Below are 57,671 nucleotides of genomic sequence, written 5' to 3'. Positions count from 1 at the left end.
ATTCTGTCCTTCACCGAAATTTCATCCCGGGTAATGCGCTGATAAGAGGATCTTCTGGCTGCCTTACTAAGCGCTTTCCGAAAGGCAGCGATAAGATCCGCAGTATGCAGACCCTTGATCGTATTGTCGATTTGGGCCGGCACGAATGGACCCAGGTCCTCCGGCTCCTTGGTAAAAATCAGACTTCGTTCACTCTCCATATCCAGCAGCTGGACAGCAATGCTCTTGAATTTGCGGTATTCAATCAGCCGCTGAACCAGCTCTGCCCGCGGATCGTAGCCGTCATCCTCGTAATATTCGAAATCTTCAATTTCGATCACCGGCGGCTTCGGCAGTAGCAGTTTGCTCTTGATCGACAAGAGGGTTGCAGCCATCACCAAAAATTCGCTCGTAATATCCAGTTCAAGCTCCTGCATGCTCCGCAGATATTCCATGTACTGCTCGGTGATCTCGCTGACCGGAATGTCCTGGATGTCGATTTCCGCTTTGTCAATTAAGTGTAAGAGCAGATCGAGCGGACCTTCGAACGTCTCCAGCTTGTACAGTACAGTCACGCGGTTTCCTCCCGCCAAAAAAAAGTAAAGTGCAGCGCCGCCCGGGCGCTACACAAGTAGAAAGTTCTTATGGTTCATGCTTTCTTCTTATACATATAAATAAGCACGATTTAAGCCGATTCGTCAAGAGGCTCCTTTACTCAAGCAGAAATAGAAGGTTTATATTTTGAAAAGTTTGTTCAGGTTCGCCATTTCAATTGCAGCGGTCGCGGCATCCCAGCCTTTGTTGCCGGCTTTGGTTCCGGAGCGCTCGATCGCCTGCTCAATATTCTCGGTTGTAACCACACCGAAGATAGTTGGGATACCTGTTTTGAGATTGATCGCCGCTACTCCTTTAGCTACCTCATTGCACACATAATCATAATGTGTCGTAGATCCGCGAATGACGGTTCCAAGGGTAATAACCGCATCATATTTGCCGCTTTCGGCCATTTTTTGGGCGATCAGGGGAATTTCAAATACTCCCGGAACCCAGGCTACATCCACTTCATCATCCCCTACACCATGTCGCTTGAATGCATCGAGTGCGCCAGACAGCAATTTGCTTGTAATGAACTCGTTAAAACGGCCTACAACGACCCCGTATTTCAGTCCCTCGGATACTAAATGTCCTTCTAAATAATTCGGCATTGTATTCATCTACCCTTCATTAGTAAGTTAGTAAGTTATGGATGTTACAGCTTGGAATCCTCATTTTGTTCAATGTTATCAAAAGTCAGCAGGTGGCCCAGCTTGGCCTGCTTCGTATGGAGATAGTTGGTGTTGTCCTTGTTCTCCGGCATTTGAATCGGCACACGTTCCACAACCTCTAGACCGTAGCCTTCCAGCCCTTTGATCTTGCGGGGATTGTTGGTCATCAGCCTGATCTGGCGCACTCCAAGATCCTTCAGGATCTGTGCTCCAATCCCGTAATCACGGAGATCGGCCGGGAAGCCCAGCTTCAGGTTGGCATCTACAGTATCCAGACCTTCCTCTTGAAGTTTGTAGGCGCGAAGCTTGTTAATTAGACCAATGCCCCGTCCCTCCTGGCGCATATAGAGCAGAACACCGCGGCCTGCGGCTTCAATCTGGCGAAGCGCCGCTTCGAACTGCGGTCCGCAGTCACAGCGGTGGGAATGGAACACATCTCCGGTCAGGCATTCGGAATGTACACGTACCAGCACGGGCTCCTCACCGGAAATATCACCTTTGACCAAAGCAACATGCTCTTTGTCATCTACTTCATTCGTGTACGCGATCGTCTGGAAAACGCCGAAGTCTGTCGGCAGATTGACCGACACCTCACGGTTCACCAGCTGCTCCTTCTCATTGCGGTAATGAATCAGGTCCTTTATACTGATCAGCTTGAGATCATGCTTCTTCGCAATCTCCACCAGATCCGGCAGACGGGCCATCGTCCCGTCTTCCTTCACGACTTCGCAGATGACGCTGGCCGGATAAGCACCGCACATGCGGGCCAAATCCACTGCAGCTTCCGTATGGCCGGAACGCCGCAGCACACCGCCTTTCTTCGCAATCAGCGGGAACATATGGCCCGGTCTGCGAAAATCGGAAGGTTTGGCATTCGGATCCATCAGGGCCTGAATGGTTAATGATCTTTCTGCGGCAGAGATGCCTGTGGTGGTATCCTTGTGATCGACGGAGACGGTGAAGGCAGTGCCATGGTTATCGGTGTTATTTGCCACCATCGGCTGTAGATCCAGCTCCTCCGCCCGTTCTGCTGTAATCGGCACGCAGACCAGTCCGCGTCCCTCGGTAATCATGAAGTTGATCACTTCCGGTGTAGATCGTTCGGCTAGTGCGATGAAGTCCCCTTCATTCTCCCGGTCCTCATCATCAACCACGATAATGACCTTGCCGCGCATCAAATCGTATATCGCGTCCTCAATCGGGTCCAGGACGCTGTCATTCTTCGCTTGCTGGCTCATCATTTTGTCCTCCTGACAGCTTTACGTCTACCCTTGCGGGCTAACCGTAAGCCTGTTCATAATTTATACAAACCCGTTCGCCGCTAGAAAATCGTGGCTGATCCGGGAGCTGTTCTCCTCTTCCCCATCTCCTGAAAGTGATCTATAATTCAGTAGATGATCCACATATTTGCCGAGCACATCGCATTCGATGTTGACCCGGTCCCCGTTCCGTTTGTGAGCCAGGACCGTTTCGCCGAGCGTATGTGGAATAATTGAAACGGTAAACATGGAAGCCGAGGTGTCCACCACCGTCAGGCTGATGCCATCAATCGTGATAGATCCTTTGGGAATAATAAATTTGAAAAGCGATTTACGCTCCGGCGCTATTTCGAACACAACCGCATTCTGATCCCGTTTGACCGAACGAATCTCACCGGTTCCATCCACGTGGCCCTGAACGATATGCCCTCCGAAACGCCCACCTGCAGCCATGGCACGTTCCAGATTCATCCTGCTGCCGCTTCGCAGCTCCTTAAGCGTGCTGTTACGGTAAGTCTGGGGCATAACATCTACGGTAAAAGAATGATCTCCGAGGGAGGTCGCCGTAAGGCAAACCCCATTGACGGATACACTGTCTCCTATTTTCAAATCATCCATAATGAGAGAAGCGCCGATATTCAGCACCATCATTTCGCCGCCACTGGTTACCCCGCGCAGGACGCCGACCTCCTCAATCAAGCCTGTGAACATGTGATCCCCTCCTGAAACTTGCTTTAGCGGATAGGCGTCCCGCTGATACACACATTATCCCCGAGCACTTCGACTTCCAATCCTTCGAGTGTGATCGCATTCTTCATCAGCTCGACACCCGGAAAGTCAAAGGTTCCAGGTGCAGCAGCACCGCCGCCGACAATCTTCGGAGCGAAGAAAAGAATCACTCGGTCCACCAGCCCACTCTCCAGCATGGCGCCATTGAGCGTTCCACCACCCTCGAGCAGGATCGAACCGATCTCTAATTCGCCTAGCGCGCTCATCGCCGCCTTCAGATCCACTCGCGGCCCGTTGCCGCTGATAACGATCTGCACACCAGCGTCCTTAAGCAGCGCCTGCTTTACCGGATCAGCGGATTCTGTAGTCACGACAATGGTAGGTGCCTGACCATCGCTTACGACTGCGGAATCCAGTGGAATCCGCAGCGCCGAGTCAATCACGATACGGACAGGGTTCAGTCCCGGCACTTCCATTCGGGTCGTTAAGGAAGGGTTATCGGCGATCACCGTGTTGACCCCGACCATAATACCCTGGTGACGGTGCCGCAGCGTATGTACGATCTCCCGGGACTGGCCATTGGATATCCATTTGCTGTCCCCTGTCCGGGTCGCGAGCTTCCCGTCGAGCGTGCTGGCGCTCTTAAGTGTGACAAACGGCTGCTTCGTCAAAATATATTTGATGAACTTCTCATTAAGACGCTGTGCGCGGCTGCGGAGCAGCCCTACTTCTACCTCAATCCCCTGCTCGCGGAGCATGGCAATGCCCTGGCCGGCAACCTGGGGATTAGGGTCCTCACAAGCCACGACCACACGGGCTACACCTTCATCAATCAGCCTTTGGCTGCAGGGCGGGGTCTTGCCATAGTGGCTGCAGGGCTCAAGGGTTACATAGGCCGTACTGCCTTGTGCCTGGCCTGCCGCCATATTCAGCGCATGCACTTCAGCATGACCAGTCCCGCGCTGCAGATGGGTGCCCAGCCCGATCATAGCACCGTCTTTTACAACTACACAGCCAACTACAGGATTAATACCTGTCTGTCCTTGCGCTCTTTCCGCCATATCCAGGGCGAGCGACATATAGAATTCATCGTTCATTGCATCCATGTCCTGCCTCCGATCCTCTAGCTGTATCTTTCCTGATTCTGTTCGAAACATTCTGTTACAATAGAAAACCCGCCTCAATCTCCAGGTGGAGTTCAGACGGGTTATACGAGAGTTTACTGGCAGTTCGAATAAAACTGCGCGTTTCACAGTCAAAAAAACAATTGTGAAAGTTCGCACATATTATTCGATAACACTGCAGTACGCCTGTCTATATAAGCACAGAACGTCAATCTCTCCTTCTTCCATCCAGACTATACTGTCGGTCCTGGAATTGCACCAGGTCCACCGTCCATATGATACATACGAAGCGGGTAGCGGACTTAGCAGCGCCATCAGCTTGTTCAGCTAATTGCAGAAGCATCACCGCCGGTAGGGAATTACACCCTGCCCTGAAGGATTGATAATATTTAATTATTTTTAAGTTTACCTACAACAAAATTATCACTTTGACACAGGAAATGCAAGTGCGTTTATGAAATTAACTTTATTTAAGTAACTCAATTATCTTTTTGCACCTGATGATCCGCACGTAATAAATCACGAATCTCCGTTAACAGAACTACCTCTGGACCGGGGGCAGGTTCTTCCACTACCTCAACTTTTACCGTTTCCTTACGCTTGAAGCGGCCAGCCAGCTTGATCACCATGAAGATGGAGAAGGCGATGATAAAAAAGTCAACGACCGTCTGCAGGAACACACCATAACTCACTACTGCCTTTCCATAGGTGAACTGGAGTCCGCTCAAATCGATTCCACCGGTGATCATACCTATCAGCGGCATAATAATATCGGCAACCAGCGAGGATACAATTTTGCCAAACGCTGCACCAATCACCACCGCTATTGCAAGATCGAGTACATTTCCCTTCAAGGCAAACTTTTTAAATTCCGACCACATTTGAACTTCCTCCTATGCTTTGTGTTTGAAGTTATTATAGCATTTCTAAAGAACTTTGTATTTGGCTATAAAAAAAATACACGCGGCAACAACTCTGCCGCGTGCATTTACCACAATGCTTGGTAATCCTTACTCTTTACGTCTTCTGAATACCATGCTTAGGATAAAGCCGGCAAGGATTAGACCCAGACCCGCCATGTAGATAGGCAAAGGACTGTTCTCTCCCGTCTGCGGCAGTTTGCCGGCTGACGCTTCGGCAACCGTTCCCTTCGGAACATCATCCTCGTCGACCTCCACACCGCCAAGCGGAATGTCATCATCAGGCAATATGACTGCTGCCGGTGACGAAGAAGACGATGGTGATAATGACGGTGTTGTACCTGGAGTAACTACCGCACCTGCAGGTATTTGCGGTTCATCGATGATGACCCCTGGCACACTTGAAGCCGCAGGTATGGTTGTTGCAGGTACTCCCGGAACAACTGCTGGAGTTGGTGCTCCAGTAGGAATTGCCGTCGGTATTGGTGCAGGCGATATGGTCGGTGCCGGTGACCCGCCTGGTACAGTAGATGGCGTTGGCTCCGTTACCGGCGTCGATGTCGGTGTCGATGCCGGTGTCGGCGTAGCTGTGGATGGCGCCAGCTTTGTATTAAGCACCATCAAGCTGATATTAGCTGAAGAGCCAATAGTGACCGGATACTCACGGGAATCCAGCGCATATCCGGAAGGAGCTGCCGTTTCAATCAATAGATAGCTTCCAAGCCAGATATTGTTGAATACCGCACGTCCATCTGCGTCTGTGGTTCGGGTATTAACAAGCAGTCGTTCATTGCCATTCAAACGATACAGATCGAATGTTGCCCCGGCTAGTTTAAGCCCGCTGTCTGCTGCATCCAGCTTCTGAACAGTCAGGGTTCCGCGTACACCGCTGCCTGTTCCCGAGCCGCTGGAAACACCCACAATAATCTCTTTGGTAGTGTCCTGGCTGACCACTTTCACATTATTACCGCTGAGATTGACGGTATTGATCAGCTTATCGCCGGAATTCGCAACGATCAGCGATTGATAATCCAATATAAATGCGGAATGAATATCATGGAGGAAGCTGAGGATGAACCTCTGCTTACCGTCAGCATCTGCGCTGATGTTCAAGGTATAATCTGCGTTTTCCACTAATGCTGGACCGCCCTTGCTAAGCTCTCCATTAACTGCCGCTATAGCAGGATAAAGATGGAAAGAATCCGGAAGCAGGATTTGGTTCGGGCTCGGAATATCCGTCAACACCGCATTCTTCACATATGACTGTGAGCGGTTGACATCAATAGTCCAGTTCAGCTTGTCGCCATTCTGCATACCATCTTTGAATACATATTCCCCTCCAAAAGGGATGTTCACTGTAGCCATTAAATCTTTGGATACTTTCTTGATTCCATCCAGCAGCTTCGCTGTATTGGGCACAGTGGAATCGATTAGCTGCCCTTCCAGACTCGTCTTGAATTCAAGGTAATACGCAGAGCTTATGCCTTCCTTAAATCTAATGTTAAGCTCATTACCGCTGCCAACACTGAAAGTATAAGCATCCTTGCTGAATTCAGCGCCTTTGGAAGGTTCGCCTGAGGTATTGATATTCATGTTGTAGACTTTAAGCGAGCCAGGGACCAAAGTCTGTCCGGAGCCAAGAATATCAGATACAATCGGTTGCGAAATAGACTTACTGTTATAGTTGATGCCTACGGTCCAAGTAATTTCTTTTGCTGCAGCATCATAAGTTCCTGCTTTGAAACCATTGTTCTTCACCTCGGCACGGGGAATAAACAGTCCCTGGGCTTCCGTCCAAAGCGGCGGGCCTTCAATGTCTTTCCAGTCAACCCGGGCGTTGTTCACAAAATTATCGGTATTACCAGTAAGCCAGTCGTTGTTGAACTCTGTCCGGTAAGTGATGGTATGGGTTACGGAGAGTGCCTTCGTAAACTTGACCTTGAATCCGGATTTCGGCTCATCCGGTTTATTCAGTCCCCACTGGTATTCGGACTCATTCAAGACTGTGCCGCTTGCATTCCTTACGACCAGAGTTCCCGGAATGAACTTTTGTCCTCCCTGCGGGAAGGTATCGGTCACCACTACGTTTCTCATAGGCAGATTGTCACCGTTCACGGTGATTTTCCACTCGGTAGTATGATTCTTGTAATCTACTCCTGACAGTGTTTTGTAGATGATGGCCGAACGGATCTTTTGTGTCGCATCCACACTATAAGTGCTGTCTGAGACAGTATTGGAGATAGTGGTGTCCTTCATTACACGGCCTAAGGACTGGGTTTTGTATTCAATCCGGTAGGCTGAAGAAATTCCATTCAGGAACTCCAGCTTGAAGCCGTTTTTCTCCACACCGATTAATCCGGTTACGGTATAGTCAACGTTCTGCAGAAGAGCTGTCCCTTTGATAGCTGTACCTGTGGAGTCCAATGTCACCGGATAGACGACCAGCGAATCTGTAATCAGCCTCTGTGAGTCGTTGAAGTAGTCTGTAAGCACCCCGCTGCCTTGCGGGATCGTTCTATTGTTATAGTTGTACTCGATGGCCCAGGTGATGATCTGCTTACCCCATTCATAGTTCGTTGCCATCTTGTTCAGACTTCCGCCACGCTCAATGGTTACGGTAGCGGATGAGCTTACCGGCGCACGTCCCTCTCCTGTAAAAGTAGCCGTATTCGTAAAACTGCTCAGCACGTCGCTGACCACAGCCGTCGAATAGGCAATCCGGTATGCTCCGGTGATTACAGGATCGGTGAAGCGCACTGTAAGCGTCCCGTCCGCAATATCATAAGAATATTTGCTACTGTCAATCAGTGCACCTACAGTGACTGTGCCATCCAGTTGAATGCCCAGTTGATATACAGCTAGCGAAACGGTGCTGTCCATGGACAAGCCTTCGGGAACCGGATCCGTAATAACCGCACCGGTTACCGCCTCCAGCTTCTTGTTGACATCGACAGTCCAATCAATATGTCTCGCATTGAAGCCGTCCGGGGTACCTTTTTTCTCAATCGTTGAACCCACGGACGGCTTGAAATTCACCGTAACCGTCTGGGAACCCCCGTTGACAGGGAATATAATATCTTGGGTCGTACTGCCTGAAATGACCTGTTTGTCAAATTGAGTATGGATGCTAAGAGTACCTTGAATATTGTCATGCGTCTGGATGTAGTTGTTGAAGCTCATGAGTACCTGATGTGTGGACTGGCTGACCGTGAAGGTGCCTACCTCTCCATCATCCGAAACCAGCGAACCGCTAATGTCGTTAAACAGCTGGAATTGTGCCGGAAGCTGAAAAGCAAACGTGTCTCCTGCAACGTATCCGTGTCCATTAGGAAGCGCCCATGTATAGTCCAGAGTGACCTTGGAATCCACCTCATACACATTATCTGTCACTGTCTGGCCATCTGGCCCGTACACCGCCATTGACACGCTTGTAATAATATCACGGTCATTCTCAATTCCTGCAGCCGTTACCTGCGTAGTAAATCCTATGCCGTATGCATACTGCACTAACAGCACGAGGATAACCAAGGCCACACTTACTCTTTTTTTCACCATACTCAAAAGCCCCCGTTCCCCAGTGTTTTGTCGGATTTCTGATCCTATTGCCGCGCCCCTGCCCAAGATTGCCGCCGAACCGCCCAGTTATAGACATACTCCGCTTGAAAGCCAGTTATGTATTCCGGATCATCCATGCGTCAACTTATGTGGATTTTCTATATATTTTCCTTTTCTGGCCAGAGTCTGCGATATATACTTATATCACCTTAGAGTAGATCATTAGAATCAGAAATTGTTAAAATTCCGGATTTTTATTTTTTGTCAAATTATTCTCGACTTCCAAGGGGGAAACCCATGAACGATCACGCTTTTTGGAACCGTAAGCATGCCATCGATTTCATGATGTTCTCAGCATCACATTGGATAGCTGTATCTTTAGTCGCATGTTTCTGTGTGCTGCTCTTCGGCCTTCGCCAGACCATCCGTTCTAACCCGGGACTAAGGGCATTCATCCGCCTGCTGCTTGTAGCCGTGCTGCTATTCTCGGAAGGCGGTCTCCAACTATGGTACATCACTCAAGAGATATGGAAAAAGGACTCCTCCCTGCCACTGGAGCTGTGTGGAATCACATTACTCCTGTCCATCGTTATGCTGCTTACCCGCAGCCGTCTGCTCTATTCTTTTCTATATTTCGCCGGAACGGGGGGTGCATTCATTGCACTGCTGACACCTAATCTGGTGTATCCTTTTCCCCATTTCCGCTTCTTATTATTCTTTGTGGCGCACGGCGGAATCGTTCTGGCTTCGCTGTACATGACCTGGATCGAAGGTTACAAGCCAACCTGGAAATCACTCCTTTTCACCATGCTCTGCCTTAATATCGTCGCTGCCCTGGTCTATGCCGCAGATCGAGCCTTGGGCGCCAATTATATGTTCCTCGTTCACAAGCCGGGCACGTTTTCGGTATTGGACTACTTTGGAGCCTACCCGTACTATTTGCTTGTTGAAGAGGCCTTTGCCTTTGTTGTCTTTCTGCTGATGTATCTGATATTCTTCTGGCTGCCGCAGCGATTCAACTCACGTCATGACCGTATGGGACGCTAGAATAATAGATTCGTTAGACAGCAAAAAGGCAGACCCCCTGTTCGGGGGTCTGCCTTAGTTGGAATTGTACAAAATCAGGAAAAATTAAGCTTCGATAATTTCTACCGAAGTCATTTTGTCGCGTCCCTGGAAAGCATCTACCTTGTCCATACCTTCTACGACTTTACCGAATACGGTGTGTACGCCGTCCAGGTGAGGCTGTGGAGCATAGGCGATGTAGAACTGGCTACCGCCAGTGTTTTTGCCGGCATGTGCCATAGCGAGCGAACCGCGTTCATGCTTGTTCGGGTTGATCTCACAGTTGATGGTATAGCCTGGACCGCCGGAGCCTGTACCATTCGGGCAACCGCCCTGAGCAACGAATCCTGGAATGACACGGTGGAAGACCAGACCGTTGTAGAAGCCGTCTTTAGCCAGTTTTTCAAAGTTGGCCACTGTGTTGGGTGCATCGTTCTCAAACAGATCGATCAGCACGACACCGCCATTTTCAAGTGTAATTTTCGCTTGCTTTGCCATATGTAAATACCCCTTTCGAAATCACAGATGTTGAACACGCTTATTAGTTTACTATGAAATCACGCACAAAGCAAAGCAGACGGAAAAGGATTTCCGCCTGCTGCATGCTACTTCGCTGCGGTGTCCGCAGATATTCTTACTTCGTCACCGTCTGCTTCGCAATACGAGCCGGGATCACATCGTTGGCAATAATGTCCTGATGGGACTCCCGCCGCACCACAAGATCGCTCTGACCGTTCTGCACGAATACGACCGCTGGACGGCGAATCCGGTTATAGTTGCTGGCCATGGAGTAGTTGTATGCACCTGTGCAGGCTACAGCGAGCAAATCCCCGCTCTCCACCTTCGGCAGCTCCACATCCCAGATCAGCATATCTCCGCTTTCGCAGCATTTGCCGGCAATGGAGACTGTCTCTTCATTCGGTTCTGCAGCACGGTTAGCCAGCAGCGCCTCATATTTGGATTCATACAATGCCGGACGCGGATTATCAGTCATACCGCCGTCAACGGCAACATATTTGCGCACGCCTGGAATCTCTTTGTTCGTGCCCACAGTATAAAGTGTAGTTCCGGCATCGCCCACAATGCTGCGTCCTGGCTCTACCCAGATCTGCGGCAGCGATTCGCCGATTCCGGAAAAATACGTCTTCACCGCACCTGTGATGGCAGCCACATATTCAGACACCTTCAGCGGTGTATCGCCTTCAACATAACGGATTCCGAAGCCGCCGCCAAGATTGACAACCGGGAATGATACGCCGAGATCTTCTTTAACTTTGCGGGTGAAGTCGGCAATCCGCTCAACCGCAAGCTCAAAGCCTTCCGTTTCAAAAATCTGAGAACCGATATGGGAATGAACGCCCAGCAGCTGGAGATTCTCTTGTTGTGAAGCCCGGCTTACCGCTTCCAGTGCAGAGCCATTGCCAATGTCAAAACCAAACTTTGAATCTGTCTGGCCCGTCGAAGCATAGGCGTGATGGGCATGCGCCTCCACACCTGGAGTCACCCGCAGCAGAATATTAACGGTGACTTCCTTGCGCAGAGCAATCGCCTGAAGCAAGCTGAGTTCTACCAGATTGTCGACTACGAAGCAGCCGATTCCGGCATCAATAGCCATTTCGATCTCATCCGGTGTTTTGTTGTTGCCATGGAAATGAATGCGCTCTGCCGGGAACCCGGCCTGAAGCGCGGTATACAGCTCCCCGTCCGACACAACATCCAGAGACAATCCTTCTTCGTCAGCCAAGCGGCACATAGCCATAACCGAAAAGGCTTTGCTGGCATAAGCAACCTGAAATCCGAGCCCGGATGCAGTAAAAGCCTCCATGTATTCGCGGCACCGGCGCCGGACCAATTGCTCGTCCATTATATATAGCGGGGTACCATACTCCGCCTTCAATTCCGTCACATCACATCCGCCAATCTCCAGATGATTGGCATCATTAATTCGGCTCGTACCGTGTAAAAACATTTGCGCAGTCCTCCAATTTCTGTGGAAAGTCATGTTCCACCCTATCTATTTAGTGTATTCAGTATAGCAGACAGAGGGAACGCCATTGAATGGACTAATTTGCAGTTGATTTGTATTTTCCTACGACTTGTCTTTTTTCTTCTGGACCGAAGCCATTCGGGTATTATCTCTGGTTTTGTTGAAGGATGGCCTTGTTTTGGAGCTGAGAACAGGCTGGCGCAGAAGAATAGCACCCATCGCCTTTGCATTAAACGGTATAAACGGCCACATATATGAAGAATTGTAGGAACGGTTCATAGTCAGCAGAACGATCAGGAGGGTAGAGCCGATCATAAAGCCCGGCACCTGGAACGCCGCGACGGCTAACAGCAGCACAAGCCTGACGATCCGGTTGGCCAGCCCCAGCTCATAACTGGGCGTAGCAAACATACCAATGGATGCGACAGCCATATACAGCACAACCTCATTAACGAATAGCCCCGTTTGAACCGCAATGTCTCCCACCAGGATAGCTGCGATCAGACCCATGGCCGAACCGAGTGGAGTCGGGGTATGCACAGCTGCCATCCGCAGCAGATCAACACCGAGCTCAACAATGAGGAACTGGGCCAGCAGCGGGATTTTGGCAGTTTTCTGCGGCCCGATGAATTCGAGCATTGCAGGTTTCAGCTCAGGGTGAAGGACAAGCAGCATCCAGAGCGGCAATAGGAACAGTGAGGCAAAGATCCCAATGAAGCGAACCCAGCGCAGGTATGTCCCCATAAATGGTGTCTGCCGGTTCTCCTCAGCATGCTGGCATAGATCAAAAAACGTGGTCGGCAAAACCATCACGCTCGGTGAAGTGTCAACAAAAACCACCACCCGGCCTTCCAGCAGATGGGAGGCAACCACATCCGGACGCTCGGAATAACGAACCATCGGATACGGATTCCATCCCGCGTCGACGATAGCCTCTTCCAGCTGTTTGTCAGCAAGCGGGATGCCGTCCATATTCACACTTTTAATTTTATCGGTAACTGCCTTCACCTGGGTCTTGTCAACGATATCGTCAATATAAGCAACACAGACATCCGTTCGTGTGCGTCGGCCCACCTGGTGCATCTCATACTTCAGACCCGGATCCCGGATCCGTCTTCTGACCAGAGCGACGTTGCTCAGCAGCGTCTCTGTGAATCCGTCCCTCGCTCCGCGCACCACCCGTTCAATAGATGGCTCATCGGGACTGCGCGAGGGATAAGAACGGGTATCCATGATGATAACTTCGGTCTCGCCCTCCAGAAAAATAACGCTCATTCCCGAAAGGACCTTGTTGATGCTCTCGCTTAATAATTCCCCCTTCTCCACCTGCACGTGAGGAATGTACTCTGTCATAAAGCTGGCCAGGACATCCGTGGAAATATTCTCTGGAACAAGATACGTCAAGCGCTTAAGGATTTCATCGATGATCACATCCTTAGCGAAACCGCTGATGCACAGCATTGCCGCCTTACGGCCGCCGAAGGTCATCTCCCGGAACACCACATCAAAAGATGAACCCAATCCCATTACTTCGGTAAGGGTGTTTTTGGTATCCTCCAGCTTATGCGGGATTTTATCATCCCCCTGCCAATATATGACGGACTGCTCGAGGGAATCGGATAACTCAGCATCCCGTTTCTCCTGCCGGGGATCATTGCTTTTCTTGTCCTCTGGCTTGCCCTTATTATTCTTGCCTGCACTTTTTACAGTTTTGTCGGATGGGCTTGCCTGCACCTTCCCGGACGGCTGTTTCTCAGACGGTTTGTCACCAGCAGCCTCAGCCGGCTCGGTGTCTGAATCATCGTCCTCTGTCTCCTCTGTCTCCTCTTCATCTCCGAACAACCGGGCAAAAAAGCCCTTTTTACTGTTCTCCGGCTCCTGTGAGCCTAACTCCTCCGCTGCCTCAATGTCCTGTTCACTGTCCTTGAGTGAGCCCTTAGCAGCAGCGTCATTTGCCGTTCCCTCTTGATCCGGTATGTCTGCCCCATCCGAAGGCTCAAGATCATCAGCTGAGTCAGATGAATTGTTAGCGGACGAATCATCTGTACCAAGCTCGCTAGAGGCTTCGGTGTCCTGGTTCCCCGTCTCTTCCCCTTCCTTAGAAGCAACATCAGCAGAGTCTTCATTGTTTGCTTCCGCTCCGGAATCATTCTTTTCATGGACATCCAGGTCGGAACCTGCGGTTTCGGTGGTATCAGCATTATCAACAGTTTCGCCAATTCCAGCGTCTTCGCCAGTTCCCGATTCCAGTTGGGATTCATCCGCTGTCCCTGCATCCAGAGGCATGCAGTCTTCAGGAGCAGCAATATCTCCGTCTTCCTTGTCATTAGTAGCGGTTAATTCCGGTTTATCAGATGCCAAGTCTGCATCTTCCGCATCCGCTTGCGGGGAGTCTCCAGCCGTTGTGCCAAGCTCTGCGGACGCTTCGGTATCCGTCTCCGCTGCGTCCACGCGGTCCTTCTCATCCTCCTGTCCCTTGTCCTGTGGTTCTTTCATGTAATATCCGCTGTGAACATACTTAACCACACTATAACCTCCTTTTACTGTCGGTACACAAACCAATCGAACAAAGAACCTGCAACCTTGCCGCAGACCATAGCCATGAGCAGTCCGAAGAGCAGATGAGTCATGTGCAGACGTTTGGCCAGTATTGGCAGCACATTTAGTACCTCAGTCAGGGCCGCAGCCAGCATCCCGACAAATATTCCGTCAAACAGGCCAACCGCAAGCTCTACCAATGGACCGGCGGCAATCCGCCAGTTCCAGAAATCAGACATGGTACCCAGCAGCGCCCCTCCAACCATCGCCCCTTCATACCAATGCACTTTATCGTAGGAGGAGGTGAGTTGGGCTAACCTCGGCACCATATCCAGCACAATGAAAAGAGCGATCACCCCGCCGCCCACAGCAATACCTCCGGCAATGCCTAGCAGCAGATTCAGCGCCAGCGTCAGCTGTGCGGTCATGTTCCTTCCCCCGAATGCCCGGAGGTTTCATCTCCACGGCGTTGTAATTTGCTGTACTCTTCGTTAACTACATAATGGTCGATATTTTTCTGATAGAGGAACATCTCCACTTCGAGCGGAGTCGGCTCCTCATTCCATTTTTTCTTAAAAAGATGATTGAAAAAAATCACCATGCCAAACCCGATGCCCAGCGAATAGGCAATCTGAAACACATACGGATGTTCATCCCGGCGGCCTGTCAGCATCTCGACAATTCTGACCTGAACCTCCAGCATGCTGACATCGGCATGGAAATTCATAATCGTCAGCGCCGAGCCGAAGAACAGCAGTAGCCAGACCAGGACAAACAAAGCAATGGACGGTTTGCGCGATTCGGCAGGCCCTTTAATCTGCACCAGTGTCCGGCCCTCGCCAATCGGTTGAATATCCGCACCTGGCAAAAGGTTATGGATCTTCGGAATCACCGTCAGCAGGTCAACCAGAATCAGATTCCCGTCACTTTGCACAGGATCCAGCAGCAACAGCGAATATAGCGGTTCTCTCCACTCCGGATCGGTTATCAGGTAGGCCACATCCCGCAGCAGAACTGCCTTGCCTTTAGGAACCGTCACCCGGTTTTTGAGCTGTATATAAATCGCTGGAGCCGGATGGGCAGTCATGCGCGGACACCTCCTGAAGGATCTGATGTGATGCGGCTTCGAGCAAGATTAAGGGTAGTATGGGAGAAAAGGTTTATTTTTACTCTTGTGTGTACATAATTTTGATTTCCAAAAGCGCACAAAAGAATATTATCAGCAACACCAAATCCGTTAGCGGAGGCAAAGGCATCGGCGTCTTCTATTGGGAGCCTGAATGTTACGGCACCTGGTACAACTATACGAAAGGCGCATTTGATTCCTACGGCAAACCTACAGTGGCACTGGATGCATTTCTAAACTAGGTTCCTCTAAAATCCAAGAAGTAAAAACGGCTGCGCGGTCTTTCACAAGACCGCACAGCCGTTATATTTTTTATTGGGAAGGGAGCGGGAAACGTAACGTCCCTTGCCTAGCTTCAACGTACGGTACCCTCGTCATCTTCTTCAGAATTGACACTGGCATACCATTCATTAACTTCTCGGGTAATCTGTGCACCGCCGCCCGCTTTCCAGGAGGCCACAAATTCATCAAAAGCGGCAAGCGGCTGTTCTCCGTATATAATCGCACTAAATGTCTCATTCTCCAGGCTGTTCAGATAGTCGAGTCTGGATTTCATGGTCTCAGTTGCGGGTCCGGTGAACATGTCCTTATAAGATTTGTCCTTCTGCAGTAAAAGCAATCTGGCTGCAGCCGGGGTGCTTTTGCCATAGTTGACCGAGATATCCTTCTCCAGCCGGGTAGATGGACTCTTGCCATCGGCAAGATTGAGCATCGCCTGGAGCTGGGCGTAAGGGACACGGGCTCCGTCGCGTACCAGCAGATAACGGATGCTGTTCACATAGCCTCCAGAAATCTTGTCACTGGGCAGCATCTTGCCGCTGGCGCTTAGCTCATAGTCATAGCCTGCGAACAACCCGTATTCAAGCCCGCTTCCCGGCTGCGGGGCCGCAAAGTTGTCGAACAGATAATTTTCATAAGTAAAAAAAGCTTCCGGGTGCTTCATGGTTTTGCTGATCAGTGTAACACCATTGGAGAAATGGGTCCCATGGCGCATGACCGTTCCATCCGGTCCTGCGGGAATAACCCCTGGCGTCCAAACCGCATCTGGCGCATTCTGCAGCGTATCCTGCAAAGGCCAGCCGCTCATCCAGTAAGGGCCTGGAATAATCCCTGCGGTGCCTGCAACAGCAGGCTCCGCAGTCTTGTTCTCATCCCAGAGCGCAGCCTCCTGAGGAATATAGCCCTTGCTGTGCCACTCCTTCAACTTCGCCAGCCCCTGCGCGATCGCCGGGTTCACCGAACCGTACTCCAGCTTGCCGCCTGGGCCGATATTCCATTGCTGCGGTAGAGCGCCATAAGCACCGAAGATCCAGGAGGGGTCGCCCATCCATGTGTTCATCGTAGACTTGAAACCGATGCTCAGCGGAGTAACCTGATCCGGAGCTAAGCCATCCGGATTGTGGTTTTTGAACGCCTCCATTACCTTCTCAAGCTCATCCATGGTTGTGGGTACCTGCAGGTGCAGCTTATCCAGCCAATCCTGGCGGTACCACATAATATAGTCATGATTATAGGCGTAATCAAGAACAGGCAGACCCATTTTCCGGTCTCCGCGGCTGTAGGGATTCCACACAGCCGGGTCCTGGGCCATCGCTTCCTTCCACGTATCGGAGGCATAGGTATCGAAGAGTTCTCCCACCTCGGCATACAGCCCGGAATCAATCAGATCTTGGGCAATCGCGGTATCTGCCGTACCTATAGTCACAATATCGGGCATTTCTTGGCCCGAAGACAAAGCAAGCCGAAGCTTGGTCCCGAACGCCCCATTGGTGTCAGTGATGGACCAGAGGGTCTGGATATTAATGCCGAACATCTCCTTGGCCCAGCGGGTAGCTACATTGTGCTCAATGGATTCACCGTTCTTGAATTTCAGCTCCGGGTCTACACCCCAGGCGGTTGTGATCGTCACTTCAGGGTCATATTTGTCCTTGTAGGCATTCTCATTCACAGCTGCCGCAGGGGAGATGGGAACTGAATTAGGGTTCTGCGGGATATCTCCGGTATCCTTGTCCTTACAGCCTGCGAGACTGACTGCCAGCATGACACTGACAAACCCTAGAAGCAACCTGGTTTTTCTGCCAGCCTTCATCCTTATCCCCTCTCCTTGATCCAGCTGATCCACTTTATCCTTCACGGAATTCATTGGGTGTCATCCCGTAATGTTTTTTGAACATTTTACTGAAATACTGCGGGTTCTGATAACCCAGCTCCGTCGTAATCTCATAGACCTTCTTGTTCGTATGCTTGAGCAGATACAGGGCACGCTCCATCCGCATGCGGATGATATAATCCCCAAGGGCTTCTCCAGTCTCGGCTTTATAGATTTTGGATAAATATACCGGATGGAGATAGACTTGGTCAGCTATCGTCTTAACGGACAATTCATGACCCGATGGACTTCCTACCAGCGAATGCACCTGTTTGATGATATAGCTTTTCGCGTATTGATCGCTCTCCGACAGTTCTGCCTGCAATCTGTCCAGCAGTTCAAACGCCCATCCCCGAAGCCTGCTGCCGGATGAGCTCAGATCCTGGGCCAGAAGCGGATCAAAGACAAGCTGGTTCATCTGAAGCATGCTCTGGCCGCTCTTGTGGGCAATGTACATATATGCGTTGGTAATGGACAGGAATAACTCATACAAATGTTCCCTGGTAAAAGGCGTCTGCTCCATGTCGCGGAACACTTCCTCAAGCTTGCCGCGGACAGCTTCCCATTGCTTCGATTCCAGTAAATGAATCAAGGTGGGCGGACGGTATAAGCTGTCCAGCGACTTGTAAGCCATCGGCTCCGCCGCATGCTGTTCCTCAAGAAACACAACTGTACCGGACTCAGCAGGCGTTGATAACACCATGGATCCGAGTCCGCTACGGTACGAGGCCGTCATACCGTCCGGAAAAACAAACCACTCCGTAACGGTCAGTGAGATTTCTCCCTTCAGATAACTGCTGACTGCTCCCTGAAAACGCCTAATCGCCTCTTCTAACCATTCACGACGTTTGGATTCATAAGGGTCTGTCCATAAAAATTCCCGCTGGGCTTCTTTATTAGGCTGCACCAGCAGCACCAGGCAATCATGGGGGGCTTTGCAGAACCATACACCGAAATGGCTGTGAAAGATCTCTTCGGCAATGTTCCCGATAGCATATTCCATCAGAGAGATGGAATCCGGGTCCATTGTCAAATAGTGCCTTCCAAGCTGAACAAGCAGCAGCGCAGACTCCGCACCTGGCTCAATGCCGAGTTCATAGGCCCTCAGCTTCTGGACAAGTGCCTGTTCAGACATCTGCTTCCCTAGCAGCAGATCGTGCATCAACTTGCCGCGGAGTACACTGAAATCCCCTTTACGGGTATACAGCAGCTGATGGTATTTATCATGAGCCTCCCATTCATCCCTCAAGGATTCTATGGCACTGGAGACACTCTGTATGAACTCCTCATCGCTTACCGGTTTAAGGATATAGTCAATGGCTTGAAGCTGAATCGCTTTCTTGGCATAGCCAAAGTCGGAAAACCCGGTTAGAAGAAGGCAGCGCAGATTCGTCCATCTGGCGGTCGCCGCCTCAATCAGCTGCAGCCCGTCCATCCCCGGCATGGAAATATCCGTAACCATAATATCAATCGATTGCCGCTCCAGAATCTCCAGCGCTTCCATTGCCGAAGCAGCCTGGTGCACCTCCTGCACTCCAAGCACATTCCAAGGGATGGTCCGGGCCAGACTTTCGGTTACATAGGATTCATCATCCACCAGCAACAGTTCAATCATTCTTGTCCCTCCCTATACGCATTCTCAGGCTGATCTGCGGGCAGAAGCCAGTAGAGTGTAGCCTGCAGCCCCCCCAGCGGTGAAGGTGCAAAGGCGATACCGGCCTCATCGCCAAAGCGCAGATGCATCCGCTGATGGATATTCCAGAGCCCGCAGCCCATTTCGTCGTCCATTGCCCGGTTCAGCCTTTGCTCCAGCATGGCGATCTGTTCCGGGGTCATACCCTCCCCGTCATCTTCAACCTTCAACGTCATCCTTCTGCCGTGGGAAGCACCGGTAATCCGTATCTGGCCTGCCCGTGCCACGGGCTCTATGCCATGCAGCACCGCATTCTCCACCAAGGGCTGAAGGATAAGCGGTGGAATGACCATTCTTCGCATTTGCGGCGGAATACTGATGGTATAGTTCAGCCGGCTCATTCTCATATTCTGAATCTCCAGATAATGCGTCACGAATTCCACCTCTTCGGGCAGCGGGACCATCTCCCGCTCCTGCCGGGTGGTGTACCTGTAATAACGGGACAAATGGTGGGACATGCCAACCACCGCTTTCATATTGTCCAGCTTCGCCATACTTGTAATGAAGGAGAAACAATTGTAGAAAAAATGCGGATTGATCTGTGACTGCAACTGCTTCAGCCGGGCTTCGCGGACATGAATCTTTTCCATCAGCACCTTTTCAATCAATTCCTGCATTTGCTCCACCATGCTGTTGAACCGGATCGAGAGGAAACTGAATTCGTTCCTGCCCCTGATCCCCACCCGTACCGAATAATCCCCCTGCTTCAGCCGCTGAAATCCGCCTACCAGCTGTCTGACAGGCACCTGCACCTGCACATACAATAAATAAGCCGTAAGACAGCTCATTAGCAGCAAGGCGCTGACTGAGAAATAAAACAGCCGGTTGGAGGTATGTATGGGCTGCAGAATCTCTGACAGCGGCATATAATCGATCAGGGTCCAGCCCATTTTTGGAGAATAGGCGATATTGACACTGTAGGACTTCTGCCCAATCTTTAGTGTCCGGTTCCCGCTTCCAGTCAGCTCTGTCTGTTTCAGCTGTTTCACCAGCTGCTCTGCAACAACCCGGTCAGCACTGCGGTTAAAAATCAGTCCTGTACCTTGTTTATAATAGAATGGGTCTCTTCTGCCATCGCTCTTGAATTGATCCAGCATATCCTCGATATTCCGGCTGTTGAACTCTACCTTCATAATCGTCGCTGCGCTGCTTGGAGAGAACTGCGGCATAGATGGTGTATAGGAAAACCAGGAAAACAGAAAACGTTCTTCGCCCTGATCCTTGATTTTCTTCACCTGCCACCCGGATTTGACCTCTTCCCTAAGCTCTTCATCACGATACGGCAGCGCATCATTCTCTGTTACCATCCGGTGAACAGCCGGAGAATAAAGCGACAGCCTACTGTTCCAATTGGAGGAGCTTTCCTGAATGCTGATTTTGGTCTGTATGCGCTTTACCAGCTGGATTGCCTTAAGATTCAAGTTATCTTGTTCCGGAGCCATATCCTTCAGCGTCAAAATATCAGGATCATGAATGAGCAGGATCGGCCAAGAAGAGAGTAGCTCCATCTGGGTCTCCACCTGGTTCTGAAAAAAGCGGAGCTGGGTATTATTCGAGGTGTTCAGCTCACTGCGCAGCACATCGGTAGTCGTTTTGTTGGAGAAGAAATACAGAAGGGTGATCGGGATGAGCATAATGACCATGATCCCTACGATTTTGCTAAACAAATTATATTTGTACATCCGTTTCACACCCCGTGCCAGAGTCAGTAGCTCTTATTGTACAAAGTTTCTTCAAGGACGCAAAGGTAATCACTGGAATACGCATGTAATCACAGCCTTTGCGAAACTTTCCCCCAGTTCATGCCGTCTATATTAACAGATATTAACAAAAGGGGATGAAGCCGCAATGAAAAGAACTCTACAAATGACTATCCGCCTAGGAACTACTGCTGCTATGCTTCTGGCTCTATCACTACCGCTTACAGCTCACGCTGCCGACAAGATCCAAGTCTATGAGACTTATCAGGATGAAGCGAAGGGAATCGAGCTGTACTCTGTCAGCCAGTTAAATGGTGATCATTTCGATTCTGCAGTTATTGTCAGACAGGCGGATGGGAGCTATGCCAAATGGCAGGAGCCTTTCCATTCTTTTATTCAGGATGGCAGCGGGCAACTCAGGCTGTCCGGTTATGATGATCCGGAGCAAAGCTATGTCTACGATGTGAAAAAAGAAACCATTATCCGCAAAACCCCCTACACGGTTTCTCCTGACGGCAAATGGGGATATCTTGAACGCTCCCGTTATCTCTTCGTCCCGGGGGTTAAGCCTTATAGCGGTCACGTTGCCAAGATTCGTGACTATTATCTCAAAAATATGCAAACAGGAGCCGTCACGATCTACAATTCCACCGAAAGAAGGTTTGACGCCTTCTGGCTGAATGGACATACCCTGCTGGAGAACGGATATCTTGAAGCTGTGAAGCAGAATGTGATCAGGACCTATGATCCAGGCACGGGTGAACGCAAAGAACTGCTGAAAGGCACATTGTACAACTGGAACCTTGCAAAAGACATTCTGCTCTACGTCAAGAATGAGCCTCAGCGTCTGCCATGGGTCTATGACTTAAAGACAGGTACCTCAAGACTGCTGAACGGCAATAATGAAATGAAGACTTTATTCCCGTACACCTCTCCTCCGCCGGTATCGAAGCTTCCGCAAGAAATGACTGTGAATGAGCTGCCTGTAGTCCAGGTGCCGGTTGTACAGGAGAATGAGTACTTCGTTAATGTGAATGGTACAAGTGTCGGGGTCTCCGCAGCATTTGCCAAACAGGGGGTAACCTGGCTACCCGTTAAGCCACTGGCTACTGCTCTCGGCTGGGATCTCCGGCTGCAGCCGCAAAAGTCATCCTATAAGGCAGCGGATTACCGGTATGAGCTAACTAGCAGCAGTGCCAGTCTGGCGCTTACACCCTCGAACAGCTTCATCACCGGGGGCAGATTGTATTTGACCCGCGAACAGTTGAAGCAGTTAGGTTATAGCTCTATTGTGCTGACTCCTAATATGGACTACTGATTGCTAATCGCCAGCAAGCTGTCTAATCATCTCAGCAGATCTGCAATCTCTGTTGGTTCCATAAAAGAGATGCCTCCCGGCCAAATGGCCAGAAGGCATCTCTTTGTTCATCAGTGCCCTGGGGTCACTCCCCTCAGGCGGTGCGTTTTGCTGTGGACAGCTCAAGGCTTGCCGGTACTGCCTGCCGGCTCTGCTGGTTCGAGATGAAGAACAATGCCGTCCAGATCAGCGCAAAACCGACAATCTGCGGTAATGTAACAAGCTGGTGATAGACAATCCAGTTAATCAGGATACCGGTCATTGGAAAGCTAAGCTCGGCAAGTGTAGCAAAGGAGGCTTTGGTGGTGTTCAGGCCTTTGTAATAGAGCAGCATACTAAGCAGTCCTGGCAGAAGCGCCTGCAGCAGCAGATTAACCGCAATCGCCGTAGATGTCCCCAGCCCGCCATGAATCTGCCAAGGAGCTCCCTCCATACTTGTAATGACGAACAGCAAAGGTAACGCCAGGATGAAGCGTAAGGATGTGACCGTTTCGTATTTCATCGAGCCCAGCAGATATCGTCCCATAACCGTTGAACCGCCCCATAAGGCGGCCGCTCCCAGCGCCATTAGACTGCTGACACCAATGAAGCTGTTCACATGGCCAAACGGAATCGTCCAGCCGAAGGTCAGCAGATAGGTGCCGACCAGTGCGACGAGGATCAGTGGCCCAAAGTTTCTCGGCAGGCGTTCCTTGAGAATAACAGCAGCCAGACCGATGGCGAACAGCGGCTGCAGCTTTTGCAGCAGGAGGACCGCATTAAGATCGCCTGTAGACAAGGCCTTGGTGAAGAGTATCGTAGCCACGGCTGACCCGCCCCAGGATACAATAAGCAGCGCTGCGGCCTGACGCAGCCGGACCGACTTAAGCTCAGCACGGTGGCGCCACAGCACAGGTGAGGCCGCTAAAAAGAGCACGACATGCTCCAGCAGCACAATCTGTGAAGAGGTCAATGATTTGAGCAGAATAATGCGGAACAGCGGATCGACGCCCCAAAGTGCAGCGCCCATAACAACCAGCCAGAATCCGCTCCGCAGTGGTGCTGTGCGGACTCCCGAAGATGAAGCAGTAGCTTGACTCATCATACATTCTCCTTGTCGATACAAACCCTCGATAAGAGACCAAAACCCCCAACAACGTCTGAAAAGACGTCATTCGGGGGTTGTTTAGGGCAAAGACACAAGTAGAAATAAACCTGTCTTCTTTGTCTTATGATCCTCTCCCATCCGGACTTTACCGTCGGCTCTGGATTGTCACCAGATCAGTTCTTTCCTCCATTACAGAGTAGAGAAGTCGCGGGCTTAGTTCGCTTTGAACAACACCGCCGGTCAGGAATTTCACCTTACCCCGAGAATCTTGTATTCCGTTATATTTTTCACAATCTCAGGATAACGCCGTTTGCCCGTTTCGTCCAGCCCTTTATGAAAATATTCACATTTTTTTCATTAGCACAGCATTCCTGAAGCCCCACCACACTCTCATAATTTGGAAGAAATGAATAGCTGAATCATATATAATATAAATGTGTTTATTTTATCCATATTTTTTCTGGGGAAAGAGAGGCCGCTGTGAAAAGACCTTTTGCTCTAAATCTGCTCTACTCTGTACTGGCCCTGAGTGTCATAGCATTTGCCGGATTCATCGGCTATTTCTTTGCTGCTTTAATCCTTGGGCTGGCCTTTTACGCACCGCTTGTAGTAGTGGTTGGCTGCGGCCTGGCTGTTTATTCGGTGATGTCTATTTTCGGGTTGCTGTCCAGCCGGGCCCGGAACCTGTCTCTTGCGGTCTTCGCCGGATTGTGCCTGCTGTCCACTGCCGGTTATGAGCTGAACAAAGCTTATGTGAACAGCTTGGCTGTGGTCGATGACCATGAGGTGATCCTCAATCAGTACGAACCTTTCGAGGTCAATACTAAGGCTGCCGCCCTGGATAAGCCCGCAACCTACCACATCACGACCCAACTTCCGCGTCTGGATGGGGCAACGGCTCTATTTCCGCTATATTCCGCTTTTGTACAGGCGGTGTATCCGGAAGATCATTACGACCCTTACGAAATTAATGATGATAATATCCTCCTGTGCTCCTCCACTGCCTTTGCTTATAAACGGCTGATTGCCGGCGACAGCGACATTATTTTTGCTGCAGCCCCTTCACTCGCCCAGCAGAAAGAGGCCAAACGGGCGGGCAAAGAGCTGAAGCTTACGCCGATCGGACGCGAAGCGTTTGTCTTTTTTGTCAACAAGCGGAATCCGGTGTCCTCTCTAACTACAGAACAGATTAAGGACATTTATGCCGGCCAACTCAAGAACTGGAAAGAGGTTGGCGGCAAAAATAACCGGATTCGTGCCTTTCAGCGGGATGAGGGTAGCGGAAGCCAGACGATGCTTGAGAAGATCATGGATGACCGCCCCCTGATGACTCCGCCGCAGGAAGATGTAATGGATCTGATGAGCGGGATCATCAGCCAAACCTCAGACTACCGCAACTTCAAAAATGCGCTTGGCTTCAGCTTTCTGTTCTATACGACCAAGATGAACAAAAACGATCAGATCAAACTCCTTGCCATTGATGGTGTCCAGCCTGATCAAGAAAGCATCCGCAATGGAATGTATCCGATGACCTCAGAATTCTATGCCGTAACTGCCGGCAGTGTGAATCCTAATGTTAAACCGTTTCTGGACTGGATACAGTCGGCAGAGGGACAGGAACTGGTGGAGAAGACAGGGTATACCTCATTGAAGTAACTGGAGAGTTATCATGGCATGAAAAAAGAGCGGGGCCGCCAGCAAATGGACGCCCTGCTCTTTATTTTTCACAGCCGTAAATAACCAGGAACTTAGTATTTGTAACTCTTACTCATTGTGTTCCTGCAGAATAGACCTTCGGCCAATTAGCCTGTGCGGAAAATAACCGCTGGCGTTTCTCGGCATCCGGGTCTAGTACCACCCGTGTCTCCCCGTCAAAAATAACAGTCGCGCGTGAGTCCGCACTATATTCCGGCCATTCCAGGCCGGGAATCGACGGATTCCCCCGGTGCGCGAATGCCGTCCAGGTCTTCTGCATGAGTTCGGACAGCTTCTCCATAGCTGGAGTAACCGTTAAGCCATATTGCTTCAACAGATGCAGGTTACCGAAGACATACAGAATTTCAGCTCCATGAACAGCCTTCTCCAGCAGCGGGTGACCCTGAACTGTCCAGTCAAAACGGTACATCCATACCGGTGCTGCCGCTGACTGGCTCTCCGCAAAGGCAATCGAGCTGCCCCAGAAAAAGAGGTCTGTCAGGAACTCCGCCTGCCCTTCCCAGGACTTCGGATAATCGCCGGCAAGCTCCGCCAGATCGTCAATACCCATCAGCATTTCCAAGGCTTTCAGGGACTGCTCGAAGCTCTCACCGGGACGTTCCTCCCGGAAGAACAGATTCCCCTCATGTAGATTGGTGCCGATCAGCAGTGGAATTCCTTGTGCCGCCCCGGCTGCTATAGCTTCAGTAGGATCTGCAGGTACCGTGGAAGGCTCGATGACCGGCTGGAAAAACATGCTGAGCGTTTCACCGGACAGCTTGTAGGTCATGCGCGCAGCCGCTCCCAGAATCTGCTCCGCCGGAAGGGTATCCAGCACTGACAGGTCGCTGCCTGGCGCAAGTCCCAGTTCAGCGAGCAGCGCTGCTGCAATCTCTTGACCCTGCTGCGGCTGGAGGGTCTGCGCGGCTCCGCTCTCCATAATAACCCCCGCGAACAGGCCTTTCGCCGCAGGCATTGCCAGTAATGCAGCGATGCTCATGCTGCCCGCCGATTCCCCGAAAATAGTAACGCGCTGCGGATCACCGCCGAAAGCGTTAATATTGCCTTGCACCCATTCCAGGGCTGCAACCTGGTCCAGCAGACCCGCATTTGAAGCTAATCCATTGCCAAATGGGGACATATGTACAAATCCGAACGGTCCTAGACGGTAATTCACAGTGACCAGGACGACCTTGCCATTGCGGGCCATCCGGGCACCGTCGAACATCGGCTGACTGCCGGATCCGGTTACAAAGGTTCCTCCATGAATCCAGACCATCACCGGCAAGCTCTCCCCTTCTTCAGCAGGAGACCAGACATTCAGATATAGACAGTCTTCCGAATATTCAGGAGTCAATCCACCGAATCGTGTGCCGCTGGTACTTACAGGCTGATGGCTAACTGGACTGAAGGAAAGGGCCTGCCGCACATTATCCCATGGCTGTGGCGGCTGCGGGGCACGGAAGCGCAGCTTCCCGACGGGAGGCGCAGCAAAAGGAATCCCGCGCCATACCTTCACGCCCTCCTCCTCGGCTCCCTGAAGTTTTCCGTATAATGTAGTAACCAGTGATGCTGTCATATATTGATCTACCTCTTCCCGTTATTCCTTGTTTTCTTCAATCTGTTTATAGAGTCCGGAGCGGAAACGGAACCACTGGAAGACATGGGTAGCGACCACTTTCAGTACGGCATATCCCGGTACGGCCAGAATGATTCCGAGCACTCCGAACATTTTACCGGCAAATATAATCACAAAAATAATCGTAATCGGATGAATCTTCAGCGACTTACCCATGATCTGCGGGGAGATGAACTTGCCTTCAATCAGCTGAACAGCCGTCCATACGATCAACATTTTCAGCAGCATGAACGGAGAGGTCACGAGCGCCACGATCAGGGCCGGAGTAATAGCAATTGCCGGACCAAGATAAGGTACAACTGCTGTACAGGCAGCGGCAATCGCCAGAACCAGCGAATATTTAAGCCCGATAATCAAATATCCGATGTAAAGCAGGGCGCCGATGCAGCAGCTGACAATAATCTGCCCCCGGATATAGGAAGCCACCTGGCTATTCATCTCTGACATGACCATGCGTGTCTGCGGCTGCAGTGCTGTTGGAATAAATCTCATCAAATAATCCGGCAGCCTTTTACCGTCGCGCAGCAGATAAAACAAAATAAAGGGGGTGGTTACCAGTGCAAGCACAATCTCCGTCAGCGCTCCTACAAAGTTGCCAACACCATTCACCGCATTGTTCAGGAAAGAAGTACCCCAAGTTGTTACTTTGCTTGTAATGTCATTGACATCCGTCCCCACATTCTCCTGAATCTGTCCAAACAGCTTACTGCCGGTCAGGTCGATGAATTCCTGTTGGATCTGATCACTGTATTTAGGGAAATTATCAATGAGCTCAACCAGCTGGCTGCGGATCATCGGGATTACCGTAAGCAGAATCAGCGTTATAATTCCGGCAATGAGCAGATACAGAATAACGATACCATAGGGGCGTCTGATCTTGCTCCGCCGCTCCATCCGGTCCACCAGCGGATTCAGCAGATAGTAAGCAATTCCTGATAACAACAGCGGTGCCGCCACTGTATGCAGCAAGACTGAAATCGGCTTGAAAATAAACGGGATTTTGGCGAATATCAATATATTTACCCCGATCAGCAGCAAGATCAGCAGAGTTACTACAAAACGGTTATTCAGAAAAAACTTCTTGAACTTTTCTGGCCATACCTGAATCCTCTCCATCACTCCCGTGCGCCCCCCTTAAAACCATTGGTTAGATGTATGTGTGATTTTTTACACTTTGTAATAGCATAGTCAACACGTGGGCAGCAAGTCAAATTTCCTATCCGTCAAACTTGAGGTCAGCAATTTGGCCGGCATGCAGGAACCCGATCGACTGGTAGACTTTATTGGAGTCGGGATTTTTGCCGTCCGCATAAAGAACCGGGGTTAAACCTGCCGTCAAGAGTTGATCACAAAGGGCTGCAACCAGTGCGCTTGCATACCCTTGTTTTCGGTGACCTGCAGGAGTGTACACATCATTAATCCGTCCATGTCTTGCCGAGCGGTGCGTGATTTTGGCCATCGATACGGGAGCCTGATCTACCATCCACAGGTACAAGTCACCTGAAGCGGCATCTTCAGCAGCTATCGTCAAAAAGTCCTCCGCGTTCAGCATCTCGCCAAAGGCATCCTTCATGAATCCGGTCAAAAATTCAGCAATGACTGGAATATGTACAGCCTTAGCCTTCTCCAGGTGTCCATTGACCTGAGCGGGCTTCAGCACCTCCGGGCATTCATAAGCCTCAAGCATCATATTTGTATGATACAGCTTGCCCTTTCTGCCGCAATAAGCCTCCGCAAAGGCCTTCGCCGTCTCCGGATGCGCAGATATTCCAGGAAACTCATAAGCCTGCACCCGTTCTGCCAGCTGCTGCACAAGACGCTCCTGCTCCTCTATCTCAAGCGCTTCGGACACCCATAGCCAGGGGTTATGTGCTGGGGATTGTGTGAATATCAGCTTGCGGTCTGCCGTGGTCAGTCGGATTGCTTCAGGATATTCGGTAATCCGGTGGATTAGATTATACCGTACCTCCTCCTGTTTGAACGCTTCACTCTGCAGCACTTCGTCTCCGATCTCAAAGCTCTCAAACATTAACCTTCCCCCTTGATTTTCCTTTTCATTCATTTCATCATAGACCTCCCCTCCGCAAAAATAAACAGCCCGCCGCCATTTTATTCTGGCAGCAGGCCGTTTCGTATTTGTAATGGTTAATCCAGTGGGATCACGAGACTCCGGCCGGAATGGGAGATCATTCTGATCTCGGATTCAGCCAGATGTACACCGAGAAGCTGCAGAGGGTCCGTGGAAATTGCTGCCGCTCCTCCCGGCTCCCCATAATAAGCTGATATGAGCCAGTGGGTGCCCGGAGTAAGACCCGCCAGCAGCGTGGGGAGGGCAGTCCGCGGCCGTAGAACATTCGTATTCGTATGCGGCCGGATCATCACAGCTCCGCTGTAGCCCCTAAGCCCCATTACTCCGCTTGTGCCCTGGCTGCTCACAGCAGTCGCCGCTTTTCTGTCCGCGGAGATGAACTCTTGGAATGCCGGTTCCAGGGCTACCGCAAAACCGCCCTCGGCTGCGTCCAATGCCCGCCCCGTCTGCACCCGGTGAATGCGGATATGCCACGGAAGACCGGCAACTACCCAGGTTTGCACTTCGACATTGGCCCAAGGCTTCCAGCGGGAATAGAGGATATTGTCTTCAATCCGTGTCTCAATATTTTGCCGGCGCACCCGGTACAGATTATCTCCTGCTTCACTAAGCGCCAGCATGGAATCGAACGCACCCTGGGCAATTCCCCATTCCGAGCGGGGCACGCTGAATCCAAAAGCGGTAGAGTATACAAATTTCTCATATTTGGCGGAAGTGTGTGTATGCTCATTGGTCGAGAGATGACCGCTGTTGAAGGCCGCCACATGGTCTGTCTCAGGCCGGCGGCAAATAACCAAATGCGCAGGCTGCTGAACAGACAGTGCCTTCAGCTCAGGAAGCGGCAGCTCCTCAGCCAGCCAGAAGGGGTGGTTGTCCGCCAGCGCAAGCGGCATGAAAAACTTTAAGGACCAGTAAGGCGAGCCCGGTGAATTATAATTCTCGGCCATCACCAGGTTAGGGTAGGCATATCCGATGGTCAGCACGCCTTCTTCATTGAGAATATCCTGCTTCAGCCACCAGCGCATGTTGCGCAGAATGATTCCCTTGATTACCCCGTAGGACAGCACCTCTACTTCTGCAAAAGCCAGCGCACCCCAGAAAGCGGATTGCGCGAAGCGGTACGCCAGACTTCTTCCATAAGGAAGAGCTGAACCGTCTTCAGCAAACCAATGGATGAATTCAGCAGCAAACTTCCCGGCCCGTTCTTTGAACACACGGGAACGCTCGGGATCTTCATCACTCATCAGCTTGGCGTACAAAAGGCCGTAGAAGTGGATAGCAAATGGAATATAGTAATCACTATGTCCGCCGATACCATCGCTGTACCAGCCATCCGAGAGATAGAAGTCATCAATCCGGAGCAGATTATTCTCGAGCTGCTGCTCATCATAAGGCAGTCCTGCTGTGCGGAAGCCGAGGTTCACCAGCACGTTGAAGAAGAGCCAATTGCAATCGTAGCAGGGATGGGAGTTCATCTGATTCAGCCAGGCGTACAGATTAGCACGTTCCTGGCTATTCAGCGGTACCCAGATCCGCTCCGGGATCAGCGACAGTGCGTAGCCGAATGCCGCCATTTCTACTAGACGCTGGTCGTAATCAGCGACCTCACCCCAATATTCCTTATGCTCCGGGTCAGTGCCGTTCCTGATGCCGTCCAGGATCATTGCCCACATGTCATCATCCCCGCCTCCGGCGAGAAAAGGCACGAATCCCCACAGCACGCGGGAAAAGCCCTCCATTTCGGCTATATCCGGACCGTAATGGACTCCGGTTACGCCCAGCCTCACTCGTGCACGCCCTTCGCTGTAGTGCGGCTTCAGCGGATAGGCAAGCTGCAGGAAGACTTCCTGCAGGTCCGCTTTGGTGATCAGCGGATTCGCTTTTATCTGCTCCAGCGGATTGGTTTTTGTCCGCTCCAGTTGGCTGCTCATCATTACCACTCCCTAACTGTTTCTTTTATTCCCAGTAGAAGGGTCCTTTGCCCGTCAACCGTGCCAGCCCTTCGACATAGAAGAAGTCGCCGTATATCAAAGGTACGTCAATATTCGTGCCAGCAGGATAGTTGCTGGTGCCATGGAGAATTAGGCCCTCTTCCGCATCATTGTCCCAGGTGCCGTAATTGCGGTATAACGATTCCAATATCCGGACCGCAGGCTCCCGGTATACAGGGGCATCGGCTTCGCCAACCTTATCTGCGAGAAGGAGCAGACCGCTTGCGGCACAGGCTCCAGCGGATGAATCCCGGAAGTTCCGTGCTTCGCCGGGAGCGCGGAAATCCCAATGCGGGACATCATCCTCCGGCAGACGCGCCAGGAAGAAATGAGCCACCTTCTGGGCGGTGTGAAGGTACTCTGTTTTGCCGGTGTGATGGTAAGCAAGCGTAAGTCCGTATATTGCCCAGGCCATTCCCCTGGACCATGCAGATTCCGGCGCATAACCCTGGCCGCCGATGCCTTCGATGAACTCCCCGCTCTCCGGATCGAAACGGACTATGTGATAGACGGAACCATCCGGACGGATGAAATACTTCACCACCGTATCCATATGCGCTTCAGCGATATGCCGGTAGCGCGGGTCTCCGGTGGCCTCCGATGCCCAGAAGAGCAGTGGCATATTCATAGCGCAGTCGATAATCGCATACCCCCTGTTGTCTTCCCCTTCGTACCAGGGATTCCAGGCACGGATATAGCTGCCCTTCAGATTGAAGCGGGCCGCAAGGAAATTGGCCGCCTTCAGTGCTCTGATCCTGGACACTTCATTGCCGAGGAGCTTGTATGAAGCTACGCTGGTCAAAGTCCACATGAAGCCTAGATCATGGTCCAGTCGGACATACTCATTCAGCACTTGGTCCAGCTGATCTTCGCATTGCTCGGCCAGCGCCCGCAAAGGCTCCTCCTTGCTGTCGTTATACAAAAGCCACAGCTGGCCCGGCCAGAAGCCTGCCGTCCACCAGTATGGCTGCTCCAGCACATATTGTCCGCCTTGACTCGCATGCGGGAAGCCGGCGCCGATCCGTAAGCTGTTCTTCCGTGTTTTCTCCAGCGCCTTATGCCATGCTTCTCCTGCCCACTCCAGCTTTGTTTCCTCTGTCATCTTTTGCCACCGCCATTCATTCATTTGGAAATGATCATGTCTTTAATGAACTGAAACTCGAATTCATAGCTGACCTGCCTGCCCGGATTCCCGGAAGCGTGAAAATCCATTCCATACCAGGTCCTGTCCTTGCCAAAATGGTCGCTGTAGACATGCACCGAAATCTCCGGTCTCAGCGCACCGGCATTATATTGGATACGCAGACCTTTTTCACCCGTACCCCGCAGCAGGACACTGCCCTCCTCCAGCACAGGCTTACAGAGAGTCACAAGCCGTTCAATCAATGCCGAAGGTGCTTCAGCAAATTGGAAATCGTCAGTCATCGAAAGGGTTGGAAGATTGACTTCCGTCTGCCATCTGAACGAACGCGTCAACCGCTCCAGCGGTACGTACCCGTAAGCACGAGTTAAGTCCAGCTTCAGTACACTCACATCCTCACCAGCATCAGCTTCCAGCACTCTGGCAAAGGCACCGGCTCCCGGTAATTGATGCTGCCCGTCAATAATAGGCACGCTATGACCCTGGGAACCGTTGCAATCATAGGTATACCGCTCCGTACCAAAATATCCTGCCGTATACTCACCGCTGCCGAGATCTGAGAGATACACCGTTTCATCCCCCAGCAGAATAAAATGGCCAAGATCATTATGATTGTGCGGCTCGTCATTATTCCCGCCTTTGGCGGCAAAGCCGAATACCCCGTCTGGCATAATCTTCCGGACTACCAGCCATTCCGCATCCGGTAAATAGCTGCTGCTGCTGGGCCACTCGCTTCGGCTCTCCGCCGGATTGCGCCAGATCAGGTTCCGAAGCGCCGGCGCCCAGCGGCTGCAGTGGTCTTCTGTATATGGAGCCCTTATCGCAACAGGAGGCGGCTCTACTTCAGGATAGACGGTACTCAGATAGTGGCTGAGTCCCAGGAATACGCTGGTTCTCTGTTGCGAATCGGAGAAATTGGCCACAACGCTGCCGCCAAGATAACATTTCTGCTGGAAGGCAGCGATGCTCTTCACCTTGTCCAGCCGGAACCAATCCAGTTCTCCCCGGCTTCTGCTGCGAAGCAAATCAGCGTAATATACAAAATAGCCAAAACCATAATTCCAGTAGCCCAACCCTTCCAGACAGGCACCGTCTTCGCCAAAGCCCTGCAAATAATATTCCATCGTCCCTTGTACCTTGAACAGAATGTCCGTAAGCTTCTCCGGGTCCTTCAGCAACAGCATGGCAGCCGCACCAACCGACCCCGCGCAGACTGCCGCCCAGTTATGCGTTGCCGTCTCCCAGTGATAAGGCCCTGAGTTCAGATAAGGTCCGAACAATCGCCTTTGAACCTCTTCCATGATCCTTGTCTGCAGTAATAAGGGCAGCCTATCCCCAAGCAGGCAAAGGATCTCACTAAGCGCAAATCCGGTTTCTGCCGAGAACAAATCAATCGTATCCGGAATAACCCTATTGCCGGTATGGGCCGGCAGACACCATGTATACTCATTGCAGATGCCCCATACCATTTCACAGACCGCAAGGATATGCGTGTCCTGCTCCGGTTCCAGCAGAGACAGCAGCACTGACGTGTTCAGCATTCTTCTCCGCTCAAAATAGGGCCGTTCATACTCCAGTCTGGACCCGGTGCGGGCAAAAACAGTAAACAAATCATAAGTAAGCTCAGGAGCAGCATTCCCTTTGAGCCTATCCCCTTCCGCCCGAATTTCCGCGACCTCCTCCGCATATAGCGGTGAATTTCTTACCACCGACCAGAATCTGGCTGAATCCCCACTCTGAACATATAGCCGGATATCGGCTGGCTCCATATTCTGTACCACCGCAAGCAATTCGGATCTTTGCATCTGATGTCGCCTCTCTCTGCGGTGCACGGGCTACCCGCGGTATTCTACGGGTGTAACTCCTGCATGCACCTTAAAAGTCTTTATAAAATAGCTCTGATTGTCATACCCGAGCTGTTCACAGATCTCTCCTACCGTCGAATGGGTCCCATCAAGCAGCTCTTTGGCTCTTTCCATCTTTAATTTAGTCACATATTCGATAAAAGTAGTCCCTGTTTCCTTCTTGAACAGCCTGCTGAAATAGCTGGCGTTCAAATGAAGATGGTCCGCTACCTCATCCAGGCTGATCCGGCTTCCCAGTCGGAGGGAAACATACCGGCAGGCCTCGGTGACCTCGGTCCTTTTACTGCCCCCGGCTCCCGTCCCTTTCCCCGCAACGATGGACTCCAGATGATGATCCAGCCATTCTTGAAGCGCTGGCAGCGAATCAATATCTACAATCTCTTTGTGCAGGGTATCGGCCGAATACGCCGGACGGATGAACTGGAGGGAATGCAGCTTCAGCTTCAGGTCAAGCAGCAGCTTCAGCGTCCAGTCCTTGACCGTCTCCGGCGGGTACTGTTCCTCACGAATCAGTGAGATCCACTTCCCGGACACGGTACGCGCCTGCCCGGCATTTCGGCCAAGCAGCACCTCCCGCAGCTCAGCAGCAGCCAGATCATAATGTGCAAACAGATTGCTTACAGCAGAGGAACTGTGTGCTGTCTTACGCTTGACGATATCTCCTGGCATCAGATAGAACCGCTGCTCTTCGCCATTCAGCAGCTCATTCAGCTGCTGCTTAAGACCTTCCGGTGTTCCGGTGCCTGCACCGATAATGAAGGACATGCGAACCTTCAGCACCTTCGCCAGGGTGGATTGGACTACCTCTAACCCGGTGGCGGCATCCGCATAAATATTACTCTGCAGACCAGGCCTGTAGGAGAATAACAGGAACGATGACTTCACATTGTAGCCAATATATAGTCCGCGCGGCTTCATATCGTCCAGCACTTCATTCATCACATTGCTCACAGCAAAGTGCAGCGTCTGATCTGAGGAGAAGCGGTATTTCACATGCCGGTAATCTTCCAGGTAGGCAATGACAGGCAGGCAGAACTCCCCCTGCCGGAACAGTCCGTATTCGGCAGCCTCATCCAGCCATTTCTCCGGCGACAGCAACGGCTGATGGATGAAATTCTTGATGCTCCGTTCCTTGCGCAGCTCCCTTGTTTCGCCGAACAACTGCCGGATGCGGGAAGCCTCCCAGCCGGCACGGTTCTCTTCATCCATAGATTCCTTGAACCTGCACAACAGCTGTACCAGATCCTCCGGGTCCAGTGCATCCTTCAGCAAATAGTCCTGCACATTGAGGCGCATCGCCTGCTGAGCATATTGAAATTCATTATGGCAGGATAAAATAGCGATCCGCACTCCCGGTCTCAGCTCCTTGATACGTGCGGACAATTCCAGTCCATTCATCCGCGGCATGCCGATATCCGTAATCAGAATATCCGGCATCTCCTGCTGTGCATGCTCCCATGCACTCTCTCCATTCTCATGCGTACCCATCAGGTGGAAGCCAAGCTCCCCCCAGCAGATACTTTCGGACAACAGTTCAATCACCGGATAATCATCATCCACGAGCATCACTTTATACATCCCGTATCTCCTCCCTGTGCGGAATATGCATCTCTATCGTGGTACCGCAGCCGACTTCACTATGGACATCGATGGCAAAATCCTCACCGAACAGCATCCGCATCCGTTCCACCACATTATGCATACCCATCCCGGAGAAAGAGCCTTTGGACTCTTCTTCGCCAGCGTTCTTCGCCGTTTCAGACTGCATCTGTCCTCTTATACTCTCTAGACGGGCTTCATTCATCCCGCGGCCGTTATCACTGACTGACAGAACCACACAGCGCTCTTCCACAGCCGCACGGATGCTGATCACCCCTGGCTGCTGGCTGAGTCCATGAATGAGGGCGTTCTCAACCAGCGGCTGAAGGAAAAAGCGCGGTACCTTAATCAGAAATACCCTGGGGTCAATATCCAACTGCACCTTGGCTTCTTCCTTCTGGCGCAGATTCATCAGGCTGACATAATGCGAGACGAGATCTATTTCCTCATGCAGAAAAATCTCGTCCTCCTCACGGCTAATTGTCATCCGCAACAGCATCGACAGGGAGCCGATCATTTTGGCGCTGTCCGGATCACCGCGCTTCATGACTTTCATGCGGATTGAGTTCAGCACATTGAACAGAAAATGAGGGTTGATCTGGGCCTGGAGCATCTTCAGTTCCGCTTTTCGTTTGCGCGCCTGGGTATCCGACACCTCTGCGATCATTTCTTGAACCCGGTCCAGCATTTGGTCGAACATCAGCCCAAGCCGTCCGATTTCATCATTGCCCCTGACTCCGGAGCGCACCAGCAGATTGCCGCGCTGCACTGCAGTGGTTACTTTGCCGAGCCGTACCAGCGGTTTCGTAAAGGCGCGGACAAGTGTTATCAACAGCAGCAGGAAGACGAAGAAGGAGATAAGCTGGATTACAAATACGCGATTGAAAATGGAACTGATATCCACGATGCTCTCCTTGTAAGGCTGCATTAGTACCAGCCTCCAACCGTTGAAGGACAGCTCCTGCTGAACGACAAGATAACGCTCCCCGGCAATGTCAGCAACTTCAGAAGCCTGCAAAGAATTCACGGCATCCGCATACGGAAACAGTTTACCGATGCCCTCCGGGTCTCCCCCGGAGACAATATGGTCCTCTCCATCGAGCAAGACCACCTTCTGTCCAGCCGACAAATTCCCAAATATATCATGGAGCTGATCCTCCATAATGGTCACAACCGCATAACCATAGATTTCGGTGCTGTCCAGGCGCAGTGTACGGGCCACCGTCACCTGATACGGATGATCAAACTTGTCATAGGCTAATTCCGTTGGCTCTACACCAGCCCAGTAGGACTCGAGCCCCTTCAGCTCTGTCATCTTGCGGAACCAGGGCTTCTTCTTCAGCTCCAGCGGGTTGTAATCGCTAACAGAATAATTCATATAATATTTATCGTTAGTCAACAGAATCGTTACATAACTGTTCTGCCCAACCACAGTAAGGGTATCAAGCTGCTCGAGCACCCGGTTCTGGTCCATAAACCGCTGATATTCGTTACCGCTTACATTATTGGTGGCTGCAAGCTTGAAGTACGCTTTCAATCCGGGATTGGTCTGGACATAATTAGCAATGGTCAGCATCCCCTTCAGGCTGTTCGTCACCGAGCCGTTCACCAGCTGTAAGGAATCCTCCGCATTGGCAATAGCCTGACGCTTGACCGCCTCCTGGGTTAATGAATTGTAGATAAGCAGCGTGAGCGCGGCCGGAACCAGAATACAGGCAATGGAAGCGATCATCAGCTTGTGCCGGATCGAAGTGGGGGCGAGCTCCCTGAGTCTGCTGAACATGGCTGTGTCCCCCTTGAATTAGTTGCCCTGAAACAAGCAGAAACGGCTTGGCCCTCTGGTAAGAAAGGACTTCCGTTTCTGCTGGAGATATCTACTTATCTTGCTTGTATACATTCTATGAAATGATTATAGCAAATTATTTTTTATTGGCCGCAATTATTTTATTCACCCGATCCTGGGAATTCTTGATGGTGGTATCCACATCCTGTTCACCAAGGATCATCTTCTCATACTCCTCATTAATAGCTTTGTAGACCTCAGCCTGGTAGGTAGCCGGTGGAATGATAGCGGATGCTTTGGAAGCCACAAGCGTGTCCACCAGAGACTTCTTGTCGACCTTCTCCGGGTTCTTGGTGCCGGCCAGGATGGTATCGATAATCCCCTCCACCTGATCACTCGTTACTTTGCTCCAGGCTGGAATGTTCTTGCCTTGGACAAGCTGGCCTTCTGTTGTATACCAGCGGACAAATTTATAGGCAGCTTCCTTATTTTTGGATTTGGCGGCAACAGACACATAGTCCGTAGTTACCGGTGTCAGGCCATTTTCATCACCAGCATTGTTCTTAGGGAATGGGGCTACGGCTACATTAAAGTTCAAAGGCACCTTCTCAGTACCGCCGATTTCTGTGTTCATCCAGCTTCCAATCAGAATCATGCTGGCTGACTGGTTGAAGAACTGGGTGCGGTAAGCCAGCTTCTGGGAGATCATGTCCGAATAAGGGACAGCAGACTTGTCTTCCTTTTCCATTCGCAGTCTCAGCGCAAGCGTTGCCTTGAAGTTCGGATCATCCAGATTGGAGGTTCCGTCTGCCTTCAGGAACTCGGAGTTCTGCGGCTGGTTCTCCATCTTCAGCTTCAGGAATTCCATCCAGCCGCCTGCCTGCGGACCATGGAAGTATGTGCCATAGCGCTTCTGGGCCCCTTCGCCCTTCGTCAGTTTCTGGGCATAGTCGGCAAAATCATCCCAGGTCCAGTCGGTCGGAACAGTAAGCCCCGCTTCATCCAGATTATCCTTGTTCAACAGCACATACCATGGATTGAATTTGCCAGGCAGGGCATAGACCTTGCCATCCAGATGGGTATCGACTTTGTAATCCTCTTCCACCTTGAAACCGTCCTTGGCGATATAATCATCCAGCGGTTCAGCCATACCCAGCGCGATGCGCTGGGCATACCCGGCTGCATCACTGAACATCAGGATATCCATCTGCGCGGAGGAGGCTGCCTCCAGATCCAGCTTTTTGAAGGCTTCCTGTGTGTCCCCCTTTTCACTCAACTGCACCAGTTCAATGGTTACACCCGGATTTGCCGCTTCATAGGCTTCCAGAGTATGCTTCCAGTTGTACGCTTCCTCTGTCCCATACGTGTAGAGCCGCAGGTTGGTCTTCTCCGCACTTCCAGAAGCTGCCCCATTTGTTGCCTTACCCGCTTCCCCGTTCGCCCCGCTATTCGCACTATTATTGCCGGTATTGCCGCCGCAGCCTGCCAGCAGGCTTAACATCAGAACTCCCGCAACAGCCGCGGACCAACCTTTTCTTTTACCCATTATTGAACCCTCCCTGGAATAAATCAGTGACTCACAAATGAATTATAGAATACGCTTACATTTGGCACATGAAACAATATTTACTTTTATTGAATTATTTTTACTTCTATTTATATTGAATCTTTAACCTTTCACTCCGCCAAGAGCGATGCCCTCGATCACATTCTTTTGACCCAGAATAAAGATGATAATCAGTGGCAGGATAGCCGATACGGCCGCCGCCATAATTAGGGAGTAGAACTCACCGCTCATGGAAGTGAACTTCTGGATCGCAATCGGCAGGGTCAGCCATTTATCGCTCCGGATGAAGATCAGCGGATTCTGATAATCGTTCCAGGTCCAGATGAACCGGAGAATCGCATAGGTGGCTACCGCAGGCTTCACCAGCGGCATAGCGATCGACCAGAAAATACGCGGATGCCCGGCACCGTCGATTTTGGCCGATTCAATGAACTCCTGGTGCAAACCCATGAAAAACTGCCGTAGCATAAATGTACCCAGCACACTGAAGGTCCCGAGCAGCACCAGACCCAGATGGCTATCGAACAGTCCGATGTTGCGGTAAATAATAAACTGTGGAATCAGAATCGCCTGCCCTGGAATCATATACGTAACCAGTACAATCATAAACAGGAAATTGCTGGCCCGGAATTTAATTTTGGAGAACCCGTAGGCTGCCATGGCCGAGATTAGACAGGATGCTGCTGTAGTGATCACCGCAACCTTGATCGAATTCCAATAGTATAAGGTGAACGGGTAGTCGCCAAACCAGACCGCTTTGTAATTTTCAATCGCATTCCATTCCTTCGGAAGCCACTGGATGGGGTAGGCGAATACTTCCGACTCTACCTTGAAAGAGGTTACCAGCATCCATACAAAAGGTAACAGGAACAACACACTTCCGGCAAACATAACCACCGTAACTATGATTTTCAGCCAATCGACACCTGGACGTTTATCCATATGCTTTTCCCTCACTTCTCTGTCTAGTAATTGACCCATTTCTTCTCCGCCAGCCACTGCCCGAATGTAATCAGCATGACGAACAGGAACAGCACAACAGCAATCGCCGAGGCGTAGCCAACCTTAAGATTAACAAAGGCCGTATCATACAAGTACCAGACCATCATTGTTGTGGAGCCAATCGGACCGCCCTGGGTCAGCACTGCGATTACATCAAACACCTTAAACGTAGCAATAATGCCGGTTACAAGCAGGAAGAAAGTAGTCGGTGACAACAGTGGAAAGGTAATCCGTCTGAATTTGGTCCAGGCGTTGGCCCCGTCAATATCAGCCGCCTCATAGAGATCCTTCGGGATGGACTGCAACCCGGCGATGTAGATAATCATGTTGAAGCCGATGGAGATCCAGACCGAGATCATCATGATGGAGATCAGGGCAAAATGCGGATCAGCAATCCACTTTGGCGGATCGGCTATACCGATAGCCTTCAGCATTTCATTAATCGGTCCATAGGAAGGCTGGAACAGCACCTGCCATACAATCGCTACCGCAACGGTCATGGACACATAAGGTACGAAATAGGCGATTTTAAAATAACCCTTCATATACACATAGCGGTCAATCAATATCGCCAGCACCATAGATACCAGCAAATATATAGGCACTGTCAGCAGAAAGATAAAGTTATTGCGCACTGAGCGGATGAACATGTCATCCTGCAGCAAATTGCTGAAGTTCCGCAGCCCCACCCAGCGGATGCCGTCAAAACCCTGTACAAAATTCCAGTCGGCAAAGCCGAGCACCAGCGTAGCAATGATCGGTATCAGCACCAGAACCGTTACCCCGATCAGCATCGGGCTTACAAAGAGCAGACCGGATAACGTCTCCCCTTTTTGCAGCGACCAGCCCTTATGCTTCTTCACGGCCGGCGGCTTTTGTGTTAAAGTCTCAATATTTTGCCCCATGTCATCACACCTCAATGGTTTGTTATAGGTCACTCCCTTGTCTCTGTTCTCATTATAAAAAAAATACCGTCAGCGATTTGACGGTATTTTGATCTTATTCAGTGTGATTTTTACTTTTTCTTCTTACCTTTGGTGCCCTTCTCTGTATGTGCTTGAAGTCCGCCATCGTAGGTATAGAGGATATGGTCCTCCAGCTGTTCCCGTTGGAGCAGCTTACGCACCAGTTTTTTGCCTGCCTTAGGCGTCATCTCCCTGTACCAGACTCCCTCTGGATATGAGATCACAATACAGGCATCCGAGCATCTTCCGTTGCACTCGGTCACAGTGGTATGTATTTGGCTTGCCGCTCCCTGCTTGTCAATCTCGTCCTCAATCGCTTCAGCCACTTCTTCTCCTTTATTCTTCCGGCAGCTGCTGCCCCCGCAGATCAGCAGATGGTTGACCGTGCCCTGCAGATTCCAGGTCGTCATGAATGCCACGCCCCCTTCTAAACACTAATACCCCGCTTTAGGATCATTATAAACTCTAGCCATTCCCCGGATGCCCGTCAATAGTGTACCATCCGGATCTCTCGGAGAGTTGGGGTAAAATCTTGGTTACCAGCCTCATCAGAGGGGGATAATACCTTTAGCTTGACGGGTCTGCAAGACCCTGACAATGAAGAATGAAGGGGACAATTTTCATGAAAATTCTGTTTATTTACGCCGTTCTTGCCTTACTGGGGTTGAGCATTGCCATATCCGTGGATTGGTTAACCGGAACCCCATTATCCATGTCGTTCAACTTCCTTAACTCCATCTTCATCACTACTACCTTCGAGGAATTAGTGGTCATCATTTTATTCTTTTTCCTCCCGTTTATTCAGCAAGGCATGGATGCCTACAAAAGGAAAAAGAAAACCGGTCAATAAGGCTACCGGTACCAGCCGAACCGTTTGCGCACATGATGGACAAGGAACAGCAGAATAGGAATAACCGCACAGAGGACCGGCAGAATGTATTTCAGAAACACTCTCCCTTCATTCAAGTGGCTAGAGTAGTTCTCAGCACTCATAAATGAGCTGAACAACACAATGACACCAACAGGCACTACTAGTTTCCGGTAATCTTGAACCTTGAACAGATCCGCAGTGATGACTGTCGCGGCGTAACAATAGATCGACATTTTGAAGAAAACACCAATAATTAGAGTCAAAATAACTAACGCATCCAGACGCTGGATAAAATTCGCCACGTTCACCAGCGTGATCGTTGTAAAGATGGGGAATGCCGCTCTGCGGTATATATTTTCTCCAAGCACAGCAATTTCAATGGCATGGGTGAAGCAGAGCAGCAGTCCGCTTAGGATTACTGCCATGACGCCTGCTTTTTTGGCCTTCCGGGGTTTGTTGAAATGGGGCAGTATCGTTGTAATGCATACCAGTTCACCAAACGGGAAAATCCAGATACTGGGATAGGCGGAACTCAGGGCATCCCACCAATCTTTGGCATGAAGCGGAAATAGATGTTTAAAGTCCACCAGCCCGGCAGCAATGACCACGAAATTACAGATTACTCCCATGATCATGATGATCCAGAAATAAATTTCCGCAGTCCTGGCGAATACCTCAATCCCCTTCGTCAGGATATACATTACTGCAATCACCATAATTGCATTGAGAACAAGGATCGGAGTCCGGTCATAGGTTGACGAGATTAAGATATCCCCTGCTTCACGCAAATTCCGGGAGCCGTTGAACATCAGCACTGGAATGAACAACAGACTCAGCGGCCAACCAATGTACTTACCCAATATTTTCTGTGTATAGCCGCTTATGATCAGTCCCGGAAATTGACGATACAGATCGTTGTAGACTAGATACAGCAGCACTCCTCCAGGCAAGGCCATCAATATGGACAACCATACCGCATGGCCGCTTTCCAGACCTATCGGAACAACCAGGGCAGTCCCCAGCTCAAACAGCACAATCATGGCAAATAATTGACTGGGTCCGATGACTTCTTTTCTCATATGGCAGCATCACCTATCTTTTCATTAGGTCATCATTTCTCTTCAGAAGACATGAATGGAGCGAGCCGCATTCCGGTACCACGAATATACGCTTCAATCTTGAGATCAAGTGTCCCTTTGGTAAAGACCTGGTTCCATTCGTTCTCCACAGATTTCCAGGCGGCGGGGTTCGTGCGTTTTAATTCATTCCCAAAATTCAAATAATCAACACCTGCTTGCTGCGCGCCATGGAATGCCTGCTCGATCTCTTTCTTCGTCTGCTTCTCCATAGCCTCTTCCAGCTTGATGATCTCCTTAGGGTTACCCAGATCTACACTGACTTTTGTTTCATTAATATTCCCTTCCTCACTGACATTCACATGGAAAATAGGAATTCCTTCCCGTAATTCTACTGTGACCTTGGTTTTGGATAGGAGTACATTGACAGCAACTGCCTTTTGTTGTTCTCCTGAATCGATGTCCACATTCGTCTCGAGGATTTTATCCAGAATCCAGTCTGTTCCTCTGGCTTCAGGACCGTCGATCCATTTCACCAATTTTCCTTTGTTGAACACAGCCTGGCCTCCCATTGTGAGAATGGTCTCTGCTTCCGATTGGTCCAGGTTTGATTTCTTCTTGCCGGCTTCTACATTGCCAATCATGCGAAGCCCGCTGATTGTGAAGCCTCCCACGCCTGTCATTTTGTTAATCAACTCAAAAACATTAATTTTCGGGTTCTCCCCCCATACACTGGAAGTATTCTGAATCTTTTTAACGAGACCGATGGAGGGAATGCTTTCCTGCGGTGTGAATACCTTAAGAATGGAAGCAGCGTCTGTATCCCTAGAGATCATAACTGCCGTGTTAAGCCTAAGCTCATGAGATCTTTCAAAGATGTCCAATACACCGTCGATACCGCTTTTTGCGATGGACTCCCCCAAGACTAACAATTGGGTGTGGGCAAAAAACAGCTGGCGGCTCGCCCGCTTCGAGGTTCTGCGCAGTGCACCGAACACAGTGTGGTCGGTTGACGTATAAATGGTTATTGCAGACGCCCCGCTGTTAGCTCCCTGGCTTGTAGCTGTAGCCGATGGGTTGATAACCTGGAATGTAACGCTGTATTCACCCGGCTTCGTTCCCTGGTCTATTCCGATGCCGCTGACTATGGCCAGTTCGTTCAACTCCCTGCTGTTCCAGCAGCCTGTCAGACTCAGAGCCAGCCCAATATATACAATCAGGCAGACTTTCAGCTTAACTTTCATTGGAGTTCGCCCTTTTGCCCTTATCTGTTTTTTTGCGCACAGTGCTAATACTTTTCTCCAGTCGAGGCCGGATCTTCATAAAATGGATCGGTGAACGAATGAAGGTATCCTTCTGATCACTAGAGGAAAAAGGAGCCATAGGAGACATGTATGGCACTCCCAGCGAACGCAGGCTACATAAATGTGCAATCAGGATCAGAGCCAGAATAGCTATTCCATAAAGGCCCATAAAGGCCGCAACAAATACAATGGCAAAGCGCAGCAGTCTTACAGAGAGCGCCATGTTAAAGGCTGGTGTGGTGAAACTGCAGATCCCTGTTAATGAAACGACGATAACCATGGCCGGCGACACAATTCCCGCCTGGACGGCCGCCTGCCCGAGAACCAAACCTCCAATAATAGATACAGTCTGCCCGATCTGGGATGGTAACCGAATTCCTGCTTCACGGATAATTTCAAAGGTAACCTCCATCATCAACGCCTCCACAAAGGCCGGAAAAGGTACGCCTTCCCGCTGTGAGGCCAGATTAATGAGCAGCGGGGTCGGAATCATCTCCTGATGAAAGTTGAGTGCAGCAACAAAGATCGCGGGGCCGAACATCGATATCAACAGGCACATGAAACGCAGCAGACGAATCATTGTGGATATATCAAAACGCTGATAGTAATCCTCCACAGTATGAAAAAACATAAAAAACGTTGTAGGTGCAACCAGCACAAAAGGAGTTCCGTCTACAAAAACAGCAATTCTTCCATCCAGTATATTTCCGGCCACACTGTCAGGCCGTTCAGTATTGAATAGAGTTGGAAATGGGGAGTACCCTTTCTCCTCAATTAGCTGCTCAATATATCCCGACTCCAATACAGAATCCACCCGAATCTCTTGCAGTTTTTCTCTTAGTTTCTGCAAATTATCTTCGTTCACTATTCCATGGATATACATGAGGGCCACACTAGTCTGTGTCACAGCACCCAGTGTCATCGGCTCCACCCACAGATTGGGATTTTTTATTTTACGCCGGACCAGAGAAATGTTAACCCCTATCGTTTCCGTGAAGCTCTCCTTGGACCCCCGGATCGATACCTGCGTACCCGCTTCAGAAACAGGCCGAACCTCGCCTCCGCTGGTGTTACCGCTTATTGCTTCTGCCATGTCCTCAATCAATACAATCGTATTTCCCGACAAAAGGGCCTCGAAAAGGCCGCTCATCGTGGTGACTGACTCTCCTTTACCGGGATTCAGCGCATTTTCTTTCATATATTTATAAACGTCCTGGCCCGTTGACAACTTCTGGTCTTCCTCGTGTACAGTCTGGAAGGACATGGCGTGGGAGAGGAACTCATTCACAATTTCTTTATCAGTAAGGCCATCTATATAAACGGCAGCAACCCGGGGACCGGCATTAACCGTCTGGAAATATCGAATAATCAGATCCAGGCTGTTCCCCAAGCTATCTCGGATCAGCTTCACATTGTCGTCAAGATTCTCTTTAAGCGGGGAGCTTTGACTGCTCCCATCCGCCGTTTGCGGTTGTTTCTGTTCGGTTGCTTGAGTAGCCATCATCAGCACCTCCTGCCCATACTATTCGCCCGCTACCCTTTTTTTATGCAGCATCTGGAATAGCCGCCCGCATGTACAGGTGGACCAAATGCAAGAATCCGCGCACACAAAAAGGCTCCCGGCACGATCATTCATGCGTACCGGAAGCCTTTATTTATATTCCTTCAGTGATACCCTGATTTGCTAGTGTTCATCTACTATGCCAAGCGCCTTGTTCTTCTCCTTGAAGCGTTCGTTATGAGAGGAGACGAAAGCCGCCTTGGGGGCTTCAGGGTCCATATACAGCTTCGCGCTGTTCAGCGCTAGAACCGCATCGGTGAATGTTCCGGCAATCAGCCGGACCTTACTGCTGTAATCCACGAAATCTCCGGCGGCAAATACGCCAGGCAGGTTCGTTTCCAGCCGTCCACTGACATTGGCACACCAATCACCCATATCAATACCCCAATCCTTCAGCGGGCCAAAGTCGCTTTTCAGACCATGATTAACAATCACTGCATCCACTTCAAGCTGCTCACATTCGCCGGACTCGATATGGCTGATCGTTACCTGGTCTATCTCTTCCCCATTACTACTGTGCAGTTGGCTGACTGCATGGGGAACGAGTACTCGAACCGATGAGGCTTTCATACGGGCAATATTCTTCTCATGGCCGCCGAACTGCTCACGCCGGTGAACAATGGTCACACTGCCGGCAACAGACTCCAGCTCATTGGCCCAGTCTACCGCCGAATCGCCACCGCCCGAGATCAGCACCCGCTTGCCGCGGAAGGGTTCCAGCTCCTGTACCGTATAATGAAGATTCGTCACTTCGTAGCGGTCGGCCCCCTCAATCTCCAGCTTCGCCATCTGCAGGATACCGTAGCCTATGGTCAGAATGATAGTCCGCGTCCAGTGCCGTTCGCCAGTTGCTGATGTCAAAATATATGTACCGTCCTCCTGCCGCTCCTGAGCAATAATCTGCTGGCCGAGTACGATGGTTGGGTCAAAGGTCCGGGCCTGTTCGGCCAGCTGATCTATCAATTTGCGGCAAAGTATTGGCGTCACGCCGCCCACATCCCAGATCATTTTCTCCGGGTAAATGAGCATTCTTCCGCCCAGCTCTTCCTTGGCTTCAATCAGCTTCGTCTTGAGGTCGCGCATTCCGCTATAGAATGCTGTATACATACCGGCAGGACCCCCGCCAATAATCGTCACATCGTATAATTCCAGCTCTTGGCTCATCTAATTCCCTCCGAAGGTGTATTCGTATCTCTTTATCACTGACATCTATTTATTGTGAAATTGATAATCATTATCACTATAACATTGTATAGGAAGGAGCCGTATTTTGGCAATGGACAAATATGAATTGCACTTTTAAAAAGCAAATCCCCCGCAGCCTTTGGCAGCTTGCAGGGGGTTAATGATTTGTAAAATCTTAAATCAGCCTATCCATACACTGGTGAGTTTACAGTGAGCCCAGTATGGGTCAATTAGAAATCGGCTTAACAGCGACCAATAGCTTGGATTTGTGAAAAATGTGAACTTGATAAGACTGTTTAGGACGGACCTCCGTATAGCTTGGCGGCAATGTATAAGTATGCTGCTCCCCGTCAATTTCGACCTTTACTTTATCACTCCCCCTATATTCGGAGAGTCGTTCAACAACAGTAACTTCTTCGGTAGAGTAACCTTTTACAAATGCGTCTACACTTAACTGATAGGTATTGTTTGAAGTTATTAAGAGAAAAAGATAGGCGAAAAGGGTAAATACATATATAAACATTCTCTTCCAAAAGGTACCCTGCAGAGTCCATTTACTTTTCACAACTAACGTGTACTCTACCAATAGCAGATAAGAAACCACAATATCGCCCGTTAATTCAATCAGCAGCACTCTTCGTTCAAGTCCAGTGTACTTCAGGGCAATACCTAAATCTAATAATAGCAACATAGCAGCAAAGGCAACTCTGATTATATTTCTTGTCTTCATAGCCACATCACTTATTCCAATCTCAAAGTGTCATCCATTACAACACCTTCTAAGGTCGGAAGAAAATAATTCTGACCTGTCAATCTTTCTGTCGTCATGCCTCCACCCCGCAAATGAAAGAATATGTACACAGACTCTCCAGTTCCAACTCACCAATTGCCTGAATGGACTTATCGTAGATGTTAAGCTATGACATTAATTTATTCAATATCCATACGTAGTTACTCTTCCTTATTTATATTAATTTAGCAGTATTTCAAAAAGGCCCATTTAAAAAATGGTACAAAAAAAAGGCACCCCTTGCCAGCTCTGGCCATGGGGTACCCTTCCATGTAATCATATGCTACTCCTACAGCAGCTTCGAAATCACCGTTCCCGACAAAAGCTGGCCCAGCGTCTGATCGAGCGGCAGCGGCTTATTCCCAAGACAGGTCCGCACAGCGGTCAGCAGAACACGTACGTCATACTTGCTGGGATGCACAGGAATCACTTCTTTTTCCAGCGCCAGCAGGCTGTATACGGCCATCATCGCCGATCTCACGGAATACTCCACGGTAAAGACACAATCGTCAGGCACTTCGGCAAATTGGCCAAGGAAGGCCAGATTCGTACTGCCCTGCGGAACAACCTGCGGACGGTCGCCCGCCACACGCGGCATAAACTGGGAAGTGATATACGGCATCATACAGGGAATGACGTTGGTCGTATGCTCCAGAATTTCCGGAATCCGGTCCTTCAGGCCGATATGGTAGCACAGCTCCTCCAGCAGCTCGCGTCCGGTACAATCGCTCATCTTCTTCTTAATATAGTTGCCTTCGGCATCCGGGAACAGGCCATACGCCCAGAGTACCTTCACATTCTCTGGTTGATTCATGAAATGCGGCTGCTTCGGTGCGGTCCAGGACATCATCCAATTGGAATCCTTGATCGTCACAACACCGCCCATCCCCGGCTGGTCACCGGTCAACTCCAGCAGATAAGGGAAGACAATCTCATCACCCGTAAACGTCATCGTAAAAGAGAGCCATTTCGTCTTGTCGATGTCTCCGCAGAAGACTTCCGGATGGCCGAAATCGGGGGATTTGGCGGCAAGCTTTTCCCATAAGCTCCAGCATCCGCGCTCCGTAACCGAACGGTTGAGCACTGCAGGATGGTCCATGTCGCCAAGGGTCGAATTCTCCGTCATTGAGCCGTTTGTAACCATTACCAGATCGCTGCGTGAAGTAGAAATAGTCTTTGGCGTTCCGTTCACCAGGACATGAATCCCGGTAATCGTCTTTTCCCCGCCAGAGAAATCCACATCCAGATCAGTAACCTGATGCCCCTTGTCAAAATGAACACCTTCGCCCTCCAGCCACTTCATCAGCGGCAGAATCAGCGAATCGAATTGATTGTACTCCGTATGCAGAATTCCTTTCAATTGATTCATCCCGGAGATCAGATGCATGAAGCGCTCCATATAACGCTTGACCTCCACCACACTGTGCCAATTCTCGAACGCGAACATCGACCGCCAGAAATACCAGAAGTTCGTGTCCAGGAAGCTCGGGTCAAAAAACTGCTCAATCGTCACCGCGCCCAGCTTCTCTTCCGTCACCATCGCCAGCTTACCGAGCTGAAGCGCATGAGCCGTAGATAATCCCAGCGTGGAAAAATCCGCCTTTTGCCCTGCATGCTCTACCAGCCGGCAATGAGATTCGATCGGTTCAGCCAGATTCAGCTCGCGGAACTCATCCAGCACCGTCCGGTCAGGGTTGGTCAACGATGGAATGAAGCCGAACAGCTCCATAAAGCATTCAAAATGCTCCTCAATCTCGCGTCCGCCCCGGGCACTGTAGCCGTCCTTGGCATTCCCTGCCCCGTCCATCGAGCCGCCATAGACTGCAGACTGCTCCAGAATATGAATATTCCGTCCGGGCATATGCCCGTCACGGATCAGGAAAGCAGCCGCTGACAGCGAACCGATCCCCCCTCCTACGAGATAAGCTTTTTTCGAAGCAATTCCTTCCTGTACTAGCGGGTTAATTCGTTGATAGGTTCCCATTGGTCCTCTTCCTTTCATCGAATTGGATAAGTGGCTCTAGAACTGCCTTCACTATACCCAGCCGAATCTAAGAATTCTATGGACAGCTCGCCGTGTCTGTACAGGGTTTACACATTTGCGGGAGATTGTGTCATTGAACAGGCCGGGTTTGATAGTTAGCCAGCCCCCGTGAGATGCTGCCGTCCATAATCCGGGCAACTTTGTCCACGATCTGCACGGGGTCGGTGTTCGCTCCTGCTTTGAGCCAATGGATTACCTGCTCCAGAACCGCCAGGGAATAGAAATCAGAGATCTCTTTCTTAGCCTGCATAGACACCTGTTCCGGCTCCTGCATGTCCAGCTCCTCCACCACCTGGATCATCACCCCATAGATCACCCCGTACAAAAAACCCTCCAAATGTTCGCGCCCGAGGGAATGGAAGGTGTTCAGGCAAATGGTTTTATTGCTCTGTGTATAATACAAGACGCTCAGGAATCCCTGCTTCCAACCGGAGCAATTGCGGTACGGCTCAAGATCTTCGATAATTTCCGTCTGGTAGACCCAGCCGAGCAGCTCATAAATATCCTGAAAATGATTGTAGAACGTATGCCGGGTCACCCCACAATCGGCGGTAAGCTGCTGAATGGTGATTTTGTGGAGCGGCTTCGTGAGCATCAGTTTTTTGAGTGAGCGGGCCAGTGCATTTTTCGTGACTTGTGAATAGGACATAGCTTCCTTCTGCCCCCCGGGTCATTGATGGACCATAAGATTATCATACTATGTAAAATATTACTCTTCCTTCCATTCTGTATGCAAGAGGTATATCGTCTTAACCGGAATGCTGGGCTTCCCGGATTGCAACTTGCGGCTTGCAGGTCTACAATACGAGTCATAAACAGGAATTAGAACTCGCTTTACAGGGTATTCCATAATAATAGACAAGGAGCGGATTCGATTGCATACAAGAAGGTACGGCAGCACGGGGAAAAGGGTATCCGAAATCGGCTTTGGCGCTTGGCAGCTGGGAAATACGCAGGATTGGGAAGCCATGGAGGATGCGGCCGCCATCCGGCTGGTGCATGAGGCGCTGGAGAGGGGAATGAACTTTTTTGACACCGCTCCCAATTATGGACGGGGTGCTAGTGAAAAGCTGTTAGGGGCTGCCTTGTCCGGCAGACGCAGTGAAGCTGTCATCAACACCAAGTTCGGGCATCAGGCAGATGGAAGTACAGACTTTGGCGCCGGGAATATCAGAGCATCCGTGGAGGGCAGTCTGAAGCAGCTGCAGACCGACTACGTCGATTCAGTACTGATCCACAATCCTCAGTTCGACGTTCTTAACGGGAAATACGGGCATTATGAGGAATTGGAGAAACTGAAGACAGAAGGCAAAATCCTCACCTACGGTGTCTCCGTTGATTCCTCCAAGGATATGCAGGAGGCGGCAAAGCATTCGAATATTGGCGTGATGGAGGTGATGTTCAATATCTTCTATCAGGAGACGGCAGAAGCCTTCCAGCTTGCTCAGGACAAAGACATTGCCATCATCGTCAAAGTGCCGCTAGACTCGGGCTGGCTCTCTGGCAAATATAACAGCCAGAGTACCTTCGAAGGGGTAAGAAACCGCTGGTCCCCGGAGATCATCCGCAAGCGCGCTGCACTTCTGGAGCAGATCCGATTCATTACAGATGAGGACACCACAATGACCATGGCCGCGCTGCGCTTCATCCTCGCCTACCCGGCCGTAACGACCGTGATTCCGGGGGTACGCAGCAGTGCCCAACTGATCGAGAATATTGCAGCCAGTGATGCGGCCATGCCACAGGAACATGTGAAGAGACTTCAGGCGTTGTGGGAACAGGAAATCCGGGATCTGGAGCTGGGATGGTAAGCTGTGAATAAAAGCACAACAATGACGGGCAAACCTGTAACGTTTGTCCGTCATTTCCTTTGTCTTCTACGGAATTGCCCGAGGTTTAATGGAGTCTACTAGTTCATTAAGAAATCTAAAATATTCATTCCGCTGCCCGTATTAGCCTTATACAGCTCCGTATATCCGCATTCCCGGCAGCTGATGGTGATGAACTTTTTGTTCTGTACATCAAACAGCTTCGCAAAGTTGCCGCCGGTTGCCTGGAACTGGTCCACGGCATATTCTTTACATCCGCATTTATTGCAAATAAATTGTTTCTTAGCCATGGTGCTCTCTCCTCCAAAGGGTTTCTCTGTTTCGTCTAGGTATAGGCTGTTATTTATTACATCGGCTGAATATAGGCGAAAAATAATCATATTGCCTACATTGATGCTAAAGACACAGAGGCACCCTTTTATATACTTGGTGGTCTAGGCCGTTTTTCATTGGCAGACTGGAATCGCGTATCCCCATCATATCATCCATAATTTTCCTTATCCAGCCCATCTAATAAATAAGTAAAAAAGACCCACTAGGGGCTTATGCGTCATATACACCCGCCTATAGATATCTATAGACCAAACATTAATTATACTTCTATAATCCAGTTTTGTTCCGCACCGGCCTTCCGGTAGAGCGGTCCCAGCGCCAAGACACCTCATGCCCCCGCATATGCAGGCCACCATACCATTCATCGATTCCTTGCACCAGGACACGATCCGCCGCTCCGTTCCGTATCTGCTTACCATCCTCAGTCAATGTAACGTGCCGGCTCAGAAACTCAGGAATCTGCCGTAACTCCACAAAACCCTGAGCCCCGTCGATGTGCAAAAGAGGATGATCGCCCGCGGTCATCGTACTCAGATATTTGAAGTATTCGAGATCCCCCATACCAAGGACATGCAGGATATCTGTAACCTGACGGAATAACTCCAGCGGCGTATGTGCCCCTGCTTCAATGGCTTCCAGTGTGGTCTGTTCCACAATCCCCAGACCATTCTCCACGGAAGGCAGCCGTGATAGATGGGCCATAAAGGCTTCATAAGCAAAAGGCAGGCCGGACGCCGTCAGCTCTGACTTTTTCATTTCAAGCAGATCAGCTAAATGGGTAGGATCAGAGGAAGCATAAGCCTGCCAAAGCTCACTGCCAAGCTCAATTTCCCGCTTTCCGATCGTCCGCCAGGTCCCGGATAGCGTTCCAAGCTGCGCCGGAGTAAGCTGTCCAAGACCATGGAACGGTTCAATTCCCGGATACTCCCCGATACATAGCAGACTGAGCTTGGTTCGGCCTGGCGAATTCCTCTTGAAGGCATGCAGCAGAAAGGCAAGCATACTCTGATCGAACAGGTCATGCTCAAACCATAATACAACTTCGTCATACCGGGTATAATCGCGCAGCTTGCTTTCCTGTTCCTCACAGGCTGCTATGTACGTATTGGCCGGAACACCTAGTGTCGACTCCAGCACCAGGGAGCGCTTAACACGTTCCTCCGTCCCGGTAAGGTCTTCAAATATTGGACCAGAAGAGTAAATCTCTCTCCATACCAGTACTTCCCCTTGTACAATTCCTTGCTTCAGCATGTTACCCACCGCATCCCCATTCACAATATGCAGCATATTAGCACCCCTTTCATACAAATGATGGAACACGGAAGCCAGATCGGCTCGCTCAGCTTATGCAACGCCTCCTGAACCGCATCCTCCGCTAAATGGACATCCTTCAGCAAGTCGTAAGACACCGCGTACGCCATCCTGCCGGGAAGGAACATCCATAAATATCCTTATATTCAGTTTAATGAATACACGCAGGTGTCGCCACATATTATTTGTTTTAACAGACTGCTTGCAGTCTAAAGGCCCGCACACCTCCTAATATCATCACAAAAAACCGCCCCTCCCGAGGCGGCTTCCAATCGTTTATTTCACCCGTCACATTCATTGCTCACACTCGAACCCTAGCGCTTGCTACTTCCTTATTTTCCGCCTATTCTCTTGCTTGCTATCTTACCGCAGCCCTACTGTGCAATCTGCTCGCGGATATTCGCGAGAATCTTCTTCTCCAGCCTCGACACCTGGACCTGCGAGATGCCGAGGCGGCTGGCGACTTCAGATTGGGTCTGGTCGCGGTAGTAGCGCAGGTAGACGATCAGGCGCTCGCGCTCAGTCAAGGCCCCGATGGCCTCGTTCAGTGCAAGCTTGTCGAACCAGCGTTCCTGCGTCTCGTCAGCGATCTGATCGATCAGTGTGATCGGATCGCCATCATTCTCGAACACGGTCTCATGGATCGAAGTCGGCGGCTTGTTGGCCTCCTGGGCGAACACGATTTCTTCGGGTGTCACTCCCAGTGCTTCTGCGACTTCACCTATGGTCGGCAAACGGTCCAGCGTTTTGGACATTTCGTCCTTCATTTTGCGGACCCTGTTGGCCATTTCCTTGAGGGAACGGCTGACCTTGAGGGTTCCATCATCCCGGAGGAAACGCTGGATCTCACCGATAATCATCGGCACGGCATAGGTGGAGAATTTGACCTCATAGCTGAGGTCGAATTTATCAACGGACTTCAGCAGTCCGATACAGCCGATCTGGAACAAATCGTCAGGCTCATATCCGCGGTTCATAAACCGCTGCACCACCGACCAGACGAGGCGTATATTACAGTTGACCAGCGTATCGCGAGCCAGATTATCTCCGGCTTGACTGAGTGCGATCAGACGTTTGACCTCCGCATCGTCCAAATAGGTCGGCGGAGCTTTTTTTGACTCTGCATCCATGGCTCCAACCCCTAATTGTATAAAGCTTTTTTCGAGACGATGGTTTTCTTCATTGAAATGGAGGTACCGCGCCCCGGTTCACTTGCAACTTCAAATTCATCCATGAAATTCTCCATAATCGTAAAGCCCATACCCGAGCGTTCCAGCTCCGGCTTGGAAGTATAAAGCGGCTGCTGGGCCAGCTCCAGATCTTCAATTCCCCGGCCTTTATCCTCAATGGTGAGATGCACGGTTTCATGCTCAATGGAGGCGGAGATACTGACAATGCCTTCAGGATCACTATCATACCCGTGGATAATGCAGTTGGTAACAGCCTCTGAGACTACCGTCTTCAGGTCATTCAGCTCCTCCATCGTAGGATCGAGCCTGGAGACAAAAGCCGCTACCACCACGCGAGCGAACGATTCGTTCTCCGACAGTGCGGCGAACTGGACGCTCATGAAGTTAGCTGATTCACTCTTTGTCATAACGCAACCTCCAAATCCGAGAGTGCAGCGCTCTCGTCGTCATATAAGGGCATAATTTTGAACAAGCCCGACATTTCCAGCAGCCTTTTTACAGGGGCGGTGGCGTCACAGACGACCATTTTCCCGCCTTTGCTGCGGATGAGCTTATACCGCCCGAGAATGACGCCCAAGCCCGAGCTGTCCATGAACTGCAGTTCCTTCAGACTGAGAATCAAATGCTCTACCTGACCCCGCATAATCGCTTCATCCATATCCATACGTACATACTCGGCTGCGTGATGATCCAGCTCTCCTGATAGCCGGACAATCAGCACACCCCGGTGATGCTCCATCTCCACATGAGAATTCATACTTGCCACTCTCCTCTTCGTTGCTTTGAGAAAACGTCCTGTACATCATTTCTTTCCCCTACAAGGACAAGGTTTTCTACGCGGGAAATCTATAATCCTGCCTCACGACAAAACTAGAAGAAAACCCCTACGAATCAACAGAAAGCCTGAGATCAATCTACAAAAAGCAAGAAATTAATCAGCTCTGAACAGGGAGCCCGTAGTCCGTTTGAACAGTCTCCACCACCCTGCCTTCGGCACATCCGTGTCCGCCTTCAGCTCATATTCCTTAATCATCGTTGTTCCTTGGTAGACAACCAGTTTGCCTACCGTTTGACCTGCTTTGACAGGGGCTTTAATACTGTCCGGCACGACCAGCTCATGACGGATACCCTCCTGGGTGATTCCCTTCTTCAAAAGCACACTGTAGGTCTCTTTGGCAGTCAGCGGAAGCTGAGTCTTCACGCCTTTCTCAATCTTTACGGTGCCGATGGCGTCTCCATCTTTGTGAATCGTATGGATTTTATACTGGGAAAAGAGGTAATCGAACATCCCCGATACTTCGCTATTGCGCGTTTTGGTGTTAGGTTCACCCATCACCACCGCAATAGCACGCAGTCCATCTCTGGCAGCTGTCGCGGAGAGGCAGAACTTAGCTTCAGACGTATAGCCTGTTTTCAGACCGTCAGCCCCTGTATAAAAGCGTACCAGCTTGTTCGTATTCACCAGCCAGAACGGCTTGGCCGAATCCTTGCGCAGATAATCCTGATAGGAGCCGGTGTATTTGATAATCCGGTCGTGCTTCAAAAGTTCCTGACTGATGACGGCAATGTCGTGGGCAGAGGAATAGTGGTTCTCGGCCGGCAGACCGTTGCAGTTGGCAAAATGCGTGTCCTTCAGGCCAAGCGCTTCGGCCTTTTGATTCATCTGATCAACAAAAGCACTCTCTGAACCAGCCAATTTCTCGGCCATTGCCACCGATGCGTCATTGCCTGAGGCCATGGCTATGCCTTTAAGCATTTCATCTACAGACATTTCTTCGCCGGGCTCCAGAAAAATCTGCGACCCGCCCATTGATGCGGCATATTCGCTAGTCCGGACCTTGTCGGTCAATTGCAATCTGCCTTCATCCAGGGCTTCGACAGTCAACAGCATAGTCATGATTTTGGTAATGCTTGCCGGCGGAAGCTTGTCATGACTGTTCTTTTCATAGATCACAGTGCCGGTGTTCGCGTCCATCAGAATGGCAGAGCGCGCTCCGGGTGCCAGATCCACAGCAGCAGCATTCTTGCCGGTGTCTTTAGCTTTGGCTTCTTCCTCTGCATACGCGCCTGAAGCTGATCCCAGAACCGAAGCAGCAACACATAGCACGAGCAGTACATAACGCATTTTTCTCACAGTGGTTCCCCTCCTGAACATTAACCTTCATATCACAGGTACTGTGTTCCAGTCTGGTCAGAAAGGGTGAAAATTATTCCATTTGTATCTAAAAAAACAGATTAGTCTTCATCAACGTAGCCGAATAAATAGTTTCTACAAGGAATTTACCTACCTTTTCAGCAGAGAGCATGATATCTTGAACTACGTATCAGATATGGAATTGAATCTAGCTCTATAGTTAGACACAAGTCAGCTTTCCGGCCGACAAGAACTATGATAGATCAGGAGGACAAAATCATGCTACAGGAACGACTTTGCAACACCATTCAATCCGAGGCTGAAGCTACAGGCTTTTCGGGTACCGTACTCGTCAAAAGCGCTGCAGTTGCTGCGGCCGCTGGTGCATACGGCTTTGCCGACAAAGCCGAACAAAGACTGAACCGTCTGGGCACACGATTTGGAAATGCCTCCGGCTCCAAGCTGTTCACAGCCATAGCCGTCTGTCAGCTAGTGGAGTCGGGAAAGCTTACGCTGGACAGCAGGGTCCTGGATATCCTGGGCCAGGCGGAGTTTCCCCAGTTCAGCGGTGACATCACCGTTCATCAGCTGCTGACCCATAGCTCAGGCATTCCAGATTATTTTGATGAAGAGACGATGGATGATTTCGCCTCCCTATGGTCGACCCAGCCCATGTATCAGTTAAGACAGCTCAAGGATTTCCTGCCCATGTTCCAAGGACTGCCCATGAAATTCGCGCCAGGCACCAGATTCCATTACAATAACGCGGGGTATATCCTGCTTGGATTACTTGTGGAAAAGATTAGCGGGATGGCATTCTCGGATTATGTGGAACAGCATATTTTTGCAGTCTGCGAAATGGCGGACTCCGGTTATTTCTCTATGGATAATCTCCCCGCCAATACGGCACTTGGCTACATCGTGAACGAAGATGGAACCTATACCACCAACATCTACTCCATTCCTGTAAAAGGAGGCGCGGACGGTGGTGCATTCGTGACCGCATCTGATATGCTGCTGCTGTGGGAAGGGCTGCTTCAGCATAAGCTGCTGAGCCCGGAGCTGACCGCCCTGCTGCTTACCCCTCATATTCATGAGGACCAAGAGGAATTCTATGGCTACGGGGTGTGGATTACAAAACGCGGGGATAAGATCTATAAATATCATGTGATGG

48 protein-coding genes and 2 riboswitches (2 of these 50 only partly in view) are annotated in these 57,671 nt (G+C 50.5%); of the genes, 7 read left to right on the top strand and 41 right to left on the bottom strand.

What is annotated here, in order from left to right; translation table 11 throughout:
* The 7 genes from ACAN54_RS25580 to ACAN54_RS25550 form a co-directional block, all read right to left on the bottom strand.
* Positions 1–554, bottom strand: the 5' portion of a protein-coding gene (locus ACAN54_RS25580; protein ID WP_379162205.1) for a segregation and condensation protein A. It extends 238 nt beyond the left edge of the window; only the first 554 of its 792 coding nucleotides appear in the window; the start codon lies at positions 552–554; the stop codon falls past the left edge of the window.
* A gap of 159 nt (positions 555–713) precedes the next feature.
* Positions 714–1,184, bottom strand: a complete 471-nt coding sequence (ribH, locus tag ACAN54_RS25575) for a 6,7-dimethyl-8-ribityllumazine synthase (RefSeq protein WP_379162202.1) — start codon at positions 1,182–1,184, stop codon at positions 714–716.
* Between the two features lie 44 nt (positions 1,185–1,228).
* Entirely contained in the window at positions 1,229–2,482 is a 1,254-nt protein-coding gene (locus ACAN54_RS25570) for a bifunctional 3,4-dihydroxy-2-butanone-4-phosphate synthase/GTP cyclohydrolase II (protein WP_379162199.1), read from the bottom strand.
* A gap of 63 nt (positions 2,483–2,545) precedes the next feature.
* Positions 2,546–3,214 (bottom strand): riboflavin synthase, encoded by a 669-nt coding sequence (locus tag ACAN54_RS25565; RefSeq protein WP_379162196.1) that lies wholly within the window; start codon positions 3,212–3,214, stop codon positions 2,546–2,548.
* A gap of 23 nt (positions 3,215–3,237) precedes the next feature.
* Complete coding sequence (ribD, locus tag ACAN54_RS25560; RefSeq protein WP_379162193.1) at positions 3,238–4,338, bottom strand: bifunctional diaminohydroxyphosphoribosylaminopyrimidine deaminase/5-amino-6-(5-phosphoribosylamino)uracil reductase RibD; 1,101 nt, start codon at positions 4,336–4,338, stop codon at positions 3,238–3,240.
* A gap of 230 nt (positions 4,339–4,568) precedes the next feature.
* Positions 4,569–4,739: riboswitch (FMN riboswitch) on the bottom strand.
* Positions 4,740–4,835: 96 nt separating this feature from the next.
* Positions 4,836–5,237 (bottom strand): large conductance mechanosensitive channel protein MscL, encoded by a 402-nt coding sequence (gene mscL / locus ACAN54_RS25555; protein WP_379162190.1) that lies wholly within the window; start codon positions 5,235–5,237, stop codon positions 4,836–4,838.
* A 129-nt stretch (positions 5,238–5,366) separates the two neighbouring features.
* Entirely contained in the window at positions 5,367–8,831 is a 3,465-nt protein-coding gene (locus ACAN54_RS25550) for a collagen binding domain-containing protein (RefSeq protein ID WP_379162187.1), read from the bottom strand.
* Between the two features lie 297 nt (positions 8,832–9,128).
* On the opposite strand from ACAN54_RS25550, the gene ACAN54_RS25545 reads away from it, so the two are divergent.
* Positions 9,129–9,878 carry a YwaF family protein gene (locus tag ACAN54_RS25545; protein WP_379162184.1) on the top strand — a complete coding sequence of 250 codons (750 nt, stop codon included), beginning with the start codon at positions 9,129–9,131 and terminating at the stop codon, positions 9,876–9,878.
* Positions 9,879–9,962: 84 nt separating this feature from the next.
* Here ACAN54_RS25545 and ACAN54_RS25540 read toward each other — a convergent pair whose 3' ends face one another.
* The 5 genes from ACAN54_RS25540 to ACAN54_RS25520 form a co-directional block, all read right to left on the bottom strand.
* On the bottom strand, positions 9,963–10,394 hold the full coding sequence (locus ACAN54_RS25540) for a peptidylprolyl isomerase (RefSeq protein WP_074087558.1): 432 nt from the start codon (positions 10,392–10,394) through the stop codon (positions 9,963–9,965).
* A 136-nt stretch (positions 10,395–10,530) separates the two neighbouring features.
* The gene (gene lysA, locus ACAN54_RS25535; protein WP_379162180.1) at positions 10,531–11,865 is read right to left on the bottom strand and encodes a diaminopimelate decarboxylase; all 1,335 of its coding nucleotides are present in this window, start codon (positions 11,863–11,865) and stop codon (positions 10,531–10,533) included.
* A gap of 120 nt (positions 11,866–11,985) precedes the next feature.
* The gene (locus tag ACAN54_RS25530; protein WP_379162549.1) at positions 11,986–13,617 is read right to left on the bottom strand and encodes a spore germination protein; all 1,632 of its coding nucleotides are present in this window, start codon (positions 13,615–13,617) and stop codon (positions 11,986–11,988) included.
* Positions 13,618–14,423: 806 nt separating this feature from the next.
* Positions 14,424–14,849 carry a stage V sporulation protein AB gene (locus ACAN54_RS25525; RefSeq protein ID WP_379162177.1) on the bottom strand — a complete coding sequence of 142 codons (426 nt, stop codon included), beginning with the start codon at positions 14,847–14,849 and terminating at the stop codon, positions 14,424–14,426.
* A complete protein-coding gene (locus tag ACAN54_RS25520; protein WP_379162173.1) occupies positions 14,846–15,508 on the bottom strand; it encodes a stage V sporulation protein AA in 663 nt (220 codons plus the stop codon). Before ACAN54_RS25520 ends, ACAN54_RS25525 begins: the two co-directional genes overlap by 4 nt.
* A 101-nt stretch (positions 15,509–15,609) precedes the next feature.
* Between ACAN54_RS25520 and ACAN54_RS25515 the strand changes: the two genes are divergently transcribed.
* A complete protein-coding gene (locus ACAN54_RS25515) occupies positions 15,610–15,789 on the top strand; it encodes a hypothetical protein (protein ID WP_379162170.1) in 180 nt (59 codons plus the stop codon).
* A gap of 113 nt (positions 15,790–15,902) precedes the next feature.
* Here the strand turns inward: ACAN54_RS25515 and ACAN54_RS25510 are convergent, their stop codons facing one another.
* From ACAN54_RS25510 to ACAN54_RS25500, 3 genes are read right to left on the bottom strand one after another with little or no spacing between them, the layout of a single operon-like run.
* Positions 15,903–17,636: a type 2 periplasmic-binding domain-containing protein gene (locus ACAN54_RS25510; protein ID WP_379162546.1), complete on the bottom strand. Its 1,734-nt coding sequence runs from the start codon at positions 17,634–17,636 to the stop codon at positions 15,903–15,905.
* Positions 17,637–17,670: 34 nt separating this feature from the next.
* Positions 17,671–19,311, bottom strand: coding sequence for a response regulator (locus ACAN54_RS25505; RefSeq protein WP_379162167.1), 1,641 nt, complete (start codon positions 19,309–19,311; stop codon positions 17,671–17,673).
* Positions 19,308–21,071: a sensor histidine kinase gene (locus ACAN54_RS25500; protein WP_379162543.1), complete on the bottom strand. Its 1,764-nt coding sequence runs from the start codon at positions 21,069–21,071 to the stop codon at positions 19,308–19,310. The genes ACAN54_RS25505 and ACAN54_RS25500 overlap by 4 nt, the downstream gene beginning before the upstream one ends.
* Before the next feature lie 184 nt (positions 21,072–21,255).
* On the opposite strand from ACAN54_RS25500, the gene ACAN54_RS25495 reads away from it, so the two are divergent.
* Positions 21,256–22,407 carry a hypothetical protein gene (locus ACAN54_RS25495; protein ID WP_379162164.1) on the top strand — a complete coding sequence of 384 codons (1,152 nt, stop codon included), beginning with the start codon at positions 21,256–21,258 and terminating at the stop codon, positions 22,405–22,407.
* Between the two features lie 133 nt (positions 22,408–22,540).
* Here the strand turns inward: ACAN54_RS25495 and ACAN54_RS25490 are convergent, their stop codons facing one another.
* Positions 22,541–23,527 carry a DMT family transporter gene (locus ACAN54_RS25490; protein ID WP_379162161.1) on the bottom strand — a complete coding sequence of 329 codons (987 nt, stop codon included), beginning with the start codon at positions 23,525–23,527 and terminating at the stop codon, positions 22,541–22,543.
* Positions 23,528–23,655: 128 nt separating this feature from the next.
* Positions 23,656–23,804: riboswitch (FMN riboswitch) on the bottom strand.
* A 209-nt stretch (positions 23,805–24,013) separates the two neighbouring features.
* Here ACAN54_RS25490 and ACAN54_RS25485 point away from each other — a divergent pair.
* The gene (locus tag ACAN54_RS25485; protein ID WP_379162158.1) at positions 24,014–25,189 is read left to right on the top strand and encodes a PstS family phosphate ABC transporter substrate-binding protein; all 1,176 of its coding nucleotides are present in this window, start codon (positions 24,014–24,016) and stop codon (positions 25,187–25,189) included.
* Positions 25,190–25,301: 112 nt separating this feature from the next.
* Here the strand turns inward: ACAN54_RS25485 and ACAN54_RS25480 are convergent, their stop codons facing one another.
* From ACAN54_RS25480 to ACAN54_RS25425, 12 genes are all read right to left on the bottom strand, one after another.
* Entirely contained in the window at positions 25,302–26,807 is a 1,506-nt protein-coding gene (locus tag ACAN54_RS25480; RefSeq protein ID WP_379162155.1) for a carboxylesterase/lipase family protein, read from the bottom strand.
* A gap of 21 nt (positions 26,808–26,828) precedes the next feature.
* A complete protein-coding gene (locus ACAN54_RS25475; protein WP_379162540.1) occupies positions 26,829–27,983 on the bottom strand; it encodes an AI-2E family transporter in 1,155 nt (384 codons plus the stop codon).
* Between the two features lie 100 nt (positions 27,984–28,083).
* Positions 28,084–28,929 (bottom strand): GNAT family N-acetyltransferase, encoded by an 846-nt coding sequence (locus ACAN54_RS25470; RefSeq protein WP_379162152.1) that lies wholly within the window; start codon positions 28,927–28,929, stop codon positions 28,084–28,086.
* Positions 28,930–29,012: 83 nt separating this feature from the next.
* Positions 29,013–30,887, bottom strand: a complete 1,875-nt coding sequence (locus ACAN54_RS25465) for a DUF2264 domain-containing protein (RefSeq protein WP_379162149.1) — start codon at positions 30,885–30,887, stop codon at positions 29,013–29,015.
* A gap of 25 nt (positions 30,888–30,912) precedes the next feature.
* On the bottom strand, positions 30,913–32,049 hold the full coding sequence (locus tag ACAN54_RS25460) for a glycoside hydrolase family 88 protein (RefSeq protein WP_379162146.1): 1,137 nt from the start codon (positions 32,047–32,049) through the stop codon (positions 30,913–30,915).
* 20 nt (positions 32,050–32,069) lie between these two features.
* Entirely contained in the window at positions 32,070–33,893 is a 1,824-nt protein-coding gene (locus ACAN54_RS25455) for a heparinase II/III family protein (RefSeq protein WP_379162143.1), read from the bottom strand.
* Between the two features lie 30 nt (positions 33,894–33,923).
* Entirely contained in the window at positions 33,924–35,531 is a 1,608-nt protein-coding gene (locus ACAN54_RS25450) for a response regulator transcription factor (protein WP_379162140.1), read from the bottom strand.
* Complete coding sequence (locus ACAN54_RS25445; RefSeq protein WP_379162136.1) at positions 35,524–37,335, bottom strand: cache domain-containing sensor histidine kinase; 1,812 nt, start codon at positions 37,333–37,335, stop codon at positions 35,524–35,526. The genes ACAN54_RS25450 and ACAN54_RS25445 overlap by 8 nt, the downstream gene beginning before the upstream one ends.
* Positions 37,336–37,471: 136 nt before the next feature.
* Entirely contained in the window at positions 37,472–38,881 is a 1,410-nt protein-coding gene (locus ACAN54_RS25440; RefSeq protein ID WP_379162133.1) for an ABC transporter substrate-binding protein, read from the bottom strand.
* A 123-nt stretch (positions 38,882–39,004) separates the two neighbouring features.
* Positions 39,005–39,844, bottom strand: a complete 840-nt coding sequence (locus ACAN54_RS25435; RefSeq protein WP_379162130.1) for a carbohydrate ABC transporter permease — start codon at positions 39,842–39,844, stop codon at positions 39,005–39,007.
* Between the two features lie 23 nt (positions 39,845–39,867).
* The gene (locus ACAN54_RS25430) at positions 39,868–40,809 is read right to left on the bottom strand and encodes a carbohydrate ABC transporter permease (protein WP_379162127.1); all 942 of its coding nucleotides are present in this window, start codon (positions 40,807–40,809) and stop codon (positions 39,868–39,870) included.
* A gap of 110 nt (positions 40,810–40,919) precedes the next feature.
* Positions 40,920–41,279: a (2Fe-2S) ferredoxin domain-containing protein gene (locus tag ACAN54_RS25425; RefSeq protein ID WP_379162124.1), complete on the bottom strand. Its 360-nt coding sequence runs from the start codon at positions 41,277–41,279 to the stop codon at positions 40,920–40,922.
* Positions 41,280–41,491: 212 nt separating this feature from the next.
* Between ACAN54_RS25425 and ACAN54_RS25420 the strand changes: the two genes are divergently transcribed.
* The gene (locus ACAN54_RS25420; protein WP_379162121.1) at positions 41,492–41,719 is read left to right on the top strand and encodes a YczF family membrane protein; all 228 of its coding nucleotides are present in this window, start codon (positions 41,492–41,494) and stop codon (positions 41,717–41,719) included.
* Positions 41,720–41,721: 2 nt separating this feature from the next.
* Here ACAN54_RS25420 and ACAN54_RS25415 read toward each other — a convergent pair whose 3' ends face one another.
* From ACAN54_RS25415 to ACAN54_RS25385, 7 genes are all read right to left on the bottom strand, one after another.
* On the bottom strand, positions 41,722–42,819 hold the full coding sequence (locus tag ACAN54_RS25415; protein ID WP_379162118.1) for a GerAB/ArcD/ProY family transporter: 1,098 nt from the start codon (positions 42,817–42,819) through the stop codon (positions 41,722–41,724).
* A 32-nt stretch (positions 42,820–42,851) separates the two neighbouring features.
* Complete coding sequence (locus ACAN54_RS25410; RefSeq protein ID WP_379162115.1) at positions 42,852–44,060, bottom strand: Ger(x)C family spore germination protein; 1,209 nt, start codon at positions 44,058–44,060, stop codon at positions 42,852–42,854.
* Complete coding sequence (locus tag ACAN54_RS25405; RefSeq protein ID WP_379162112.1) at positions 44,050–45,621, bottom strand: spore germination protein; 1,572 nt, start codon at positions 45,619–45,621, stop codon at positions 44,050–44,052. Before ACAN54_RS25405 ends, ACAN54_RS25410 begins: the two co-directional genes overlap by 11 nt.
* Before the next feature lie 183 nt (positions 45,622–45,804).
* Positions 45,805–46,845: an NAD(P)/FAD-dependent oxidoreductase gene (locus ACAN54_RS25400; protein WP_379162109.1), complete on the bottom strand. Its 1,041-nt coding sequence runs from the start codon at positions 46,843–46,845 to the stop codon at positions 45,805–45,807.
* 247 nt (positions 46,846–47,092) lie between these two features.
* Positions 47,093–47,596 carry a hypothetical protein gene (locus ACAN54_RS25395; protein ID WP_379162106.1) on the bottom strand — a complete coding sequence of 168 codons (504 nt, stop codon included), beginning with the start codon at positions 47,594–47,596 and terminating at the stop codon, positions 47,093–47,095.
* A 349-nt stretch (positions 47,597–47,945) separates the two neighbouring features.
* Complete coding sequence (locus ACAN54_RS25390; protein ID WP_379162103.1) at positions 47,946–49,640, bottom strand: oleate hydratase; 1,695 nt, start codon at positions 49,638–49,640, stop codon at positions 47,946–47,948.
* Between the two features lie 130 nt (positions 49,641–49,770).
* Entirely contained in the window at positions 49,771–50,349 is a 579-nt protein-coding gene (locus ACAN54_RS25385; RefSeq protein WP_379162100.1) for a TetR/AcrR family transcriptional regulator C-terminal domain-containing protein, read from the bottom strand.
* Positions 50,350–50,575: 226 nt separating this feature from the next.
* Between ACAN54_RS25385 and ACAN54_RS25380 the strand changes: the two genes are divergently transcribed.
* Positions 50,576–51,511, top strand: a complete 936-nt coding sequence (locus ACAN54_RS25380) for an aldo/keto reductase (protein ID WP_379162093.1) — start codon at positions 50,576–50,578, stop codon at positions 51,509–51,511.
* A gap of 98 nt (positions 51,512–51,609) precedes the next feature.
* On the opposite strand, the gene ACAN54_RS25375 is transcribed toward ACAN54_RS25380, so the two are convergent.
* The 6 genes from ACAN54_RS25375 to ACAN54_RS25350 form a co-directional block, all read right to left on the bottom strand.
* On the bottom strand, positions 51,610–51,819 hold the full coding sequence (locus ACAN54_RS25375) for a zinc ribbon domain-containing protein (protein ID WP_074113796.1): 210 nt from the start codon (positions 51,817–51,819) through the stop codon (positions 51,610–51,612).
* A 310-nt stretch (positions 51,820–52,129) separates the two neighbouring features.
* Positions 52,130–53,149, bottom strand: coding sequence for a DUF1835 domain-containing protein (locus ACAN54_RS25370; protein WP_379162089.1), 1,020 nt, complete (start codon positions 53,147–53,149; stop codon positions 52,130–52,132).
* Between the two features lie 398 nt (positions 53,150–53,547).
* Positions 53,548–54,303, bottom strand: a complete 756-nt coding sequence (sigF, locus tag ACAN54_RS25365) for an RNA polymerase sporulation sigma factor SigF (RefSeq protein ID WP_025704171.1) — start codon at positions 54,301–54,303, stop codon at positions 53,548–53,550.
* A gap of 11 nt (positions 54,304–54,314) precedes the next feature.
* Positions 54,315–54,770: an anti-sigma F factor gene (spoIIAB, locus tag ACAN54_RS25360; protein ID WP_379162085.1), complete on the bottom strand. Its 456-nt coding sequence runs from the start codon at positions 54,768–54,770 to the stop codon at positions 54,315–54,317.
* Positions 54,767–55,120, bottom strand: a complete 354-nt coding sequence (gene spoIIAA, locus ACAN54_RS25355) for an anti-sigma F factor antagonist (RefSeq protein ID WP_062522208.1) — start codon at positions 55,118–55,120, stop codon at positions 54,767–54,769. The genes spoIIAB and spoIIAA overlap by 4 nt, the downstream gene beginning before the upstream one ends.
* Positions 55,121–55,294: 174 nt before the next feature.
* On the bottom strand, positions 55,295–56,488 hold the full coding sequence (locus tag ACAN54_RS25350; protein WP_379162537.1) for a D-alanyl-D-alanine carboxypeptidase family protein: 1,194 nt from the start codon (positions 56,486–56,488) through the stop codon (positions 55,295–55,297).
* 288 nt (positions 56,489–56,776) lie between these two features.
* Here ACAN54_RS25350 and ACAN54_RS25345 point away from each other — a divergent pair, with 288 nt between their 5' ends.
* Positions 56,777–57,671: the 5' portion of a serine hydrolase domain-containing protein gene (locus tag ACAN54_RS25345; RefSeq protein ID WP_379162082.1), read on the top strand. Its footprint extends 143 nt past the window's final position; the window shows 895 of its 1,038 coding nt (coding positions 1–895); its start codon is at positions 56,777–56,779; the stop codon falls past the right edge of the window.

This window comes from Paenibacillus diazotrophicus (assembly GCF_042610465.1).
Note: the sequence above shows the minus strand (reverse complement) of the source record. Positions and strands in the feature narration are given on the sequence as shown.

Excerpts from the sequence above, each read along its gene's own strand:
- ribH (WP_379162202.1), bottom strand. The coding sequence starts at position 1,184 with ATGCCGAATTATTTAGAAGGACATTTAGTATCCGAGGGACTGAAATAC.
- ACAN54_RS25570 (WP_379162199.1), bottom strand. The coding sequence starts at position 2,482 with ATGAGCCAGCAAGCGAAGAATGACAGCGTCCTGGACCCGATTGAGGAC.
- ACAN54_RS25565 (WP_379162196.1), bottom strand. The coding sequence starts at position 3,214 with ATGTTCACAGGCTTGATTGAGGAGGTCGGCGTCCTGCGCGGGGTAACC.
- ribD (WP_379162193.1), bottom strand. The coding sequence starts at position 4,338 with ATGGATGCAATGAACGATGAATTCTATATGTCGCTCGCCCTGGATATG.
- mscL (WP_379162190.1), bottom strand. The coding sequence starts at position 5,237 with ATGTGGTCGGAATTTAAAAAGTTTGCCTTGAAGGGAAATGTACTCGAT.
- ACAN54_RS25550 (WP_379162187.1), bottom strand. The coding sequence starts at position 8,831 with ATGGTGAAAAAAAGAGTAAGTGTGGCCTTGGTTATCCTCGTGCTGTTA.
- ACAN54_RS25545 (WP_379162184.1), top strand. The coding sequence starts at position 9,129 with ATGAACGATCACGCTTTTTGGAACCGTAAGCATGCCATCGATTTCATG.
- ACAN54_RS25540 (WP_074087558.1), bottom strand. The coding sequence starts at position 10,394 with ATGGCAAAGCAAGCGAAAATTACACTTGAAAATGGCGGTGTCGTGCTG.
- lysA (WP_379162180.1), bottom strand. The coding sequence starts at position 11,865 with ATGTTTTTACACGGTACGAGCCGAATTAATGATGCCAATCATCTGGAG.
- ACAN54_RS25525 (WP_379162177.1), bottom strand. The coding sequence starts at position 14,849 with ATGACCGCACAGCTGACGCTGGCGCTGAATCTGCTGCTAGGCATTGCC.
- ACAN54_RS25520 (WP_379162173.1), bottom strand. The coding sequence starts at position 15,508 with ATGACTGCCCATCCGGCTCCAGCGATTTATATACAGCTCAAAAACCGG.
- ACAN54_RS25510 (WP_379162546.1), bottom strand. The coding sequence starts at position 17,636 with ATGAAGGCTGGCAGAAAAACCAGGTTGCTTCTAGGGTTTGTCAGTGTC.
- ACAN54_RS25505 (WP_379162167.1), bottom strand. The coding sequence starts at position 19,311 with ATGATTGAACTGTTGCTGGTGGATGATGAATCCTATGTAACCGAAAGT.
- ACAN54_RS25500 (WP_379162543.1), bottom strand. The coding sequence starts at position 21,071 with ATGTACAAATATAATTTGTTTAGCAAAATCGTAGGGATCATGGTCATT.
- ACAN54_RS25495 (WP_379162164.1), top strand. The coding sequence starts at position 21,256 with ATGACTATCCGCCTAGGAACTACTGCTGCTATGCTTCTGGCTCTATCA.
- ACAN54_RS25490 (WP_379162161.1), bottom strand. The coding sequence starts at position 23,527 with ATGAGTCAAGCTACTGCTTCATCTTCGGGAGTCCGCACAGCACCACTG.
- ACAN54_RS25480 (WP_379162155.1), bottom strand. The coding sequence starts at position 26,807 with ATGACAGCATCACTGGTTACTACATTATACGGAAAACTTCAGGGAGCC.
- ACAN54_RS25475 (WP_379162540.1), bottom strand. The coding sequence starts at position 27,983 with ATGGAGAGGATTCAGGTATGGCCAGAAAAGTTCAAGAAGTTTTTTCTG.
- ACAN54_RS25470 (WP_379162152.1), bottom strand. The coding sequence starts at position 28,929 with ATGAATGAAAAGGAAAATCAAGGGGGAAGGTTAATGTTTGAGAGCTTT.
- ACAN54_RS25465 (WP_379162149.1), bottom strand. The coding sequence starts at position 30,887 with ATGAGCAGCCAACTGGAGCGGACAAAAACCAATCCGCTGGAGCAGATA.
- ACAN54_RS25460 (WP_379162146.1), bottom strand. The coding sequence starts at position 32,049 with ATGACAGAGGAAACAAAGCTGGAGTGGGCAGGAGAAGCATGGCATAAG.
- ACAN54_RS25455 (WP_379162143.1), bottom strand. The coding sequence starts at position 33,893 with ATGCAAAGATCCGAATTGCTTGCGGTGGTACAGAATATGGAGCCAGCC.
- ACAN54_RS25450 (WP_379162140.1), bottom strand. The coding sequence starts at position 35,531 with ATGTATAAAGTGATGCTCGTGGATGATGATTATCCGGTGATTGAACTG.
- ACAN54_RS25445 (WP_379162136.1), bottom strand. The coding sequence starts at position 37,335 with ATGTTCAGCAGACTCAGGGAGCTCGCCCCCACTTCGATCCGGCACAAG.
- ACAN54_RS25440 (WP_379162133.1), bottom strand. The coding sequence starts at position 38,881 with ATGGGTAAAAGAAAAGGTTGGTCCGCGGCTGTTGCGGGAGTTCTGATG.
- ACAN54_RS25435 (WP_379162130.1), bottom strand. The coding sequence starts at position 39,844 with ATGGATAAACGTCCAGGTGTCGATTGGCTGAAAATCATAGTTACGGTG.
- ACAN54_RS25430 (WP_379162127.1), bottom strand. The coding sequence starts at position 40,809 with ATGGGGCAAAATATTGAGACTTTAACACAAAAGCCGCCGGCCGTGAAG.
- ACAN54_RS25425 (WP_379162124.1), bottom strand. The coding sequence starts at position 41,279 with ATGACGACCTGGAATCTGCAGGGCACGGTCAACCATCTGCTGATCTGC.
- ACAN54_RS25420 (WP_379162121.1), top strand. The coding sequence starts at position 41,492 with ATGAAAATTCTGTTTATTTACGCCGTTCTTGCCTTACTGGGGTTGAGC.
- ACAN54_RS25415 (WP_379162118.1), bottom strand. The coding sequence starts at position 42,819 with ATGAGAAAAGAAGTCATCGGACCCAGTCAATTATTTGCCATGATTGTG.
- ACAN54_RS25410 (WP_379162115.1), bottom strand. The coding sequence starts at position 44,060 with ATGAAAGTTAAGCTGAAAGTCTGCCTGATTGTATATATTGGGCTGGCT.
- ACAN54_RS25405 (WP_379162112.1), bottom strand. The coding sequence starts at position 45,621 with ATGGCTACTCAAGCAACCGAACAGAAACAACCGCAAACGGCGGATGGG.
- ACAN54_RS25400 (WP_379162109.1), bottom strand. The coding sequence starts at position 46,845 with ATGAGCCAAGAGCTGGAATTATACGATGTGACGATTATTGGCGGGGGT.
- ACAN54_RS25395 (WP_379162106.1), bottom strand. The coding sequence starts at position 47,596 with ATGAAGACAAGAAATATAATCAGAGTTGCCTTTGCTGCTATGTTGCTA.
- ACAN54_RS25390 (WP_379162103.1), bottom strand. The coding sequence starts at position 49,640 with ATGGGAACCTATCAACGAATTAACCCGCTAGTACAGGAAGGAATTGCT.
- ACAN54_RS25385 (WP_379162100.1), bottom strand. The coding sequence starts at position 50,349 with ATGTCCTATTCACAAGTCACGAAAAATGCACTGGCCCGCTCACTCAAA.
- ACAN54_RS25375 (WP_074113796.1), bottom strand. The coding sequence starts at position 51,819 with ATGGCTAAGAAACAATTTATTTGCAATAAATGCGGATGTAAAGAATAT.
- ACAN54_RS25370 (WP_379162089.1), bottom strand. The coding sequence starts at position 53,149 with ATGCTGCATATTGTGAATGGGGATGCGGTGGGTAACATGCTGAAGCAA.
- sigF (WP_025704171.1), bottom strand. The coding sequence starts at position 54,303 with ATGGATGCAGAGTCAAAAAAAGCTCCGCCGACCTATTTGGACGATGCG.
- spoIIAB (WP_379162085.1), bottom strand. The coding sequence starts at position 54,770 with ATGACAAAGAGTGAATCAGCTAACTTCATGAGCGTCCAGTTCGCCGCA.
- spoIIAA (WP_062522208.1), bottom strand. The coding sequence starts at position 55,120 with ATGAATTCTCATGTGGAGATGGAGCATCACCGGGGTGTGCTGATTGTC.
- ACAN54_RS25350 (WP_379162537.1), bottom strand. The coding sequence starts at position 56,488 with ATGCGTTATGTACTGCTCGTGCTATGTGTTGCTGCTTCGGTTCTGGGA.